Here is a 42140-nt window from a genome sequence, read left to right on the forward strand (position 1 = left end):
AAAAACGCCCACCAGCATCGAGTGCTTGCTTAAATTGACGCACCACGGTAGTTGGGTTGTCAGACTTTGATAAATTAAGATAATTGCTCGCCAATAAATAATCGTTTTCGCTCAAAGCACTTATGAATCCCTGCACCGTATGTCGCGGCGTATCTCGCCCAAAGGAATCAGGTATCGGCTCACTGCTCGCCTCACTAGCCCCGCCAAGTCCCAACACGCCAGCTTCAGCCGCGAAAGCAGCATTCGGCAGTATCAGGCTACACAATAAAGTCAGCAACAAGGTGGCCACTACCATGACTCTTGACAATGATGCTTTTAAGGGTAAAAGTAAGCTAGTAGGACTCATACGACGCTCAATAGACAAAACAAACCTCTTAATTTATAGATAGACATAGGTATAAAGAGAAAATTGCCTAAATAGCCAATGATCAACACAACCTGCCGCCATGATAGCAATTATAACTAACTGGCGTGTTTTTGATTACAAATTTTTCTACCGAAGAATGTTTCTAATGATAAGGAATTACTGGTACTGAGCACAGTTGCTAAGCAATAAACACCTGTACATCGCTTTAAAATGGTTTAATGATCAGCCATCATGAAAATTCCTCAGCTTATCATGAATAAATATTGGCTAAAACTGGTTTATAAAGCGAGCATATTTATAGATAATGAACCCTGTGTAACTTGTCTACTGTTTTTTGTAAATTTTACCTTCTTAACTTTTGCTTTTGTAACCTTGGGAATCATTATGTTGTTAACACGCTCTTCTTCGTCTATTTATTTGCGGTGCTGTATTTTAAGCGCACTTGGTGTATTTACCGTAAATACAGCCATGGCTATCACGCCAGCTGACCCTGACTTAGAGACAGTCAATGATAGTGAGCTGCCACAAGTTGAGCTTGATAAAATCGTTGTGACAGCGACGCGTACGCCGACTAAGACCAGTAATATTATTGCTCAGACACGGGTAATCGATAAAGAAGAATTGCAACGTTATCAAGGGCAAACCGTGATTGATGTCCTAAAAAATCAATCCGGTATGAATGTTGCTCAAAGTGGTGGCACAGGAACGGTCAGCAACTTTTATATGCGTGGCTATGATAGTAAGCAAGTGCTTGTAATCATTGATGGTATTCGCTACAGCTCTATTTCTACAGGCGCGCCTGCGCTAAATCTACTATCTGCTGATCAAATCGACCGTATAGAAATTCTATATGGCGCATCAGGTTCTAGTATTTATGGTTCTGACGCAATGGGCGGTGTCATTCAAATATTTACTAAAGGCAATAACGTAGAACAATCCAGTCTTTCAACGACTGTTGGTTATGGTAGCAATAACCATTACCAAGTAGGCATAACAGGTCAGCTTAAAAATAAAACTTCCTCATTGAGCTTAGGTGTCAGCCGCAACGAAACAGACGGTTTTAACGCGATTGCTAACCCTAGTTCTTATGATTACAATGCTGATGATGATGGTTTTAAATCTACCAATGCCAGTCTAGCGTTACAACATAAGATTTCAGACTCTGTAAGTGCTGGACTCAGCGCATTATATTCTGACTCTACAACGGATATTGACTCTGCAGGCACCGCTTTTCCAAATGCTTATTCAGATCAAAAAAATGGCAGCGCCAATGTTTTTATTCAGCATCAAACCCCATTAGCGGTCACTAAATTTAGCTATGGCCAAAGTATCGATAAATCCACTACTCATGATGCTAACTCTATAAATTATCAAGATGGCAGTCAATTTGATACCATTCAACAGCAGGCACGTTCAGAAACAAGTATTAATGCGCAACCTGGTACTGTTATCATTGGCGCAGAATGGTTATCACAGAAATTAGATGCCTCTAAAGTTAAGCTTTTCAACGCGGACTTTAGCGATTTTACAGCTACTGCTTACGATCCTGAAGATAGAACTGTCAAAAGTGGTTTTGTGGGCTATCAATTATCAGAAAATAATTATGACCTACAAGCCAATTATCGTGTCGATGACAATTCGCAATATGGCAATGAGAACACATACAATATAGGTGCCGCTATACGTCCATTAGATGGCGTGCGTATCGGTGCAAGCTATGCGACAGGATTTCGCGCGCCAACCTTCAACGATTTGTACTACCCTGGTTACAGCGATCCAGATTTAAAGCCTGAGACCAGTAAAAATACAGAAGTGTTTGTAGAGTACAATAAAGGCAATCAAATCTCCCGTCTGACTGGCTATCATACTGATGTTGATGATTTCATTAGTAATGCCACTAATACTAGTAAGGCACAAATCAAAGGCTTAAGTTTGACTTCAGACTGGCACGTTAGCTCGTTTGTATTTGGTTTAGGGTATGACTACTTAGACGCGAAGAACAAAACCAAAAATGATGTCAACTTTGATCAACAACTTCCCTACCGTCCTAAAAATAGTGGTTTAGTTTATATCGGATATCAGCAGCCTACGTTCGATATGCGCCTCGAGGCAAAGTATAGTGATGATAGACTTACAACCGAAAATAATGAACTTGATAGCTATACGCTGCTTAACTTAAGTGGAAGCGCCTATATCACACCCAATCTGCGTGCTAACTTGCGTGTAGATAATATTACTGATGAGGATTATACCCTTGCAAGCCAATTCGGTAATGAGTACGCCACTGAAGGTACTAGCTATTTTGGCTCGCTAACCTATGATTGGTACTAGAATGGTCAACAATTCATATCATAATTACGAATAATATAAAGGCTATCAGTTGATGGCCTTTTTTATGGCCATAAAAACCTGAAACCAAACATAACACTGCTGTCTACTATTTCTATTAGCCAGTAGGTGACATTTTATCTGTCATCTATTACAATGACACCCTCCGAGAGGTGTTGCGCCATGACCATGAATATTGCATTGAGAGACTAAAATCATGCAAATCATAGGTTATGTTAGGCTCGGTTAACTGTAGAGCGCCCTATTTTGGTCGCTCACAGCGCAAACAACGGCACCTGCGTTTTTATTCTTTTTATCATACGTTAACCACTGATAGGAGCATATTATGGACGCAGTGTCTACTACACCATCTGCCCATACGATCAATCCCTCTTTCACTGACTATAAAGTCGCTGACATCAGCCTTGCTGATTACGGCCGCCGTGAAATCACCCTTGCCGAAGCTGAAATGCCTGCCCTTATGGGTCTGCGTCGTCGCTACGAAGCCGATCAGCCGCTTAAAGGCGCGAAAATCGCTGGCTGTATCCACATGACCATCCAAACTGCCGTACTGATCGAGACACTAGTCGCGCTAGGTGCTGAAGTACGTTGGACGTCATGTAACATATTCTCAACTCAAGACCATGCTGCTGCGGCGATTGCTGCTGCTGGTATTTCTGTCTACGCTTGGAAAGGCGAAACAGAAGAAGAGTATGAATGGTGCTTGCGTCAGCAAGTTCACGTTGGCGGCGAAGCCTCAGGTCAGCTTTGGGATACTAACTTAATCTTGGATGATGGTGGTGACTTAACTGCATTGATCCATAACGACTATGCTGAGCTTCTTGATAGCATCCATGGTATCTCAGAAGAAACCACTACTGGTGTTCATCGCTTAGTTGAGATGTTAAACAAAGGTACGCTTAAAGTACCTGCCATCAATGTCAACGATGCGGTCACTAAGTCTAAAAACGACAACAAATACGGCTGCCGTCATAGCTTAAACGATGCCATTAAACGCGCTACCGATATGTTCCTTGCTGGTCGCCGCGCTCTAGTCATCGGTTATGGCGATGTGGGCAAAGGCTCTACGCAAAGCTTACGTCAAGAAGGCATGATCGTACGTGTATCAGAAGTCGATCCTATCTGTGCCATGCAGGCTTGTATGGATGGCTTTGAAGTATTGTCGCCTTACATTAACGGTGATAACACTGGCGGCGCAGAAAACATCAACACGCGTCTGCTTGAAGATACCGACATGATTGTTACCACGACTGGTAACTACCATGTATGTGATAAACATATACTAGCAGCACTGAAACCTGGTGCAGTCGTTTGTAACATCGGTCATTTTGACACCGAAATCGACACTCAGTTTATGCGTGACAACTGGCGCTGGGTTGAGATTAAGCCACAAGTGCATCAAATCTTCCGCTCAGATGATGAGAATGATTATTTGATCTTGCTTGCTGAAGGTCGCTTAGTGAACCTTGGTAATGCCACTGGTCACCCATCACGCGTGATGGACGGCTCATTTGCTAACCAAGTATTGGCGCAAATGTATTTGTTCGAAGAAAAATTTGCTGACTTGCCAGCTGATGAGCGCACTGACAACTTATACGTCAGAGTATTGCCGAAGAAGCTCGACGAAGAAGTCGCTGCTGCTATGGTTGCCGGTTTTAACGGTACATTGACGAAGCTGACGGATAAACAAGCGGAATATTTGGGTGTACCTGTCGAAGGTCCATTTAAGCCTGACGCTTATAAATACTAAGAGGAGCCAGACTCTGACTAAGCCTGCTTTCTCCTTTGAGTTTTTTCCGGCCAAAACCGAACTGGGTCATGAAAAGCTACTCAGCACTTATGATGAGCTGAATAAGCTATCACCTGCGTACTTTTCGGTGACCTACGGTGCTGGCGGTTCAACCCGTAACCGCACTTTAGATATCGTTCAAGCACTATGTGCACGCGGCGATACTGACATTGCGCCGCATATGTCTTGTATTGGTGATGATAAAGCAGAAATCGCTGAATTGCTTGAGCACTACAAAAGCTTAGGTATCAAGCGCCTAGTCGCGCTACGTGGTGACTTGCCTTCAGGTCAGGTGGGCATGGGTGAACTACCATTTGCTGTCGATTTGGTAAAATTCATTCGTGAACACTCAGGCGATCACTTCCATATTGAAGTGGCCGCTTATCCTGAGATGCACCCACAAGCGCGTAGCTTTGCGTTTGATGTTGACAATTTGGTCAATAAATACCAAGCGGGCGCCAATGCGTCGATTACCCAGTTTTTCTATAACGCTGATAGCTACTTATATTTGCGTGATACCTTAGAAAAGTGTGGGATTGATACAGTGGCGCAACCATTGGTGGCTGGAATTATGCCCATTACCAACTCAAGTAATTTGGTACGCTTTGCCGATAGCTGTGGCGCTGATATTCCGCGTTATGTGCGTAAGCAGTTGGCTGACTTTGGTGATGATCGCAAAGCCATTCGCGAATTTGGTTTTGATGTGGTATATCGTCTATGTGAGCGTTTAATCAATGAGGGTGTACCTGCCATGCATTTTTATAGCATGAATAAGGTTGAGCCGAATAAGCGTTTGGTTGAAGCGTTGGGACTTACCGCTTAGACCTTTGTTGAACTTCTTGTTAAATGACTGGCACTCTTCGGAGTGCCAGTTTTTTCGTTTTACTTATGATCTATCTTGTCTTAACAACTGCTCTATATGACCTGTTTTATTTCCCAAATACCTGTGACAATACCTTTCCCTCCGCCACTCATATTCTGCTAACATGTTGAGAGGGATTATTGTTCAATTAAAGGACTAAACGACTGTGCGACGTTTTTTTTATGCTATCAGTAACGATCTGAACACCACCTTTCCTACCCTTAGCGCATTATCTATTGGTGCTAGTGTCGAATTAACAGACAGCATCGTTCATCATTGGTGCCGAGTATTACGCGCAAATATCGGTGATCAAGGTATTTTGTTTGATGGCTTTGGCGGCGAATATCAGGTAGAGCTACAAGCAATTAGTAAAAAAAATGCAACGGCTACTTTGCTCAGTCATTCAACGGATGACCGCAGCGCCCCTGTATTGACTAAAATAGCACTAGTGATGAGTCGCGGTGAACGAATGGATTATGCCATTCAAAAGTCCACTGAGCTTGGTGTCACTGCTATTCAGCTCCTCAGCAGTCATCATGGCGAAGTCAATCTCAAACCCGCCCAAGTCGAAAAAAAGCTGGCACATTGGCAACAAATCGCGATCGCCGCCTGTGAACAATGCGGCCTCAATCGCCCTCCTCTTATCCTTGCACCACTGTCTATCAATGACTGGTTACGTGATTCAGCGACCGACGCTACAGACACAGTAATATCTGTCAGCGCTGCGGTTAGCCCTATTGTCGCGGCCCTCAGTGAAGCCCCTTATTATCAAGTATTAAACCAGCCAGCAGATAGCCGCTTAATGATGAGCGTGCCAGCAGCGGGACAACCTCTGCAGCCAGAGACACTATCAATCGCACTAACACAAGACAAACCCTACATTGAGCTGCTAATCGGTCCTGAGGGTGGTCTCAGTAATGATGAGTCAGTGCAAGCACAAACAGTAGGCTTTGCGCCTTGGCAGATCGGTAATCGCGTGCTACGAACAGAGACCGCGCCTGTCGTCGCCTTGGCAACGTTGCACGCGCTTAGCCATTAATCACCAAACGCCATTCTGTATATATGCTGATGGCTAGGGCATGTCCTCATTTTGAAAATGGTGATAAAAATGAGACAAATTGCAGCTAAACAAGGGAAACAGCGCAGAGAATATCAGGATATTGACTAGCTGTTTGACGCAGTTTGGCAAGATTTAGCCGTTTTTAACCCATTTAGTCGCTTTCGTCCAGATTGAGGACACGCCCTAGGTTAAATGAAGTGCTCTGATACAACGCTTCTTATTGCTTTGCAAACTGGGAGATAGCTTGAGCCGCTGAGCTTAGGTAATCCATATGACTGACGGTGGTTATTGCTAGCAATGACTGACCAATTTTTTAGACTTGACGTTGACTTAGTGAGTCCAATTATGACTACTTTTACCATCCTACCGCTCTCAGATAAGCAGCAGCTGCTGACACAGTTATGTGAGCAATATGAAGACGCTATCTTTATCTTAGACGCAAACTTTCGTTATCTGTCGGTCAATGCTATTTACGAGATTATGATTGGTTACAGTGAATCTTTTTTGCTGGGGCGACCACTTGGTATATATTCGGCTGAGTTTTTATCAAAAGAAGAGCAAGCTATTTTAAATGATCTTACCAGTCATTTAGACAGTAAGGGATTTTATGAAATTGACTTTTCGATAGCGACTCGCTATGGACAAGTTCTGAATTGCCATATCACTTACCGAAGAATCTACGTAGGAGAAACGGGTTATTATATCGGTGTGGTTCGCGATATGTCGTCGGTCGTAAAAGACAGAAAACAAATGACTCATCTACTCAATTACGATCAACTAACAGGGTTGCCCAACCGCAAGGTTTTTTTGAGTCAGACCAGTGAGCTATTGTTAGAAAGTTATCAAGAAGTCGTGATTGTACGCCTAAACATTGATCGTTATCGTAACCTCGCAAGCCTACTCGGCCCTGACGGTATTAATACTCTCATAGAAAGCTTCGTACTACGAGTCAAAACCTTAAAGCTCGAAGATTTGCATTGTTTTTCACACTTTGGTGGTGATGACTTTGCCTTATTATTTGAATGCACTGATGCCAATTCCGTACGCAATCAGTTAGACCTCTTGATGCAAATGTGTGAGCATCCTTTTTTCGTCAGTAATGAGCCAGCAGAAGATACAGCCATTTATTGTCATATCTCAGTCGGGGTCAGTTTTTTCCCTGAAAATGATTACGAAATGATAGGGTTGTTGACCAAAGCTGAGAAAGCCCTACAGTATGTCAAACAGCAAGGTGGTGACGACATCTGTTGGTACAACAAGACCATCGATGAGGCAACTGCCAATAGTTTACAGTTAGAAGCAGAGCTTAGAGCTGCCACCAATGATGTTCAGTTTGTACCCTATTATCAACCGAAATTTTCCTTAGATACTGGGGCTATTACTGGCTTTGAGGCGCTGGTACGCTGGCAGCATCCCACTCGTGGGCTGCTAAAACCTGTTCACTTTATGAATGCCATCATCACGCACAAACTGTCATTTGAGCTGTTCTCACAAATGGCGACTCAAATTGCGGAACAGTTGTCTATTTGGCAAAAACTTGGCTTCGATCAACATATTTGTATCAACGCCGATGCTGCTGAATTTAGCCATCCTGATTTCTTTGAGATGGTGAGCAACTTATTTGTGCAGCACGACATCCATGCCCATCAACTGCATATCGAAGTCACAGAATCCTCATTAATACAGCGTCATGCTAATGTCAAGAAACAGCTCAACTTACTGAAAGAGTTGGGGATTTGTTTAGCGCTGGATGATTTTGGTACGGGTTATGCCTCTTTAAGTTATCTACAAGAGTATCCTTTTGACTTTATCAAAATCGATAAAAGTTTTATCTCTAAGATTGAAACGGATCGTACCCAATATGCGATCGTCAAGGCTATTTTAGAGTTAGCGGTGGCGCTTGATATGCAGGTCATCGCTGAAGGTATCGAAACCAAGCAACAACGCGATTTACTGTTAGACATGGGTTGTAAATATGGACAAGGCTATTGGTTTAGTAAACCCGTGACTGCTGATATCGCAACTGAAATGTTAACGCAGCAATATTTGTCTAAATGAGACACGCCCTAGTCAGTATTTTAATCGAGAATGAGCCAACCATTTTTTAGTCGATTATTATCATTGTTTTTTTCGCCTAACGTTGATTGCATAACGGATGCAAGGTAGGTTCATGACTTATCAGTGCTGTTACCAAACTTGTATAATCGCCTATGAAAGCCTATCTTTTATAGTGAATTTGTTAGAGCTTACTAAATATCAAACTGACTCTAACAATCACCATTCTTTTCAATACTATTTTATGCAATCGATACCTTAGATAGGTCTGCGACTTCAACAGACCATCTGGATATAGTCAATCCTGCATCATGCGCTAAACCCTAGCGCTGTCATAGGACGACCAGCTATTATTGATTGCATTACAAAAGGACAGGAAGTTATGCAATACAAAGCACCTTTACGTGATATTCAATTCGTTATGCATGAACTACTCGATAGCGAAAGCCATTACAAAACGCTACCTGCATTTCAAGAAGCAGACCGAGAGCTAATGGATAGCCTGTTTGAAATGGCTGCAAGCTTTGCTGAAAATGAGCTGTCACCATTGAACCAAAGCGGCGATGCGGAAGGCTGCAAATTTGATAACGGCAAAGTAACGACACCAAAAGGCTTTAAAGAAGCCTATAAAGCGTATTGTGAGCTTGGTTTCCCTGCTTTATCTGCTGAAGAAGAATTCGGCGGTCAAAACATGCCGTTTTCACTATCAACGGTCATCAATGAGATGGTTGGTACGGCTAACTGGTCATTCTCTATGTACCCAGGCCTATCACATGGTGCGATCCAAACCATCGAGCATCATGGTACTGATGAGCAGAAAAACATCTATTTAGAAAAAATGATCAGCGGTGAATGGTCAGGTACGATGTGTCTGACTGAAGCACACGCCGGTTCTGACTTGGGTATTATCCGTACCAAAGCTGAACCAAAAGAAGATGGTAGCTATAGCATTACTGGTCAAAAAATCTTCATCTCAGCTGGTGAGCATGATTTAACCGACAATATTATTCACATTGTATTGGCGCGTTTACCAGGCGCACCTGCTGGCACAAAAGGCATCTCATTGTTTATCGTTCCTAAGATGACGGTTCAAGAAGATGGCAGCGTTGGCGATAGTAACAATGTCGTTTGTGGCTCTATTGAGCATAAAATGGGCATTAAAGCCTCTGCCACTTGTGTCATCAACTTCGATGGCGCAACAGGTTACCTAATTGGCCCAGAAAACCGCGGCCTACAGTGCATGTTTACTTTCATGAACGTTGCCCGTATCGGTACTGCTGTTCAGGGCTTGACTGCAGCAGAGTACGCATTCCAAGGCTCATTGACTTATGCCAAAGATCGTTTGGCCATGCGCTCTTTGTCAGGTACCAAAGCACCAGAAAAAGTAGCTGATCCAATCATTGTACATCCAGCGGTCCGCAACATGCTATTGACCGAAAAAGCCTTTGCTGAAGGTGGCCGTGCTTTAGTATATTATCTCTCACATTTTGCGGATACTGTCGCAAAAGGTGAAGGCGAAGATCTTAAATTTGCTGATCAAATGCTGTCATTGTTGACACCAATTGCTAAAGCCTTCTTGACCGAGACTGGTTTAGAAGCGGCAAACCATGGTGTGCAGGTTTATGGTGGTCACGGTTTTGTCAGTGAATGGGGTATGGAACAAAACGTCCGTGATACGCGTATTGCTTGCTTATACGAAGGTACGACTGAAATCCAAGCACTTGATCTATTGGGCCGTAAAGTATTGGGTTCACAAGGTAAGCTGCTTGCAAACTTTGTCAAAGTCATCCAAGACTTCTGTGATGAAAACAAAGAAAATGATGAGATGGGTCAATTTATCCGTCCACTGGTCAAGCATCTAAAAGAATGGGGCGACTTAACAGCGCGCATTGGCATGCAAGCCACTGAAAGCCCTGAAGCAGTAGGCGGTGCAGCGGTTGATTACATGTACTTCAGTGGTTACGTGACTCTGGCTTATTTATGGGCACGTATGGCACTTGTGGCACAAACTGCTATTGCTGATGGCAGCAGCGAGCCTGCGTTCTATGATGCTAAAATCAAGACCGCTCAGTTCTATTTTGCTAAATTGCTTCCACGTACCACCACACACGTACAGCGCATCAGCACTGGTGTTGAGCCGTACATGTCGATGGATGTTGATCAATTTGCCTTTTAAGTAAGCCATCAATTTATCAAAGATTTGTTGAATTAGCACCACTATCGTAATTTCGATCGGCAACATACCAAAGTATGTTGCCGATTTGCCTATTATCAATTCCTTTTAAGCCTATTAAAGCCATTATTTCGCATGATAAATGTTTTTGGTGTACGCACAATTCACGAAGAAATACACAAGCTAAGCCTCTAATTTGCTAAACTTTAGCTATTAGCCATTAAGGTTAACTCAAAAAGAACAACCGATAATCTTAGGGTCTGTTGAACATTCAAATATTCGGACTGCTGATCGCTAAAATAGCATCAAACTAGGCGTAAACCGACGATAATGTCGAGACTTTAGCTAGGTTTATAACAACGTTTGGTGCGATTTTAGCATCAGCCCTTCGGGGCGGGACTATTTTTTGCCAATACATGGCGAAATTGTCTAACCTAGAATGACTAGGCGTCAAAAATTTCACTGTGTATTGTCTAAAAAATAGCCACCGCCAGTGCCACATTTGAATGTTCAACAGACCCTAATGTATTTAATTTTTATTCATTTGAACCAAAGGACTGCTGATGGCTGTTTATAATGCCCCTCTTAATGACATGCGCTTCATCTTAAATGATGTTTTTAATGCGAATGCATTTTGGCAAAACAACGACAATTTGGCTCATGTTGACATGGACACTGTCGATATGATTTTAGAAGAAATGGCAAAACTGACCAAAAACGTTCTGCTACCCATCAACCGTAGTGGCGATGAAGAAGGCGCTACTTTTCAGGGTGATGGCGTTGTCACTACCCCAACAGGCTTTAAAGAAGCATATAAGCAGTATGCTGAGTCAGGCTGGGTTGGCTTAAGCGGTAACTCTGAATACGGTGGTCAAGGCTTTCCAAAAATGGTGACCATGCTCACCGAAGAGATGGTTTTTACCGCTAACCAATCGTTTGCCCTTTACCCTAACCTGACTGTAGGCGCGACGCTTTGCCTAAATGCAGCGGCCTCTGAAGAGCAAAAGCAAACCTATCTAGAAAAAATGTACAACGGCGAATGGGCTGGCACTATGTGCTTAACAGAGCCACATGCGGGTACTGACTTAGGCATCATCAAGACCAAAGCCGTACCTAACGATGATGGCAGCTATGACATCTCTGGTACTAAGATTTTTATCACGGGCGGTGAGCACGATCTAACTGAAAATATTATTCATTTAGTATTGGCAAAAACACCCAATGCACCAGAAGGCTCAAAAGGCATTTCGCTATTTGTTGTACCAAAATTCTTGGTCAATGAAGATGGCAGCTTGGGTGAACGCAATACATTGGCTGTCGGTTCTATCGAACACAAAATGGGTATCAAAGCATCTGCCACTTGTGTGATGAACTTTGATAGTGCCAAAGGCTGGATGGTTGGTGCCGAAAATACAGGCCTGTCTTCTATGTTCATCATGATGAACTATGAGCGTGTCACTATGGGTCTACAAGGCCTTGGTGGTGCTGAGCTTGCCTATCAAAATGCGACACTTTATGCCAATGATCGTGGTCAAGGTCGTAGTGATACCCAGTTGCAAAGCCCAGAGAAACCTGCGGATGCGATTATCCATCATGCCGATGTACGCCGCATGTTGTTAAATGCTAAGACCAATACTGAAGCGTCACGTTGCTTTGCCATGTATGTCGCCAAGAATCTGGATGAAGAAAAGTTTAGTACCGATCCAGAAGCAGCCAAAGCGGCTTCCGCTCGCGTTGCTCTACTGACTCCAGTTGCCAAAGCATTTTTGACGGACAAAGCATTAGAAGCCACCATTGATTGTCAGCAAGTATTTGGTGGTCACGGCTATATCCGCGAATGGGGTATGGAACAAATCGTTCGTGATACGCGCATTGCCCAGATTTATGAAGGCACCAATGGCATTCAAGCCCTTGACCTACTAGGTCGTAAAGTGGCGCGTAATAACGGCAAGTATATCACTCATTTCTTAGGTGAAATTCGTGATTTTGTCAATAATATGCAAGCCAATCACGGCATCAAACAAGCCACCCTAGATGCCGCCGATACGATTGAAGCATTGACTAAAACTGTGCTAAGCAACATTGGCGAACGTAAAAATGAAATCAATGGCTGTGCCGTTGACTACATGCATGCCTTTGGCTACCTGTGCTACTCGTATATGTTTGCGTTGATGGTTGAAGCTGCTGACGGTCAAGAAGGCGAGTTCTACACGAACAAAGCCAAGCTTGCTGACTACTTCGTTGGTCGTGTATTGCCACGTATCGATGCGCATGCGCAAATGGTGCAAGCAGGTAGCGATCCTATGATGAACTTTGATCTTGACTACTTTGATGTACCTGCTAACTAATCAGCGATTTTTAATAATTAATAATTAAAGTATCATGACAAAAGGGACAGTCTCGCTACTGTCCCTTTTTTTGCCAAAAATATTTTCAAAATAACTGCTAACAAAATAATTAACTATCGATGCATCGTTCCGATTAGAATAACGCAAAGCAAACTATCGCTTAAGTTACTTCATAGTATTACCAAGCTTTTAGTCATAACCTATATTGTATACCAGATAATAATATTCAAAATCTAACAATAAAAACGGTTGAAACCACCATGATAAAGGATGCGACGTGCCAGAACTAAAACGCATTTTACAGCAGATTACGGCGCTAAGTGATGTACCTGATCCTGCGGTACTAAAACGCTTAATAGATGAGCTACGGGTCACTGAAAAAGAGCCTGTCTTGGCCAATGATAATATTCAGAACCTCATTGATGTCATTCGTCAGCATCCAGAATATGGTGACGGCCTTGCCAGCTTTGTATTAAAGCTCATTATCCAGTACCGGCAAATTGCACTCTATACCGATACTGGCATTATGTCAGATCAGGGATTTTTTAATAGTTTGCGCCGTTTAGTTGGCCATCGACTTTTGCCAATACTACCGCAAGAGGACTCCGTGGTTGAGTTGGTTGGTTACCTATTTAATAAGCGTTCTGATGAGCGTTGGTTGGCCAATATCGATAAAGAAAAATGGGATGAGCTGGTTGAATTATTGAGAGTCAAAGAAGAACACTTAGATCTAGTCGCCACGGCGAAAAACAGTATTTTAAACGCGATTATCATTTTATCTTATCGCATCAGCGGTCTTGGCTTGCATCCTGACTTGATGGATTCTTACCCGCAAATGCTGAACTATTCAGCCTCTTTTGTGGCGCAAAATCAAGAGGCGGTCTTATTTGTCAATCAATATAGGCAGGCGCACGAGCTTGATACCTTGACTGATATCACCCCCGAAAAAGCTGTCGATCCAGCGCCGTTGCTTGTCATGATTGAGCAATGCGAGGATATCGTTGCCACGGTTCGCAAACGTATTTATAAGACGGGTATTTCTATTCGACTGACCAATATGATGCTGCGCCTCGACCAAAGCTTGCAGCGTATGCGTATCTTGACTGAACTGGTGACTGATGATTATAACAAGCGTGATCTGGCCGTCATTGAACTGATACAAACGCTGATTACCACTGCCAATCGTCGCTATAGTATCGGCTATTTGATTGATAATAATACCAAACTGCTCTCGCGCAAAGTGACTGAAAACGCGAGCCGTGTCGGTGAGCATTACATTAGCACCGATAAATCTGGTTATCAGAAGATGTTTAAAAAGGCCTCTATCGGTGGCTTTATCATTGCTTTTATGGCGACCACCAAGATATTGGCTTATCATTTAGCCCTCGCACCAATGGGTCGGGCATTTATCAATAGCATGATTTATGGCTTGGGTTTTGTCTTTATTCATGTCATTCGCGGTACCGTTGCTACTAAGCAGCCCGCCATGACGGCGGCGGCTATTGCCTCCACTATATCGGATGGCTCTGGCAAGAAGTCTCATCAGCTAACCAAGCTGTCAGAATTGGTGGTCGATATTTTACGTACCCAGTTTGTCGCTATCATGGGTAATGTAATGCTAGCGGTACCGGTCGCTCTTATTATCTCTTTTGCTTGGCTGCAATATACAGGCACGCCGATGATTGATACTGAGAAGGCTGGGCATCTCTTACATGATCTTGATCCTTTTCGCTCGCTCGCCCTTCCCCATGCTGCCATTGCTGGTGTCTATTTATTTTTATCGGGTCTGATTGCTGGTTATTATGACAACTTAGCGGTTTATAACCATGTGGGCGCACGTATACAGCGGCATAAGTTACTCAAAATCCTTTTGCCTAAATCATGGCTACAGCGCTTTGGTGGCTTTGTAGAAGCGAATTTGGGTGCCATCATGGGCAACTTTTTATTCGGGGTGTTCTTAGGCAGCACTGCCACTATCGGCTTTATCTTCGGCTTACCAATTGATATTCGCCACATTGCTTTTGCCTCAGCCAACTTGGCGCATGGACTGTTTAACATGTCCGCTGATGATATAAGCTGGAACGTCATCTTACTGTCCATTCTTGGTGTTGCTCTTATCGGTATCGTCAACTTGATGGTCAGCTTTTCCCTCGCCTTATTCGTGGCACTACGCTCAAAAGAAGTGCGCTTCTTTGAATGGGGACGTCTGACCAAATTGGTTTTTGGTCATATTATCAGTCACCCATCTGACTTTTTTTGGCCACGCGACAAACCGATGAAATATGCGCGCATCGATAGCCAAGGTCGTATGATATTTGATGATACTTCAGGGCAAAAAGGTGGCAAGCCTATACCTGCTAATTACGTTGTGCGCCGCTTATCGGACGTAAAAATATTGCCCAAATCCATGCAAGGCAGTATGAAAAATGATCCAGCAGTGACCGACATACAATATGACAATCAAACATCAGACAGTAGTTTTGATCCTGAGATGACTAGTCGTGAAGCGTATAGCACCGTCCATCCAACCATGGCCAAACAAGTGATCGATCTCGATGATGGTCTGATGGATGACAACCTCAATAGTGTGCCGTACACCGATGATATTCAATATGATAGAAGCACTAATACGCTTGATAGCTTTGCGACTAGTAGTAATGAAATAAGCCGTGATGAGGCAGACAATACTGACTCTGATAGCAAAGGTGCTGGCGATGCCAAAACCCCACTGCCAAAACCGAAAAAACCACCCAATCTGCCCAGTTAAATGGGTAGTTTTGGTGGTTTTGATGGCACGCCCCAGTTAATGAGCTGCCCTAGTTATGGCGGATGACAATGCGCACTCGACGTTATTACCGCTTCATCACCCAATCGATAGGCTAATAAATAATTACCCCAGACACAGCCGCCATCCAAAGCGCGCGCATGTGGCAGATCAACCTCACCTTTTAACGCTGCCCAGTGACCAAATAGTATCTTACGCGTGCGCGGTACTTGCCACTCAAACCACGGCAAAAAATCCTTTGGCATCGAATCATCTAAGCTTGCCGTAAAGCTAAATTCGAGCGTGCCATCCTGCTTGCATAAGCGCATACGGGTAAAGTAGTTGGCAATCGCGCGCATTTTGGTAAAGCCGTTGATACCTGTACACCAATCATCGGCCGTCTTGCTATATAAGTGTGGCAACAACCGATCAAGCTGCTTTAAGCTGCCTCGTAATTGCGCCTCTAACTGCTGGGCATAGTCCGCTGCTGCTTCAATAGTCCAATGCGGCGGGATGCCAGCATGTACCAGTACGGTATTGGCATCAGGATAAGCCAGTATCGGCTGCTGACGTAACCAATGTAATAGCTCGTCGCAATCATCGGCAGCAAAAATTGGTGCGGTCTTGTCTTTTTTCTTAATTTTAGCGGCACCGCGCCAAACAGCGATCAGGTTAATATCATGATTACCCAATACCGTAGCCGCAGCACCTTGCTCACAAAGCGCCTTGACATCGCGCAACGTATTCAGTGAGTCTTCGCCGCGTGCCACCAAGTCACCTGCAAACCACAACTTATCTTGCATAGGGTCAAAATCCAATGTTTCGAGTAGATGAAGATACGCCGCATAACAACCTTGCAGATCACCGATGACATACTGGTGGCGAAAACTCATAAACCCTCTATCTTTTATGTGATGACTTTTATACGATGATTTTTATTCATATCTAGGGCGTGTCCTCAATTCAATTGATCATATCTAAACGGGCTAAAAATGGCTAAATTTTGCCAAACATCGTTAAATAGCTGGTTAATATCCCGATATTATCTGCGCTATTTTCCTCGTCTGACTGCAATTTATCTCATTTTTATCACCACTTTTGAAATAAGGACACACCCTAGATAACTATTTTTGGATGATGAATTAATCTTCTACTTTGCGTGCCTGATTGCTCAAATTGACAAAATCTTTCACACTCAAGACTTCAGGGCGTGCTTGTGGATCAATAGCGCAGGCAGCAAAATCTTCTTCGCTCAACGTCGGCAACAAGGTTGATTTTTTAAAAATAGCACGCAGCGTCTTGCGACGATGGTTGAAGGTTTCGCGTACCACAATCGCAAAATACGCTTCGTCTTCTGCGACGATAGGTTTGTTGATATGCGGCGTCAGGCGAAAAACAGCGCTGGTGACTTTTGGTGGCGGATTAAATGCGCCACGTGGCACGGTTAACAGGTAATCCGTATCACAGTGGTATTGCATAATGACCGACAAGCGACCATACGTCTTGCTGCCAACGTCAGCAGTGATGCGCTCGACGACTTCTTTTTGCAACATAAAGTGCATGTCTTGAATCACATCGGCATAACTGAGCAGATGAAAAAGTATCGGCGTAGAAATATTATACGGCAAGTTACCCACCACGCGTAGCTTACCGCGCTCCTCGCTATACAACTCACGATAATCGACATGCATAGCATTGTCTTTGATAATTTCAAAATTCGGATGGCTATTGGCACCGATACGAATACGCAGGCTATCCGCCAAATCACGATCCAACTCTACGACCGTCATCGCATCCACTTCTGCCAATAACGGCTCAGTCAGCGCACCCATACCTGGGCCAATCTCGATTAAATTGTCATCGCGCTCTAAGCGAATGCTCTCAACAATCTCACGGATAACACTACGGTCATGTAAGAAGTTTTGACCAAAGCGTTTACGCGGTTGGTGTTTGGCAGCCCGTAGGCTATTAGAAATGGTTTGAGCATCAAATGGAGTTTTGGACATAAAAAGGGCTTCATGTATAAAAGAGAAATGGGCGATGATAATGTAATAGCAGCAATATTCTGGCTTTATAATGGCAAATTATACCACAGCTCATAATTAGGCTGTGTTTTTGAGACATTTTATCGATAAAATGCCCATACCTTAGCGCAAACGACCCGAGACTTTTTATCCTCATAATCATTTGTTATAACGTCCGTTATGGGAACAACAAGCAGTATCTCTTTCCATGCCCACTATAATCGGCACGATCACAACATGACCTACTTAATTCTAGAAGACAATTTCAATTTATTTAAAAAACCTCGTAGAAGAAGGTAAAAATACAGCATAAATAATATACAATTATTGTTTACTCTCCTAGCATAGATACAAATATGTCACTAACCAATCATCTAAAACCTATTCTGATAACAAGTATTCAATTATGCAGCCTAGGTGGTCTTACCTGTCACGTCTACGCTCAATCAGATTTAAATCAAATAGAGCAGCAACAATACAACCAGTATCAACAGCGACTTGATAATTTAGAGGATAACACCTCTAAACCCTTTGTGAATCTCAGTGAACTCACGCCAGATACTAGCTTGAAACAGCCACCGCTTGGTGAAAGCCCTTGCTTTACTATCTATCAGGTTAACCTACAACTGCCTGATGAATCTACTTTAAAAAAGCAGTTTGCCACTATTTTAGGCCCTATAAAATATGGGCAAGGATCCATACTAGGTCATTGTATTGGTCAGCAAGGCTTAAATTATGCCATGCGTAATGTGCAAAACGAGCTAATCGAGCAAGGATTTATCACCACTCAAGCGACTATTGAGCCTCAGGATCTAACGAGTGGCGCCCTTAACATCATGATCATACCAGGGCGACTCCATAAGGTATGGCGATCTGAAGACGGTCACCCAAAAACGAATATCAGCAATGCGCTCACGCTTTCAGAAGGCGACCTCATCAATCTAAGAGACATTGAAACCAGCTTAGAGAACTTTCGCTTGCCTCAATCGGCGATCACCAACATTGACATCATACCGAGTGTTAGCGCCATTGATAATGAACAATACGGTAGCAGTGATTTGGTCGTTGCTCAAAAACGCACCACGCCCATACAATGGCAACTTAGTATAGATGACTCAGGAAGCTCAGATACTGGAAAGTACCAAGGCACAGTGACCACCAGCATCGATAATCCTTTGAGTGCCAATGATGCGTTAAGTCTGTCTTATACGCATTCTATAGATCCTTGGAATGATATAGACAAGCTATCTAACAATAACAGTCTCTATGTTAACTATCGTTATCCCTATAAAAAATGGCAATTGCAACTGCTCTACAGTGACTACGATTTCAATCAAACTTTGGCAGGTCTCAACCAAGACATTGTCTATAAAGGCAAATCTAACCAGAGCTCGGTTGGGCTACAAAGACTGATTCATAGAGATCGTTACTCTAAAACCAATGCTAGCTTAGATGGCTATCATAAAAATTCAAAAAATTACTTTGATGACCAAGAAATCGAGGTACAAAGACGTCGTACCTCTGGCTGGAAAGCAGGGATCGATCACCAGCGCCAAACCCCTTTAGGCGACATGACAGCAAGCTTGCAATATCAAAAAGGGACAGGTGCATTATCGGCTATAGACGCACCTGAAAGTTACATTAGTGAGGCCACCTCTCAGCCCAGTATTTGGAATGCGCAAATAAGCTTACAGCACCCTTTTAGTGTGGACAAATCTTCTTACCAATATACAGTACAGTGGCGCGGACAATATAGCCCGCAACTGCTCATCCCTCAAGACAGATTTACTATCGGTGGACGATATACGACTAAAGGGCTTAGCGACGATCAGAGCCTATCGGGCGAAAATGGTATGTTACTGCAACAAGAAGTCGCTCGTATTGTACCGTTAACGGGTCAAGTTACTATGATGCCATATGTAACCTTAGATCAAGGTTGGGTTGGTGGCGACAGTGCTCAGTATCTAGCAGGAAAGTATCTTATGAGCACCAGTCTCGGTGCGCGTCTATACGCCAGCAATATAAGTATAGACGGTTTTATTGGTAGAGGACTTCAGACGCCTCGATCAGTTGATAAAGACACCACTGGTGGTTTTAGAGTCACGATATATAACTAGAATTTTGCTAGGTAAATATTCGTAGATCGTATCATTGTTCTAATCAAGCTAAAAGACTGGTCACTATAATAATAGTGGCCAGTCTTTTAGTATTGTCTACAGTTTTTGCACAACCCTCTAGTCACATTTCAACTTATAACATCAACAATAAAAGAATATAAAAATCAATGCTTTATAAGATATAAGGTTTTTGAATAAGTATTTGGATAGCTACTTTTATTAGCAAAATAACAGACTTTAAGTAAATCTAAAAAAACTTTGAATTTGTAGAAAAAAACGCTAGTCTTTACAATAGTTTATAGATACAATTGCTTACATTTTTTGACATTTATCAACTTTGAAGAGCGATTCCTGAGATGAATAAGCAATGCTATAGAGTAGTGTTTAACAAAGCCCGTGGCATGATGATGGTCGTGAGTGAAATCACGAAGAGCCAAAATAAGACAGCGGGTAATGGCAGCAGTAAAAAATCTGTAGCCGCAAAATCAGAATCGCTATCGAGTGCAAACTTATCCTATCATCGCTTAGCGCTCGCAATTCTATGCTGTCAAAGCCTGATCTACACTCAGGTTCAAGCAGCGACATCTGCAATACAAAATACAGCTAGTAATGTCCCAGCTGCCCAACGAGCGGCGCTCTTAAAAGCGACCAATGGCACGCCTATTGTCAATATCCGCACGCCTAACAGCAACGGTTTGTCCCACAATACCTACAACCAATTTGATATTGGTAGTAATGGTGCCATCTTGAACAACAGTATAGGCGGGGCGAATACCCAATTAGCCGGCGCTATCGCAGGCAATCAGTATCTGGCGAAAAATGCTGCCAATACGATTCTGAATGAAGTCCGTAGCAATGCTCCAGCCAAGTTCCAAGGCAATATCGAAATTGCAGGACAGCGGGCAGACGTCATTATTGCCAGCCCTTCAGGTTTGCAAGTACAAGGTGGCGGCCTTATCAATGCCAATCGAGCGACCCTCACGACTGGTACGCATAAGATTGATAGTGCTGGCAATTTGACAGGATTTGATGTCAAGCAAGGTCAAATTCAGTTTGATAATGCGGCAACAGGCAATGCACTGGGCGGTGATCTGTATGATGGTAAAAACAAGAACCAAGCCAATTATGTAGATATTCTAGCCAGGGCCGTGACGATCAATGGTCAAATCCACGCCAATCAAGATGTCAACATGGTTATTGGTAGTAACACGGTCGATTATGACACGGGCGCAGCGACCAAGATCACTGGGACAGGTACTGCCCCAACCTTAGCCGTCGATGTGAGTACGCTTGGTGGTATCTACGCAAATTCTATTAACCTTGTCGGTACGGAGAACGGCCTGGGTGTTAGAAACGCTGGTAATATCAACGCCACTCAACAGATTGTATTGACCAACTCGGGCAAGATTGAGAACACAGGTACGATAAAGACTACTAAAGCACAAACCAGCTTATTGAGTATCAATGCCATAGGTACGACAGGTAGTATTGAGCACAGCGGCACTATCGGCAGCTATGGCATGATTGATATGCAAGCAGATAAAGATATTACCCTTAATAAAGGGATTATTAAAAAAAATAGTGCAGGAACAGCTGTACAATTGATGCCAGACATCTTACGAATGGATGCTGCTGGCGACCTAAAGATGTCAAACAGCTCAGATGTTCGAAATTTCACTGTAGTAAACGATGAAGCAAATATTTACCTGCATTCAGGTCGTGACACTTTTGTTGATAGTAAAAGCGCTGTGGGCTCAAACGGCGGGGTATCTATAGAAGCTGATCGCTATGTGCGTCTACTGGATGGTAGTAAAACTTCTGCTCGTTATGCGCCACTGACCATACATTCTAGAAATGGTACATGGGTAGATGATAGTGAAATTTTTAGTCGTGGTGATATACATATTAGCGCAAGTAAAGATGATAATACTAAGACTGCAGATACAGTGATTAGTAATAACAGTAAAATAACTGCTGAAAAAAACCTAACTGTTAGCGGTGAACGTGACGCTTATATCAAATCAGGTAGTAGTATCGCTGGAGCAAATGAATTTGCATTACAAGCTGGTCGCAATGCAGTAATTGACAACGCTGGTAGTATCAAAGTTACTAATGACGCTGTTGTGCAAGCGGGAGAGCTGGCGTATCTAAAAGATAGTATCCAGCCTATCACGATCGGTAAGCAGCTAACGATTGAAGGTAAACAGGCAACAGTATTAAACAGTACCGCTAACGCTACTAACGGTATCTATATCACAAGTCAAGGCAAAGCCACTACGATCACCAACAGCACTTTAAATAGTGCTAAAGGCGCAGTTACGGCTGTAGCCAACCAAGCGGTACTAAACGTCAATAAGCTAACCACTAATGCCAACAGCACTATCTTGGCAGCTGGTAATAACGTGGGTATTACAGCAAGTAACCTTAAAGCAGACAACATAGTTATTGAGTCAGGCGCGACTACCACTATTAATGAACTTACGACGGCTGCTAAAGATATTGCACAGATAGGTGGCACTAGTATCTCTTCAAAAGTAAATACCAGCGTTATTAATAGCACGCTAAATAGTACTGGTAATACAGTGATGCGCAGTGATAAAAGCCTTACGCTGACCAATAATGGCATTCAATCTCAAGGCATTGTATTAAAGACCAGTACTGCTAGTACGCTAAAAAACACCGCTGGTATTAATAATACCTTTGGTGACGGTGACATCACGCTGACTAAGAATACGCTATCCACCAAAGGTATCAATGATAACAGTAACGCCATTATTGTTGATGCTGCCAACCATCTTAATGTTATAGACAGCCAAACAAAATCGACTGGTTCAACCAGTTTAAAGTCTGGCAATCTCATGCGAGTTAATAACAGTACTGTAGACGCTGATAAGCACCTAAACATGAATAGTGGCAATCAGCTCATTTTTAACGGTGCTCGCACTGCAAATAGCAATACAGCTATCACTCATACAATGGGTAATACCACGCTAAAAGCAGGTCAAATAGTCTCTATCGACAGTAAGGCAGCTCAAAGCTATCAGAATATTAATGTGGCTGGCGGTGCTGTCCTTATTAATTCAGAAAATAGCATCGACTTTATTAATTCAGCGGATAACGTTGCTTATGGCACTAACCCTAATCCTAGTATCAACGCTACTGGCAGTACAAAACTTGCTACTAGTAAAGAAAAGCTCTTAGATGGTAAGGCTGTTAGCACTTTGAATGGTGACCTATCAATCATCAGTAACTCAAACCTAACCATTGATCCGAGAAATGTTAGTTTACACTCTATGGGTGATGTTAATCTAACTTCTAAAGAAGGTGAGCTTTATCTTAAAGGTTACTCAGAAGAAAAAGGAGGTTGGGCTTTTGGTTCTTTCAATAAAGTTGTAGATATAACTACTCCAGGTAACATTAATCTGAGTGGTAAGAAAGTCTTAATAGAAGGAGCTGTTTTAAAAAACGGTATCAACTTACCGTGGAATCCTGATTACAGTAAAGTAGATTGGTATTCATCTAGTTATCAAGTGGAAGTAGATAAGATTACTGCTGATTATATTAAGACAAGAGAAGAGAATGCTAAGTTAGGAATTAACACAACTAAACCCATTGTTGGTAGTGTTAATATTACAGCGACAAATGGTAGCGTAGAACTCAAGGGAATTAAAGACAAAATTAATGACTCAATAGGTGGGGTTTTTGAACCTATATTCCACGTTTCCCAACATAGAGTTCAAGTCATTGAAGATCAAATTCAGTTAGTCAACTCTGAAATAGCTAACACTAAAGCGGATACTAAGCTATCAGCCCAGAGTAAGAATATTGAAATTAGTAAATTACAAGGTGTTCTATCAGATTTAAATGAAATTCTTGAAATTTCAAAAAAACCAAGTCGAGGTTATGAGCATAAAGTAGTCGAGATTGACTCTTATGGAACAGCCAATATCAGTGCTCAAAATGGTGGCGTTCTTATAGAAGGTACAGATATCACCAGTCGTAATGGTGGTATAAATGTTCTAGCTAAAGGCAATCTAAAGCCTGTAACTTTTAGTGATGATACAAGAACAGACACTTATAGTGATAGTATTCGTATTACAGGCCTTGCCGATACCTTCGAACAAGGTAGTGTCAATGCAGGTAATATCACAGGACCGAATTACTCTTATCATCAGATTATTAATCAACCAAAACTCAAGGCAAAAGGCAATATACAAATATCAGGAGAAGGTAGTTTAGTTAAAGCCTCTGATACATATACTCCTTCCACTAAAACCTATATCAGCAATAATAATGTTGTTCTAAATAGCGCTGATATCATCTCAACGAATGGTGATGTCCGTATTGATGCCTCTACTGGTGATATTGATCTTGAGGCTTCGCAAAACGCCTTTATGGATGGCTCACAAAAAAGTAGTACATCAAAGAGTTGGTACGGTAAAAAGAAGTCAAAAACAACAACCAATATTTCTAATAATAATAATGCCGTTACGACTGACATTCAAGCTAACAACATTAGTCTTATTGCCGATGGTAATATCAATATCTACGGATCAGATTTAACAGCAGCATCTACTGGTAGTATTAATCTAACGGCAGGTAAACTACTAAATCTATATGCTATTGAAGATGTGAATTATAGTAGTACTGAGGTCAAGAAGAGATCTAGCTGGTTAGGCGTGAGATATAACAAGGATAATACTAGCGATACTCGTCAAGAGCTATCACAGCTACCTGCTAAGCTAATAGGCGGCAAAGCTTATACAGCATCAGGTGGTAGCACATTATTACAAGGTACAGTATTTAGTACGTTAAAGCCTGCTGACATAAAAGTCGGTGTAGGCAAATATGCAGATAGTGCCGCGCAAGTGATCTTAGTGCCTATTACCAATCAAATCACAACCACGCATACTCAAGATAGAGAAAGCACCGTATGGATGAAGACGGTCGATCAAGGCAGTGTCGTCACGACTGCTCAATTGCCTAAATTTAATCAGGTTCCAACGATTACCTCACCTAATGGTGTCATTGTAGCTGTACCGGTTGAAGTCACTGTAGATAGTAATGCAAAAGCCAAAGCCGCTATTCAAAAAAGCCAAGAAGAACTAGGAAAAATTGCCCTTAATCTGTCTAAACAACCGGGCTATGAGTATTTAGCGGCTCTTGACAAGACCAATGATATCAACTGGGTACAAGTCGATCTGATTCAAAAGAATTGGAACTATACCCAAGAAGGACTGACGCCAGGGGCGGCGGCGTTGATCGCTATCGCTATTACTATCGCAGCAGGTCCAGCAGGTAGCGGCCTTACTGCATCCATGATAGCTACTAATGCTGCTGGTATAGCTTTGCAGACGCAAGCGGTTATTACACTGATTAATAACAAGGGTGATATCAGTAAGACACTAAAAGATATGGCCAGTAGTCAAACCATACGTGGCATGGCAACCGCAGCGTTAACGGCAGGTGTAGGTGCTAAACTAGGACTTGGTAGTAGTGTCAATGACACTTTTGGACAGAAGCTATCTAACGCTGTCGGTACTGGTTTTACACAGGCTGTTGCTGATGCGGCTATCAATGGTGCAAGCTTTGAAGATGCCCTAAAAAATAGTTTGCGTAGCTCATTAGTGGATGTATTTGCAGCTGAAACCTTTAGTAGCTTTGTAAAGAATATTGATACAAATGATTTCGCTGATAATCTTGCTCACAAATTGGTAGCAGCTGGTGTTGGTTGTGTAACTGCTAGCGCCAAACAACAAAGCTGTGATGCTGGAGCTGTTGGAGCGGCTGTTGGAGAAATGCTTGGAGATTATTTAGTTAATGATCCAAACAATCTAACAATTGAGCAGAAAAAAGAAATTATAGATACTGCTAAGTTACTTGCAGGATCTATAGCTCTATTGACTAACGTCGACGTTAATACAGCAGCTAATAACGCTGGTTTAGCAGTTGAGAATAATGCTTTAAAAGCCGTTGTCACCACAGTTAAAGTAGCAGGAAAATTAATTAAAGTAGCATATAAAAAAGGTGGTAAAATAAACGTTAGTGATTTGAAAAAGACATTAAAAGATGAGGGGCTTGATATAGTAGATAATTTAATTACTCTGAACGACGGTTTATTGAATATCCATGATGCTCAGGCAATTATTGATTTAGTAGTTGGCACCAATTTTAATTCAGCAAACAAAGGACAAGCTGCTAAAGATATTAGTTTGATTTTATCTAACCGAAATTCTGCTTTACCTTTTCCTAATAAAGTAAGAGCTAAAAACGGTTTAAGTTATCAATCCAACTCAAAGCATACACCTGGACCAAACAATGGTAGTAGATATAACGCTGGAATAGAACCTAGTAATTCTTTTGAGTTGTTTGAAAAATCATTTCAGTCTAAGCAAAAGAGATATTCAGTTGACTCAAAAGGAAATATCAATCAATTTTTTTATGATAACACTGGTAGTTGGCATTGGGCAGGACGTACTGGAAAAGATCAACCTGCGGCACAAAGACTTGCTGGCGGCGCTATCCCATCAGATGTTATTAAGCATTTCTCATTGAACGCTAAAAATGTGAGCAGACTATGATTTTCGGTAAACCTGAAGAATTCGCCTTGTATGTTGATGTCATTAAAGAACGAAGTAACGAGCTAAATGCTTTAGAAGGTGTGAGTGGTATTTGGTTAAAAAACGAATTATTTATTACTAATACAGGTTTAATCGCTTTACCAAATGATTTTGAAAATATTATTGAGATAGCACCGCAGATCATAAAATGTTCAAGCCTTTATAAACTTAATAATTTAGATCTGTTAAAAGACATATTGAATAAAAGGTTTCCTAATTGGTGTGTAAGTTCAAAGGAAGAGTGGGAAAAAAATATTGATAAATGGCTTGATATCGAAGAGATCACCGAATATGACATTTCTCTTGAAAGCTGTAGCATTGGAAATGAGCTAAACTATTATTTGCTTGGTATTAGAAACGAGTATATGATGAAAATATTAATGTATATAAAGAATAAAGAATTTGATTTTTTTGATTTTGGAATGATGGCAGATAGTGATGTAAGATGTGTAGAAATATCTTACAAAGACTTTCGAGACATAGTTGACCAATTAGAAGGTTTTATAAAGAAAAGTAGACTTGATATTTTAGGTCGTTAACTTTCGTAATTCTGCCTTTAATACATTAAGTATGAAGTTGTTTATTTTACCTAAATGCCTTACTGCCATCTTCAATATTATGTCGCTAATAGTAAGGCATTTGTCTTTATTACACTCTTTAGTTCAACAATCAATTATTAATAATAATCGGATAAGAAATAACCCTTGGCTCAGGTGGTGGCGCAGTTCTTACCACCTCGGTCACGGGCTTTTCTGTCGCTTTATTCTTGATCCAAAAGTCAACATAGCTGTCTTTACTGAACCACGCCGTACCAATATCAGTAGCGAAATCTAGCTGGTAGTTAGTGTTGGCTTCGGCATCAAACGTAATCTTGGTAGGTTTAGTATAGTGCCCGGCCATACGATAAGTGATTGTCAATGTATGCTCACCCGTCGTAATCGGATAGACATTATCCCAAGTATCACTGTAAGTCTCTTTTTTATCTTTAGGTACGCGCTTACCATCAATCTCCATAATATAGGCGATACGATCACCAACGAGCTTGGTATGTCGTGGTTCCATTTTACCCATGATCGTTGCGCTCACGCCCGATATAGGCGGCTGATAGATCAACTCAGGTGGTAACTCTTTTACATTTTTCATGCTCATACAAGCGGTCAACAACGGTAACGCACACACCAATACAGTCCACTTCATCGCTTATCCTCAGTAGAATCCGTTCAATTAATAGTCGTCGTTTTTTATCACTGTTAAAAAACATTCGTTGGCGAAATTGCAACGTTTATAGTTTATCTCTTTATCTTTCAATCAGTGATATTTTTATTAGGAATTATCGCAATAGCTAGGACGTGACGAGGTGTTGAGCCTGTCTAATCACTATCGTTATTGAAATTTTTGGGTATATCCCAGTGATACCAACTAATTCGCCCCTCAAACCTATGAATAGACCACTTAAAACAGACTGGTATAATGGAACCACTTATGTTGGGGCATGTTTGATGATGTATAAACAGGCATTGAACAACCAAAAAACCAAAGCGACTACTACAGTGGAAAAAAGAAACGACATACCTTAAAAGCGCCCGCCATTTTACATCGGCAAGCAGGTCTCATACGTGAATAGCATCTCAGCCGCTTCAAACACCAGTCACTGTAAGCTCTTCAATCCCTGCCGCCTCATGTGCTTTAAATGGATAGCGATCTGCCATTACCATCCAATTAGACGTTGGTTTAGATATTGATTTATTGCTTAGGCTATTTTTTTCTTCAGCCAACTTGATTAGCAAAATATCAATATCCATTGTCACTCGCCGTACTTGGTTCGAATCAGTCTGTCGACATCTATCGCAATCTCCTTCAAGGTTTTTAAAGGTTTGCTGTAGTTGCTGCAGACTCATCGGTATTGCTAGTATGAGATGTACACATTGATTGGTGTAATCAGGTTTTGGTTGTTCTAAGGTTGCGGTGAAATCAAGGTTTTGAAAAGCAGTAGATAGCCGTATCTGACCTAGCGTTGCCAAACACTCTAGAGCAAGTGGCAGATATTTTTCGGCTTGATAGTTGCTACCCAGCGCTACTATTATCTCTACCACGGGCTGCGCCTGCAAAGTCTCAGGTGCGCATTGTGTTAGCCTTTCCAAATTCAAATACATCGATGTTTTATACATCATCGGCTTTGCTATTATTAGCTTCTTTGGCAGCTTCTTTGATAGCTAGCTCATGTGTTGACGTTGAAGCATAGCGCGTGATTTGAACGCCAACTGCATCCGCTTGCGCAATAGCAGTCGGCTTGGCAACGCTTAACGTTATTTTATGACAAGCGTATTTTGCAAGCAGCTTATCAGAAATTTGCCCAGCCAAATGCTCAAGCAGTTTTGCTTGAATCTCTTTGCACCACGCGCTGACATCATCGCAGACCGCTTTATAATTTAGCGCATCATTGACATCATCTGATACAGCAGCACGGCTAATGTCGGTTTCAAGCGCAATATCAATCAGCAGCGGCTGCGTGATCGCCCGCTCCCACGCGTAAACACCGATGACGGCTTCGACTTTTAAACCTTTTACAAATACCACATCAGATTCAGTATGAAACATGCTTCCATCCTTGTTTGCTACATTTTTAATTCAGAGATTCAACTCAAACTTCATTTAACTTGCTTCAAAGCCTCTTCACGCAGACGCGCGGCTTTTAACACTTTACTTGGACGATGACGCCATAAGTCAATGCTGAATAACAGCAAACCTAGCCAAATCAAGCCAAAGACTGCCAAGCGTTTTAAATCAAATGGCTCGTTATAATAAAACACTGCCAAGAAGAAAATAAAGGTCGGCGTCAGGTAATTCATAAAGCTTAGAATACTATAAGCGACGAGCTTGGTAGATTTATTAAACAATAATAGCGGTATCAACGTAATCGGCCCTGCGATCATCAGTAGCCAGATGTTTGAACTAAACCAAAAGCTCAGTTGATGACTGACCACATCGGACTGCCAAAACCACCAAAGACATAAAGGTACTAGCATCGCTGTTTCGACAAACATCGCATCGACAGCTGTCAACGGGGTTTGCCGTTGAATAGTGCCATAAGTACTAAAGCTAAATGCCAAAATTAATGATATCCACGGCAGACTGCCAATCATCACCACTTGAATCACGACAGACAAGAGTGCAAATCCAATAGCCACCCACTGCAAAGGTCGTAAGCGCTCTTTAAATAGAATCATCGATAGCGCAACACCTACCAATGGCCCAATAAAGTATCCCAAACTGGCCTCAAGAATACGGTCATGATTGACCGCCCATACATAGGTCAGCCAGTTAGTTGCGATAATCAAACCAGATATCAATGACAGCGCTATCCATCTTGGGTTTTGTTTGAGTGTTTCAATCCATTGCCAGCGCTTAGTGACTACTAGCACAAGCAATAGACACAGGAATGTCCATATGATGCGATGACCAATGATCTCAGTCGCATCATAATCGGATAATTGTTTGAAGTATAACGGAAATCCGCCCCAGATAAAAAACGCAATAAGCGCAGTGATAATGCCGCGTCTGGTTGTGGTTATCGGGGCAACGGGTTTTTTGATGACATTTTGGGTAGTCATAATATAGGACAACTTTTTAGAGCAAAGCGCGCCCTCACCTAATTCTGAGTATTATTATCGATTTAGTGGCGAGAACGCAGGGTTACTACAGTGAGATTATAAATTAAAAAGCAATGTACTCATGCCAATAGTGACATGAGTACATTGCTAACGATGTTAGATGAAGTTTTTAGGCTAATGTGGCTATTTGATCAGCTAGCCACCATCTGTTTATATTTTACAGTGCAAATCATAGAAGAATATTAATCAGCACTCAATGATTTATTCAGCGCCAGCATCCACTTGGATAGACATACCAATTTGGTTGGCAAGTTCAGCAAATCCTGGGAAGCTGGTATTGACCGTCTCAACCCCTTCGATGGTGATTTGCTTGGAGGCACGCAGACTGGCAACAGAGAAACTCATGGCAATACGATGGTCGTGGTGAGACGTAATGTGACCGCCACCGAATACAGGCTGGCTATTATTGACATCACCATTCTCACTTCCAATACCTTGACCTTCGATGAGTAGTCCATCATCTGTAACGGTACAATCAATACCAAGCGTATGTAGCCCTTCTGCCATCACCGCAATACGATCAGACTCTTTAACGCGCAGCTCTTTGGCACCCGTCAATACCGTACGACCTTGCGCACAGCTGGCGGCGATGAATAATACAGGGAATTCATCAATCGCTAGCGGTACGAGATGCTCTGGTATCTCAATACCAACTAAGTTTGAACCACGAATCGTAATGTCAGCGACTGGCTCGCCGCCCACATGCGTCTCATTACTCAAGCTAATATCTGCTTGCATGAGCTTTAAGATATCAATAATACCCGTACGTGTCGGGTTGATACCCACTTGCGTCAAGGTCAGCTCACTACCTTGACTGATAGCAGCGGCTACCATAAAGAAGGCCGCAGAGGATATGTCAGCAGGCACAGCGATATCACCACCTGTCAATGTACCGCCGCCTTCAACGCTGATACGATTGCCGTCAACGGTCACCGGATAACCAAAGGCGGATAGCATACGTTCGGTATGGTCACGGCTGACTTCAGGCTGAGTCACCGTTGTCGTACCCTCTGCCCATAGACCTGCCAACAGCAAACAAGACTTCACCTGTGCAGACGCGACTGGCATATCATATTCAACGCCTTGGAGTGGCTTGCCGACCGTATCACGACCAGTGATACTGAGCGGTGCCGTACCGCTATGACCAGTACTTTGTATGACTGCTCCCATCGTACGTAGCGGTGCAGCCACACGCTCCATCGGGCGTTTATTTAAGCTAGTATCACCCGTCAACACACTATCAAATGATTGTGCCGCCAAGATCCCCGACAACAGGCGCATGCTGGTGCCTGAGTTGCCCATATACAAAGGTGTTTTGCTTGGCTTTAAGCCATTCATACCAACACCATGAATGGTTAATCTTCCTTTATCAGGGCCTTCAATGCTCACACCCATATCACGAAACGCCTGCAACGTGGCAAGCGCGTCTTCCCCTTCCAAAAATCCAGTGACATTCGTCACCCCTGTGGCAAGACTGCCTAGCATGATACTGCGATGCGAGATGGATTTGTCACCAGGGATGGCAATGGTGCCAGAGACAGTATTGCTAGGCGTAATATTATAAGAAGCTGACATGGCAGAAGTATCCGTATAAGGAGTGCTGGCTAACATATGGCCAAAATGTCGCCGTGCGGCTTGCGCGCGGCCCAAAAGTCCCATCAGGGCGGTTGAATCTTTATCAATGATAAGCTGGCGCATGGTCTGTAAGTAGACACCATACTCATCAAGGGCGCTCACAATGGCGCTTTGATTGGCAAAAAATATATCATGCCACATTTTAGGATCGCTGGCAGCGATACGCGTAAAATCACGAAATCCACCAGCAGCATAACGAAACATATCTAAATTATCATCATGGCTTGCCAACTGCTCAACCAAATTAAAGGCAAGCAAATGCGGCAAATGACTGGTGTGCGCCAATATGCGATCATGGTGACTAGCATCCATTGATATGACATTTGCGCCCACCGCTTCCCAGAGTAGCCGCAGCTTGGTGATGGCTACATTGCTTGTGGTAAGTAGCTCACAGATAATCACGCTATGATTGACAAATAAATTGGCGCGGCGAGCATGATACCCTGAATTTTCAGCCCCAGCAATCGGATGCGCGGGCACCAGTCCTGTCGGCAGCGAGCCAAATACTGTCCTGGCTGCATCAATGATGTTGACCTTAGTACTACAGACATCCGTCATGATGCAATCAGTGGCAAGCTGCTCGTCATCCATTGCCTGTTTAATGTCAACAAATACTGCTTGGACCGCCTGTACTGGGACTGCAATGATAATTAAATCACTGCCACCGATGACGTCTTGTAGGTTAGCACTACCAGCATCTAACAAACCATGCTCAATGGCTTCAGTAATACTGGGTACATGCCTGTCTGTCGCTACTAGACGCTCACTTAAGCCACTGTCTTTAATGGCTTGCGCAAAACTGGCGCCAATAAGACCAAGCCCAATCACACAAACTTGTCTAAACATAGGTAGCTGAATATTTGGAGACGGTTGAATTTTATTTTTTTTCTGACTACTCACGGCTTTTCTCGTTGAACACACTAGGATAAGTTTGGGTAAAGCCAATCTTAGCGTTATAAAATTTAATGGCTAATTAAGATCATTAACTTGACTAAAAAAACATCTATTGATGCGCTTAATCATCGGTCAAGATAGAACGCAAGGTATCAATCAAGCGCATGTTATCTTCTGCGACGCCTACCGTAATGCGCAACCAAGTGGGTAAGCCGTAACCTACCAGTGGCCGTACGATGACCCCTTGCTCGAGCAACGCTTGGTTAATCAATAGCGCATCTTCATCATCCATCTCTACCATAATAAAGTTGGCATGCGACTTAATAAAACCCAATCCTAATGCGTCAAACTGCTTCTCTAACCAGCGCATTTGCTCATCATTCATCAGACGAGTTTTCTCGATAAAATCTTGATCAGCAAGTGCCGCTGCCGCTGCCGCCAACCCAATACGACTGACGTTAAATGGCTGACGAATACGGTTTAATAACTCTGCCACTGCTACCGAGCTTAGCGCATAGCCAACCCGCAGACCTGCTAGTCCATAAGCCTTAGAGAACGTACGGACGATGATCACATTGTCAAATTCATCTATGAGCGCCCTATTATTACTTTCAGGGCTGTACTCGATATAGGCTTCATCCAATACCACCAATACCGAGCTTGGCACACTGGCAACAAACTGGCGCAGCTCTTTATGCTCAAGCTGTGTCCCAGTTGGGTTGTTAGGATTGGCAATAAAGACAATCTTGGTATTAGGGTTGTCTTGAACCGCTTGACTCATGGCCTTTAAATCATGACCGAATCGATGGGCGGGCACTTCAATATCTGTAGCACCTTGCATTTTTGCCAGCATCGAATAGACCACAAAGGCATACTGACTATAAACGATAGCATCATTGGCACCCACAAAACTACGCGCCAAGATATCGAGCAAATCGTCAGAGCCATTGCCCAACGTAATCTGATCGATATTGACATCATTGAAGTCAGCCAGTGCTTGCTTTAGATAGTAACCATTGCCATCAGGATAACGCGCCAGCTGACCGAGCTGCTCTGTCACTGCCAACGTCACTCGCGGTGAGCAGCCCATTGGATTCTCGTTGCTAGCAAGCTTCACCACATCTGAGATGCCGTACTCGCGAGTCAACTCTTCAATCGGCTTGCCCGTTTGATAAGGAGCCAGCTCTAAGATACTGTCGTACGCTGGCACGAGTGGTAATAAGCTTGATTCGGTCAATGGCGTTGTCTGCATGTTGTATCCTTAGATGTAATGACCCATCTATTATTAATAATAACAATAGCTTATGACAGCTATTTGCTATAAATGGTATAGCTTTTAAAACGCTTACAGTACCGCTTTGGGATATGAGCCCAGTACACGTAAATCTTTTACCAATGGGCGAATATCATTAATGGCTGCGCTAACATTTGGATCATTAACATGACCATCCATATCAATAAAGAACACGTATGCCCACTTATTAGGACGTTCAGGACGCGTCTCGATACTGGTCATCGACACGCCATGATAAGACAATGGTTTTAAGATTTCGATAAGCGCGCCCGCTTTGTCATGTGCTGAGACGACGATAGAGGTCTTATCTTGTCCTGACGGCGCGATCGCTTCATGACCGATGATAAGGAAGCGTGTGGTATTGCTTGGATTGTCTTCAATATTTGAGTAAAGCTTATGTAAATCATACTCTGCGGCAGCGACATCCCCTGCAATCGCAGCCGAATGCCATTCATTCTTGAGTCGACGTGCAGCTTCGCCATTGCTAGATACGGCAACGCGCTCCACATTGGGATAATTAACATCGAGCCAATGACGGCACTGGGCAAGCGATTGCTGATGCGAATAAATACGGCTGAGACCGTCAAGCTTGGTATGCTCTGCAACCAAGAAATTCTGATGAATCGGTAACTCAACTTCCCCAATTATTTTTAAGGTAGAAGACAAGAAACCATCTAAAGTATGGTTGACCACCCCTTCTGAAGAGTTCTCAACCGGTACGACGCCGTACATCGCTGTACCTGCTTCGACTTCACGGAACACATCAGTGATGGTGGTCATTGGTACGGTATCAGCGGCTTTACCAAAATGCTTGAGGGCAGCGGCGTGAGTAAAAGTACCCACTGGACCCAAAAAGGCAATACGTTGCGGTGCTTCTAGATCTAAGCATACCGACATAATTTCACGAAACAATCGCGCCATTTTTTCATCAGCGATTGGACCAGTATTACGCGCCATGACCGCTTTTAGGACTTGCGCTTCACGTTCTGGGCGATAAAAAATAGGATTGGTTTTTTCAGCAGTAGGACTTTTTGCGATGTGTTCTTTTTTGACCGTCGCCACTTGCTGAGCCAGTTTGGCACGGTTATTAATCAATGTCTGGATTTCGCAGTCTACGCTATCAATACTATGACGCAGCTGATCTAAAAACTCTTTTTCGTTTGAGTGGTCGCTTACGTTAGTTTGATTTAGATTGTCTATTTTTTGCTCTGGTGACTGCTCACTCATTACCGCCCATCCTTTTTCTAATATTATTGCTGAGTTTTATAACTGTTTGGTGTGACTGTTTTTAGGTTTATCTATACTTAAGCTTATTTGAGATTAGCTCTGACCATATCGCTAGTCACTGTTCAATAAAACAGTTTATCAAAAATATCATGTCCTACTCGCCTACACGATTCTTGGATTCATCAGCCAATACAGCAGACAAGGACACGACCGGCTCTACTATAGCAAAAACTACGCTCAGTGCCCATTCGTAAATGCGTGTAAACTGGCTAACGGCTATAAATATTAGCACAGTTATCTGATATGGCAGCAATAGGCGGCAAAACTATGAGAGAACACCGCCTCAAAACTATGTTACAGTTCAAAACTAATGGTCAATAGCACCTTTAATAAGCATGTTTAAAAATATAAACACGTTTAACAACAGATCCAGTCTTTAGAACATAACTATGTCAATTGATTCACACAAGGATACCTGATGAGCGCATTACAACAGCTTCGCACCATGACCACCATTGTCGCTGATACTGGCGACCTTAGCGCTATTGCCCGCCTAAAACCTGTCGATGCGACCACCAACCCCAGTCTCATTACCAAGGCGCTCATTCACTCTGACAATCAAGCCATGCTCTCAGAAACCATGAGTCGACATCGCGGTGACATCGATGCGGTAATTGATGCGTTAACCATAAAAATTGGCTGCGATATTTTATCGTTGATTGAGGGTCGCGTCTCAACTGAAGTCGATGCGCGTTTGTCTTATGACACCCAAGCGACTATCGATAAAGCACTCAGCTTTATGGAAGCTTATCAACAAGCAGGTATCGACTCAGAGCGGGTATTGATTAAGATGGCAGCGACGTGGCAAGGTATCGAGGCCGCACGTTATCTGGAAACCCAAGGTATTCACTGTAATCTAACGCTACTTTTCGGACAACATCAAGCGATTGCCTGTGCCGATGCTGGCGTGACCCTGATATCACCTTTCGTTGGACGCATTTTAGATTGGCAAAAACGCCAGCAAAACCGTCAGAACGTACCAGTCTCTGATGACATGGGCGTGCAGTCGGTCAAGCTTATTTATCAATATTTCAAACAGCATGGCTACAATACGCAAGTAATGGGCGCAAGCTTCCGCTCTACTGAGCAGATATTGGCATTAGCAGGCTGTGATCTGTTGACCATTGCCCCCAACCTCATTGATGAGTTGGCAGCGATGGATATAGAAGTCCCTCGTCAGCTGTCACCAAGTATGTCGATGGCGTTAGATGATATGACCCGAGTGAGTTTGACGCATGAAGAATTTAGTCAAGCTTATCAAAAGGATACCGTCACTCAAGATTTATTACCTAAGGGGATTGACGGCTTTATCGATGCGCGTGATGAGCTTGCTCAGGCATTGGCAGCGATGCGCAATTAATCGTTGCGATAATGGATGGTCAAACACTGTCAAATAAAAGAAATTTGCCTGCTAATAGTAAGTTCGTTATTATAACCCACTTCAAATAACAAGAAGCAAGGCTTGATTATGAGACGGCTATCAGTGGTATTAGCAGGTAGTGCGCTAGCGATTAGTGCACATGCAGTCAGCTGGGTAGAGATATCTGAGACTGATTCTGGTTCGATTTTCACCTTAGATTCAGACTCTATTGAAAGCTCTGACATCAATATCATAGATGAGAATAACGTCGAAAACATTTCGGTATCCATTCGCAGAACCTATCCACCGCAGTTACAACAGACGGATAAAAAAGGCAAAAAGGATAAAAAGGAAAGCTATATTCATCATAGCGATCAGCAGTTATTGATATCTTGCAAAGATGCCAGTTACTATAAAAGAGCCTATGTCAATTATGGCACTGACAACAAGGTCATCAAATCTTGGCAATCCGACAAACCAATATTGACCAGCAAGGATTTTAAGGTTACGACGCCTAAAACAATCGGTCGCAAAGTAGTAGAGCAAACTTGTGAGCGTTATCAACAAGACCAATAAAATACCAAATAAAATATATTGATACCAAAAAAGCGCGCTGAACTATTCAGCGCGCTTTTTTATTATGCTAAAAACCATTTCTCTAAGCTTTTAATACCGTATAAACAGGCACGGGGAATTCACCATGCAACTCAACCAAATCCAGCAGTACCAAAGCACCGACGACCGTATGATCTGCTGACTGGCACAGCTCATAAGCAGTGGTTAGTGTACCGCCCGTCGCCAAAATATCATCGACTAACAATACCCGTTCAGGTGGCAAGTTATTTTGCATCTCAAGCGTGTCTTTACCATATTCTAGCGCATAGGCCTTGTTGGCAACAGGCGGTGGCAACTTACCCGGCTTACGCAGCAAAATCATGCCTTTACCCAAGCGACCTGCCAGCAAGCTTGCAAACACAAAGCCACGCGCCTCTACAGCACCCAAGCAGTCCACTTCATCCATCAGCCCTTCTGGCAAGGTTGCAAGCAGTGCATCAATGACCGCATTAATATGACTGCGCAGTAACGGGGTGATATCATAAAAATCAATGCCGACTTTTGGAAAGTCTGGTACTGTGCGGATAACCTGCCAAAACGGGTGGTCAGTATTGAGTATATTAGACAGATCAATTTCGGTATTAGCAGATGTAGCGGCAGCATTAACGCTCATAATAACCCTTATTTCATATGGCTTAGATGGTAATAAGTGACGGTGATAAATGACAGACATCACCGTGAAATTAGTGGCGATTACTATAACATAATTTGGTGTAATATAGCGGCGAGACGAACAATCATACAATCGCCTGAATCAATAAAATGCCAATCATGGACTTGATAAAAGCTGAGTCAGCTCAACATACAAGTGTAAACTTAACTATCAAAACAACGGTTATATGCTAAACTACGGGCGTTTTTACCGTCCAAATATGAGTGGTAATGCTCAGTAGACGCTCTAAAAACACCCTGTAACACTGGTAATGATCGATAGGACTATTTATGAAACGTTATGAATGTATCGTCTGTGGCTGGATATATGATGAAGCGCTTGGCTGTCCTGAAGAAGGGATTGCGCCTGGCACCAAGTGGGAAGACATCCCTGAAGACTGGATTTGTCCAGAGTGCGGTGTTGGCAAGCTTGATTTTGAGATGCTTGAGATTTAGTAGACGACTCTCTAATTAGGACACTTCATGACAAAATCCAATAATATCAATAATGCGGCATTGCTTAAAACCTCTGGAGATGCTGGGGTATACCCTACTCCTGACTGGCAACGATTTGGTCAACACCAATGGCGCGAATCAGACCTTAGCGAACACCTCCATCAAGCGATGATAAATATCGGTGATGGCATTGAGTTGTGCGTTGAGGCAGGCGGTAATCCCAATCATCCCCCACTGCTGATGATCATGGGACTTGGCTCGCAGATGATATTTTGGCCAAACAATTTTATCAAGCGCCTTATTGATGCAGGATTTTTTGTGATTCGTTTTGACAATCGCGATATTGGCTTGTCTTCCAAAGTACAGATTGACGGCCTACCGCGTATCAGTCAGTTAAAAATGATGATGCGTTTGCAAACCGGATTGTCTAATAAGAGTACGCAGGTTGCTTATAATTTGACCGATATGGCAGAAGATACCGCACGTTTGATTAAGGCGTTGCAGCTGGGTAAAACACATCTACTGGGTGCTTCTATGGGCGGTATGATTGCTCAAATCGTGGCGGCACGCTATCCAAGCTTAGTACAACGTATGGCTTTGATGTTTACCACCACCAATCGGGCTTTTCTAAAGCCACCCAAGCCCAAGCAGTTATACACGCTTATCAATCGCCCTGAGAGTCATTCTGAGCGCGATATTGTGCGCCATAGCGTCTGGTTTATGAAAACAGTCGGTACGCCAGGACACGTCAACGTCCGTATGGTGCGTGAAATTGCCAAGTTACGTTATCAGCGCAACTTCCATCCGCTTGGCACCGTACAACAGCTCAATGCGATCTTGGCCTCTGGCTCTATTAGCCGGTTTAGCAAGCAAGTCAAAGCACCAACCATCGTCCTGCATGGTAGTGCAGATGGGCTATTGCCGCCTTCACAAGGACGCGTGGTCGCTAAGACCATTCCCAATGCTAAGTTTCATTTAATCGAAGGCATGGCACACGATATCCCAGAGTACTATCAACCTTATATGATTGATTTGATTCGCAATCACCTATCGGCTTAATACGCATTTAACACCGTCAATCATTGGCGATAAAAAAGCGTGCCATGCTATGTATCACTCATAAGCACGGCACGCTTTTTTGTCTCTTAGTTTGAGTGAGCGCTTCAATCACAACCGACACTCACTCCTTCTTTATCAATGCACATCTTATTGCCATTTTTTAAGTTGCCAATCCACGCTTTACCATTTGCAAATGTAAAGGCAGGCTTGCCTTGATAACTGTCACCACTCGACACACCCATTTTATCAAAGCGAAAAGGAATCACCAGCTCACCGCCCAAATTGATAAAGCCCCAGTTGTCATCAATGCGCACGCCAGCTAGTCCTTCTGAAAAAGGACGAGCATCATCAAATGAATAAGTAATCATCGTCACATTTTTTTCATCGACGAAACCCCATCGACCATCTTGCTGACGTGGCTGTAACCTCGTAAAACGATTGGGCGCTGCTTGCCTAGATTGTGCTGACGCTGTAGCAGACCTACTATTGGCGGTTTGCTTTGCAGACGACGGCTCATTATTATTACTATCACTACCATTTGGATTGCTAGTCGCTTTGCCGTTTTTATCCAGCCAACTGGTCGCTTGGTTCTTACGTACTTGCGTCACACCGCCACGATAATCATCAATATCACTGATTGACGCAGAAAACGACACGATGGTCTTATTTTCTGTATCGATAACCCCATAGTTGCCGTCTCTTTTGACCACGATACGTCCATCAGATACCGGACGCGCCCAACCCTGACTTTCCTTTAGCATGTCGTAGGTCGCCGGTATCACCTCACGACCCTGCATGTTGAGATAACCGACGTGACTATTGCGCAGCACGGGTAATAAGCCACCAGCTATCTTATCTGCATCGACTTTTTGATAGCGTGATAAATCAACGATTTTTTTGCCTTTACTATTCAGTAGCGCCACTGGCGCACCGAAGTCCTTGGTTGCCAAAAAATAACCGCTACTCGCGGTACAAGAGACATTCTTATAATAGCTTTTGGGTATTTTACAGCTGGCAGCTTGTGCAGTCGGCATCATAAATAGCGCACTGACGAATAAGCCCATAGGAATACCATATCGTGCCATTTTTAGTTGCGATCCAAATATCAAAGAAAGCGACTTTTTTGATTGAGTACGTCGATGCATAAATAAACCTAGGCTAATAGTAGTAGAAACTATATTGAGCATTTTAAGAGAGTAATGAAAGACAGATTAGCAAATCGCGACCTTCACGCCAATGCTATTCCTGTAAGGATGCGCCTCAATGATATAAGCACTATTATATATAGTCAAAATATCCTAAAAACGCGACGGTATTGCTGATATTAATTTTTTGTAGCCTCTGTCTGCGCAGGCACAGCAAGCAAAAAAAATTGATATCAGCAGTGCGTGATGGTTCGATATTACTTTTCACTCACTATAGCTGACGTTAGCCGATTGGCAGCATCTATTTTCCCACACGCTTATCATACTCGGTTCTTTCAAAATACAGTCATCATAAGAATAAATTATGTTTTAACCATTTCATTTTAAGTCTAAAACCTCGACAATACGGGGTATGTGCATTGTACTGTGAGCACAGTAAGATTAAAAAAGAACGCCACCCACTAAACGTGATCAATCTAAGGACAATTTATGGCTATTGCCGCTTCACGCTCTGCACCTATTGGCTTGGTTATTGGTTGCATCATCTTTGGTCTGGGTAGTTTAATCGTTGCACACGTTGATATCGGCGGTTGGGCCATGTCGTTTTGGCGACTCGCCATCTCAGGAGTGGTCTTTGCTATCTTGGCAAAAATCATGGGACAACGTTTGCCACGCTCAAGACGTGCCATTTTTTATGGTTTATTGTCAGGGGCGTTTTTGGGGTTAGATTTGGCGCTTTGGCACGAGAGTATCTATGCTGTCGGGCCTGGTATTTCAACCTTACTTAATAGCTTACAGATTTTCTTTTTGGCAGCGATTGGGTTTTTATATTTTAATGAACGGCAATCTATATTACAGCTTATCAGTTTGTTTTTGGCGATGGCTGGAGTGGCGATGATAGGCAGCCCTGAGTTTGCACATAACAGTGCCGCAACTTGGGGGTTTATCACGGGTATCGTCTCAGGAGCGATGCTGGCAGCATCAATGACATTTATCCGTAAGACGCATGACACCGAGCCAACACCGATATTTATGCTCATGCAATTAATCAGTATCGGCGGTGTGCTGGCGATGATTATTCCGATGTTTTTGTTTGATATGGGCAATATCTTGCCCAACAGTTGGTCTGAGATTGTTTGGGTACTTATTTATGGCACGGTCATGCAGTGCTTGGCTTGGGGTCTGATTGCCTACTCTATCCCCAAGCTGTCTTTGGCGCTGACTGGATTACTACTGCTATCTGAACCAATTGCCGCATTGGTCATTGATTATACTTGGCTGGACAAACCGATTAATACTTTGCAATGGAGCGGCGCGCTCTTGACGATGTTTGCCATTTACTTAGGTTCATTAAAACCCAAGCCGCGCGCACTACGTCGCTATCGGTTTTTTTCACGGTTTTATAAGCGTAAATATAAATAGTTATACAGGTACGCTTATTTAGGTGTAATGGACATTTTTCATGCTGACGTAGGGTCTAACGCTATATACTGTCTATATTTCCAAGGAATCAACGCCATGAATCAAAAAACTAGCCCTTTTTGT

At 42.9% G+C, this 42140-nt stretch carries 28 protein-coding genes and 1 pseudogene (1 of these 29 cut by a window edge); 17 read left to right on the forward strand and 12 right to left on the reverse strand.

The window, feature by feature from the left end; genetic code table 11:
* A protein-coding gene (locus RH96_RS14140) for a mechanosensitive ion channel family protein (RefSeq protein WP_413540234.1) crosses the window boundary here: on the reverse strand, nucleotides 1-295 show its 5' portion. Its footprint begins 1598 nt before the window's first position; only the first 295 of its 1893 coding nucleotides appear in the window; it begins with the start codon at nucleotides 293-295; the stop codon falls past the left edge of the window.
* A 456-nt stretch (nucleotides 296-751) separates the two neighbouring features.
* Between RH96_RS14140 and RH96_RS14145 the strand changes: the two genes are divergently transcribed.
* From RH96_RS14145 to RH96_RS14180, 8 genes are all read left to right on the forward strand, one after another.
* Nucleotides 752-2698 (forward strand): TonB-dependent receptor, encoded by a 1947-nt coding sequence (locus RH96_RS14145; RefSeq protein ID WP_026037399.1) that lies wholly within the window; start codon nucleotides 752-754, stop codon nucleotides 2696-2698.
* 343 nt (nucleotides 2699-3041) lie between these two features.
* Nucleotides 3042-4466, forward strand: a complete 1425-nt coding sequence (ahcY, locus tag RH96_RS14150) for an adenosylhomocysteinase (RefSeq protein ID WP_010201952.1) — start codon at nucleotides 3042-3044, stop codon at nucleotides 4464-4466.
* A gap of 13 nt (nucleotides 4467-4479) precedes the next feature.
* Nucleotides 4480-5328, forward strand: coding sequence for a methylenetetrahydrofolate reductase (locus RH96_RS14155; protein WP_026037400.1), 849 nt, complete (start codon nucleotides 4480-4482; stop codon nucleotides 5326-5328).
* Between the two features lie 205 nt (nucleotides 5329-5533).
* The gene (locus RH96_RS14160; protein ID WP_010201955.1) at nucleotides 5534-6406 is read left to right on the forward strand and encodes a 16S rRNA (uracil(1498)-N(3))-methyltransferase; all 873 of its coding nucleotides are present in this window, start codon (nucleotides 5534-5536) and stop codon (nucleotides 6404-6406) included.
* A gap of 366 nt (nucleotides 6407-6772) precedes the next feature.
* Entirely contained in the window at nucleotides 6773-8485 is a 1713-nt protein-coding gene (locus RH96_RS14165) for a putative bifunctional diguanylate cyclase/phosphodiesterase (protein ID WP_037033780.1), read from the forward strand.
* A gap of 379 nt (nucleotides 8486-8864) precedes the next feature.
* On the forward strand, nucleotides 8865-10658 hold the full coding sequence (locus tag RH96_RS14170) for an acyl-CoA dehydrogenase C-terminal domain-containing protein (RefSeq protein ID WP_010201961.1): 1794 nt from the start codon (nucleotides 8865-8867) through the stop codon (nucleotides 10656-10658).
* 560 nt (nucleotides 10659-11218) lie between these two features.
* Nucleotides 11219-13003: an acyl-CoA dehydrogenase C-terminal domain-containing protein gene (locus RH96_RS14175; protein ID WP_010201962.1), complete on the forward strand. Its 1785-nt coding sequence runs from the start codon at nucleotides 11219-11221 to the stop codon at nucleotides 13001-13003.
* A 277-nt stretch (nucleotides 13004-13280) separates the two neighbouring features.
* Nucleotides 13281-15770: a site-specific recombinase gene (locus RH96_RS14180; protein WP_010201963.1), complete on the forward strand. Its 2490-nt coding sequence runs from the start codon at nucleotides 13281-13283 to the stop codon at nucleotides 15768-15770.
* A gap of 53 nt (nucleotides 15771-15823) precedes the next feature.
* Here the strand turns inward: RH96_RS14180 and RH96_RS14185 are convergent, their stop codons facing one another.
* Nucleotides 15824-16660 (reverse strand): symmetrical bis(5'-nucleosyl)-tetraphosphatase, encoded by an 837-nt coding sequence (locus tag RH96_RS14185; RefSeq protein WP_010201964.1) that lies wholly within the window; start codon nucleotides 16658-16660, stop codon nucleotides 15824-15826.
* Nucleotides 16661-16909: 249 nt separating this feature from the next.
* Entirely contained in the window at nucleotides 16910-17773 is an 864-nt protein-coding gene (rsmA, locus tag RH96_RS14190; RefSeq protein WP_010201965.1) for a 16S rRNA (adenine(1518)-N(6)/adenine(1519)-N(6))-dimethyltransferase RsmA, read from the reverse strand.
* Nucleotides 17774-18147: 374 nt separating this feature from the next.
* On the opposite strand from rsmA, the gene RH96_RS14195 reads away from it, so the two are divergent.
* The 3 genes from RH96_RS14195 to RH96_RS14205 all read left to right on the forward strand — a co-directional run bounded on the left by RH96_RS14195 (nucleotide 18148) and on the right by RH96_RS14205 (nucleotide 27067).
* Entirely contained in the window at nucleotides 18148-19908 is a 1761-nt protein-coding gene (locus RH96_RS14195; protein ID WP_010201966.1) for a ShlB/FhaC/HecB family hemolysin secretion/activation protein, read from the forward strand.
* A 356-nt stretch (nucleotides 19909-20264) separates the two neighbouring features.
* Complete coding sequence (locus RH96_RS14200; RefSeq protein WP_010201967.1) at nucleotides 20265-26489, forward strand: DUF637 domain-containing protein; 6225 nt, start codon at nucleotides 20265-20267, stop codon at nucleotides 26487-26489.
* Nucleotides 26486-27067, forward strand: coding sequence for an Imm42 family immunity protein (locus RH96_RS14205; protein ID WP_010201969.1), 582 nt, complete (start codon nucleotides 26486-26488; stop codon nucleotides 27065-27067). Before RH96_RS14200 ends, RH96_RS14205 begins: the two co-directional genes overlap by 4 nt.
* A gap of 130 nt (nucleotides 27068-27197) precedes the next feature.
* Here the strand turns inward: RH96_RS14205 and RH96_RS14210 are convergent, their stop codons facing one another.
* Complete coding sequence (locus RH96_RS14210) at nucleotides 27198-27725, reverse strand: hypothetical protein (RefSeq protein ID WP_010201970.1); 528 nt, start codon at nucleotides 27723-27725, stop codon at nucleotides 27198-27200.
* A gap of 319 nt (nucleotides 27726-28044) precedes the next feature.
* Between RH96_RS14210 and RH96_RS15285 the strand changes: the two are divergent.
* Nucleotides 28045-28125, forward strand: a pseudogene (locus tag RH96_RS15285) (IS5/IS1182 family transposase); the annotation flags it as partial.
* A 40-nt stretch (nucleotides 28126-28165) separates the two neighbouring features.
* On the opposite strand, the gene RH96_RS14215 reads toward RH96_RS15285, so the two are convergent.
* From RH96_RS14215 to pheA, 6 genes are all read right to left on the reverse strand, one after another.
* Nucleotides 28166-28699, reverse strand: a complete 534-nt coding sequence (locus tag RH96_RS14215) for a 2-amino-4-hydroxy-6-hydroxymethyldihydropteridine diphosphokinase (protein WP_141629774.1) — start codon at nucleotides 28697-28699, stop codon at nucleotides 28166-28168.
* On the reverse strand, nucleotides 28689-29126 hold the full coding sequence (folB, locus tag RH96_RS14220) for a dihydroneopterin aldolase (protein WP_010201973.1): 438 nt from the start codon (nucleotides 29124-29126) through the stop codon (nucleotides 28689-28691). The genes RH96_RS14215 and folB overlap by 11 nt, the downstream gene beginning before the upstream one ends.
* Before the next feature lie 50 nt (nucleotides 29127-29176).
* Nucleotides 29177-30139 (reverse strand): EamA family transporter RarD, encoded by a 963-nt coding sequence (gene rarD, locus RH96_RS14225; protein WP_010201975.1) that lies wholly within the window; start codon nucleotides 30137-30139, stop codon nucleotides 29177-29179.
* Between the two features lie 261 nt (nucleotides 30140-30400).
* Nucleotides 30401-32692 (reverse strand): bifunctional prephenate dehydrogenase/3-phosphoshikimate 1-carboxyvinyltransferase, encoded by a 2292-nt coding sequence (locus RH96_RS14230; RefSeq protein WP_192811761.1) that lies wholly within the window; start codon nucleotides 32690-32692, stop codon nucleotides 30401-30403.
* Between the two features lie 157 nt (nucleotides 32693-32849).
* Entirely contained in the window at nucleotides 32850-33980 is a 1131-nt protein-coding gene (gene hisC, locus RH96_RS14235) for a histidinol-phosphate transaminase (RefSeq protein ID WP_010201979.1), read from the reverse strand.
* Nucleotides 33981-34073: 93 nt separating this feature from the next.
* Entirely contained in the window at nucleotides 34074-35249 is a 1176-nt protein-coding gene (gene pheA / locus RH96_RS14240) for a prephenate dehydratase (protein ID WP_010201981.1), read from the reverse strand.
* A gap of 478 nt (nucleotides 35250-35727) precedes the next feature.
* On the opposite strand from pheA, the gene RH96_RS14245 reads away from it, so the two are divergent.
* Together RH96_RS14245 and RH96_RS14250 are read left to right on the forward strand one after the other, a co-directional pair.
* On the forward strand, nucleotides 35728-36669 hold the full coding sequence (locus RH96_RS14245; protein ID WP_010201983.1) for a transaldolase: 942 nt from the start codon (nucleotides 35728-35730) through the stop codon (nucleotides 36667-36669).
* Between the two features lie 108 nt (nucleotides 36670-36777).
* Nucleotides 36778-37245, forward strand: coding sequence for a hypothetical protein (locus tag RH96_RS14250; RefSeq protein ID WP_010201985.1), 468 nt, complete (start codon nucleotides 36778-36780; stop codon nucleotides 37243-37245).
* A gap of 82 nt (nucleotides 37246-37327) precedes the next feature.
* Here RH96_RS14250 and RH96_RS14255 read toward each other — a convergent pair whose 3' ends face one another.
* Nucleotides 37328-37897: an adenine phosphoribosyltransferase gene (locus RH96_RS14255; protein WP_010201988.1), complete on the reverse strand. Its 570-nt coding sequence runs from the start codon at nucleotides 37895-37897 to the stop codon at nucleotides 37328-37330.
* A gap of 329 nt (nucleotides 37898-38226) precedes the next feature.
* Between RH96_RS14255 and RH96_RS14260 the strand changes: the two genes are divergently transcribed.
* Both RH96_RS14260 and RH96_RS14265 read left to right on the forward strand, forming a co-directional pair.
* On the forward strand, nucleotides 38227-38391 hold the full coding sequence (locus RH96_RS14260) for a rubredoxin (RefSeq protein ID WP_010201990.1): 165 nt from the start codon (nucleotides 38227-38229) through the stop codon (nucleotides 38389-38391).
* A gap of 27 nt (nucleotides 38392-38418) precedes the next feature.
* On the forward strand, nucleotides 38419-39450 hold the full coding sequence (locus RH96_RS14265; RefSeq protein WP_010201993.1) for an alpha/beta fold hydrolase: 1032 nt from the start codon (nucleotides 38419-38421) through the stop codon (nucleotides 39448-39450).
* A 104-nt stretch (nucleotides 39451-39554) separates the two neighbouring features.
* On the opposite strand, the gene RH96_RS14270 is transcribed toward RH96_RS14265, so the two are convergent.
* Entirely contained in the window at nucleotides 39555-40595 is a 1041-nt protein-coding gene (locus tag RH96_RS14270) for a WG repeat-containing protein (protein WP_026037406.1), read from the reverse strand.
* Between the two features lie 489 nt (nucleotides 40596-41084).
* Between RH96_RS14270 and RH96_RS14275 the strand changes: the two genes are divergently transcribed.
* Nucleotides 41085-42017: a DMT family transporter gene (locus RH96_RS14275; RefSeq protein ID WP_010201997.1), complete on the forward strand. Its 933-nt coding sequence runs from the start codon at nucleotides 41085-41087 to the stop codon at nucleotides 42015-42017.
* The last annotated feature ends 123 nt before the right edge of the window (nucleotides 42018-42140 follow it).

The sequence above is a fragment of the Psychrobacter sp. PAMC 21119 genome, assembly GCF_000247495.1.
In the GTDB taxonomy this organism is placed as follows: Bacteria; Pseudomonadota; Gammaproteobacteria; order Pseudomonadales; family Moraxellaceae; genus Psychrobacter; species Psychrobacter glaciei.

Bases quoted from the DNA above. Each gene is read 5' to 3' on its own strand.
- RH96_RS14145 (WP_026037399.1), top strand. From the start codon at position 752: ATGTTGTTAACACGCTCTTCTTCGTCTATTTATTTGCGGTGCTGTATT.
- ahcY (WP_010201952.1), top strand. From the start codon at position 3,042: ATGGACGCAGTGTCTACTACACCATCTGCCCATACGATCAATCCCTCT.
- RH96_RS14165 (WP_037033780.1), top strand. From the start codon at position 6,773: ATGACTACTTTTACCATCCTACCGCTCTCAGATAAGCAGCAGCTGCTG.
- RH96_RS14170 (WP_010201961.1), top strand. From the start codon at position 8,865: ATGCAATACAAAGCACCTTTACGTGATATTCAATTCGTTATGCATGAA.
- RH96_RS14175 (WP_010201962.1), top strand. From the start codon at position 11,219: ATGGCTGTTTATAATGCCCCTCTTAATGACATGCGCTTCATCTTAAAT.
- RH96_RS14185 (WP_010201964.1), bottom strand. From the start codon at position 16,660: ATGAGTTTTCGCCACCAGTATGTCATCGGTGATCTGCAAGGTTGTTAT.
- rsmA (WP_010201965.1), bottom strand. From the start codon at position 17,773: ATGTCCAAAACTCCATTTGATGCTCAAACCATTTCTAATAGCCTACGG.
- RH96_RS14195 (WP_010201966.1), top strand. From the start codon at position 18,148: ATGTCACTAACCAATCATCTAAAACCTATTCTGATAACAAGTATTCAA.
- RH96_RS14200 (WP_010201967.1), top strand. From the start codon at position 20,265: ATGAATAAGCAATGCTATAGAGTAGTGTTTAACAAAGCCCGTGGCATG.
- RH96_RS14205 (WP_010201969.1), top strand. From the start codon at position 26,486: ATGATTTTCGGTAAACCTGAAGAATTCGCCTTGTATGTTGATGTCATT.
- RH96_RS14210 (WP_010201970.1), bottom strand. From the start codon at position 27,725: ATGAAGTGGACTGTATTGGTGTGTGCGTTACCGTTGTTGACCGCTTGT.
- RH96_RS14215 (WP_141629774.1), bottom strand. From the start codon at position 28,699: ATGATGTATAAAACATCGATGTATTTGAATTTGGAAAGGCTAACACAA.
- folB (WP_010201973.1), bottom strand. From the start codon at position 29,126: ATGTTTCATACTGAATCTGATGTGGTATTTGTAAAAGGTTTAAAAGTC.
- rarD (WP_010201975.1), bottom strand. From the start codon at position 30,139: ATGACTACCCAAAATGTCATCAAAAAACCCGTTGCCCCGATAACCACA.
- hisC (WP_010201979.1), bottom strand. From the start codon at position 33,980: ATGCAGACAACGCCATTGACCGAATCAAGCTTATTACCACTCGTGCCA.
- pheA (WP_010201981.1), bottom strand. From the start codon at position 35,249: ATGAGTGAGCAGTCACCAGAGCAAAAAATAGACAATCTAAATCAAACT.
- RH96_RS14245 (WP_010201983.1), top strand. From the start codon at position 35,728: ATGAGCGCATTACAACAGCTTCGCACCATGACCACCATTGTCGCTGAT.
- RH96_RS14250 (WP_010201985.1), top strand. From the start codon at position 36,778: ATGAGACGGCTATCAGTGGTATTAGCAGGTAGTGCGCTAGCGATTAGT.
- RH96_RS14255 (WP_010201988.1), bottom strand. From the start codon at position 37,897: ATGAGCGTTAATGCTGCCGCTACATCTGCTAATACCGAAATTGATCTG.
- RH96_RS14260 (WP_010201990.1), top strand. From the start codon at position 38,227: ATGAAACGTTATGAATGTATCGTCTGTGGCTGGATATATGATGAAGCG.
- RH96_RS14265 (WP_010201993.1), top strand. From the start codon at position 38,419: ATGACAAAATCCAATAATATCAATAATGCGGCATTGCTTAAAACCTCT.
- RH96_RS14270 (WP_026037406.1), bottom strand. From the start codon at position 40,595: ATGCATCGACGTACTCAATCAAAAAAGTCGCTTTCTTTGATATTTGGA.
- RH96_RS14275 (WP_010201997.1), top strand. From the start codon at position 41,085: ATGGCTATTGCCGCTTCACGCTCTGCACCTATTGGCTTGGTTATTGGT.